Origin of the sequence: Microbacterium sp. NPDC058342 (assembly GCF_042723935.1) — a bacterium.
Lineage (GTDB): Bacteria > Actinomycetota > Actinomycetes > Actinomycetales > Microbacteriaceae > Microbacterium.
The window spans coordinates 470,200-524,386 of the sequence record NZ_JBHXID010000002.1 but is presented as its reverse complement, the minus strand read 5'-3'; the positions used below and the strand labels follow the sequence as shown (position 1 = coordinate 524,386).

56 protein-coding genes and 1 tRNA gene (2 of these 57 running past the window's edge) are annotated in these 54,187 nt (G+C 70.2%); 24 read left to right on the top strand and 33 right to left on the bottom strand.

What is annotated here, in order from left to right:
- On the top strand, window positions 1-246 hold the 3' portion of the coding sequence (locus ACFWHT_RS12370; RefSeq protein WP_378828927.1) for a hypothetical protein. 15 nt of this gene lie to the left of the window's left edge; only the last 246 of its 261 coding nucleotides appear in the window; its start codon lies beyond the left edge, outside the window; its stop codon occupies window positions 244-246.
- Here the strand turns inward: ACFWHT_RS12370 and ACFWHT_RS12365 are convergent.
- The 4 genes from ACFWHT_RS12365 to ACFWHT_RS12350 all read right to left on the bottom strand — a co-directional run bounded on the left by ACFWHT_RS12365 (window position 204) and on the right by ACFWHT_RS12350 (window position 3,726).
- The gene (locus ACFWHT_RS12365) at window positions 204-1,835 is read right to left on the bottom strand and encodes an alpha-amylase family protein (protein WP_378828926.1); all 1,632 of its coding nucleotides are present in this window, start codon (window positions 1,833-1,835) and stop codon (window positions 204-206) included. The two genes, ACFWHT_RS12370 and ACFWHT_RS12365, sit on opposite strands and share 43 nt — an antisense overlap.
- The gene (locus ACFWHT_RS12360) at window positions 1,832-2,788 is read right to left on the bottom strand and encodes a TIGR03885 family FMN-dependent LLM class oxidoreductase (RefSeq protein WP_378828924.1); all 957 of its coding nucleotides are present in this window, start codon (window positions 2,786-2,788) and stop codon (window positions 1,832-1,834) included. The genes ACFWHT_RS12365 and ACFWHT_RS12360 overlap by 4 nt, the downstream gene beginning before the upstream one ends.
- Window positions 2,789-2,801: 13 nt before the next feature.
- Complete coding sequence (locus tag ACFWHT_RS12355) at window positions 2,802-3,263, bottom strand: SRPBCC family protein (RefSeq protein WP_378828921.1); 462 nt, start codon at window positions 3,261-3,263, stop codon at window positions 2,802-2,804.
- Between the two features lie 124 nt (window positions 3,264-3,387).
- Window positions 3,388-3,726, bottom strand: coding sequence for an ATP-dependent DNA ligase (locus ACFWHT_RS12350; RefSeq protein ID WP_378828919.1), 339 nt, complete (start codon window positions 3,724-3,726; stop codon window positions 3,388-3,390).
- 76 nt (window positions 3,727-3,802) lie between these two features.
- Here ACFWHT_RS12350 and ACFWHT_RS12345 point away from each other — a divergent pair, with 76 nt between their 5' ends.
- A complete protein-coding gene (locus ACFWHT_RS12345; RefSeq protein WP_378828917.1) occupies window positions 3,803-4,111 on the top strand; it encodes a hypothetical protein in 309 nt (102 codons plus the stop codon).
- A 6-nt stretch (window positions 4,112-4,117) separates the two neighbouring features.
- On the opposite strand, the gene ACFWHT_RS12340 is transcribed toward ACFWHT_RS12345, so the two are convergent.
- Window positions 4,118-4,795, bottom strand: a complete 678-nt coding sequence (locus tag ACFWHT_RS12340) for a DUF6766 family protein (RefSeq protein ID WP_378828916.1) — start codon at window positions 4,793-4,795, stop codon at window positions 4,118-4,120.
- A 278-nt stretch (window positions 4,796-5,073) separates the two neighbouring features.
- On the opposite strand from ACFWHT_RS12340, the gene ACFWHT_RS12335 reads away from it, so the two are divergent.
- Both ACFWHT_RS12335 and ACFWHT_RS12330 read left to right on the top strand, forming a co-directional pair.
- On the top strand, window positions 5,074-5,496 hold the full coding sequence (locus tag ACFWHT_RS12335; RefSeq protein WP_378828913.1) for a CBS domain-containing protein: 423 nt from the start codon (window positions 5,074-5,076) through the stop codon (window positions 5,494-5,496).
- The gene (locus ACFWHT_RS12330; RefSeq protein WP_378828911.1) at window positions 5,496-5,993 is read left to right on the top strand and encodes a hypothetical protein; all 498 of its coding nucleotides are present in this window, start codon (window positions 5,496-5,498) and stop codon (window positions 5,991-5,993) included. Before ACFWHT_RS12335 ends, ACFWHT_RS12330 begins: the two co-directional genes overlap by 1 nt.
- A 45-nt stretch (window positions 5,994-6,038) precedes the next feature.
- On the opposite strand, the gene ACFWHT_RS12325 is transcribed toward ACFWHT_RS12330, so the two are convergent.
- Window positions 6,039-6,242, bottom strand: a complete 204-nt coding sequence (locus ACFWHT_RS12325; protein WP_378828909.1) for a hypothetical protein — start codon at window positions 6,240-6,242, stop codon at window positions 6,039-6,041.
- 121 nt (window positions 6,243-6,363) lie between these two features.
- Between ACFWHT_RS12325 and ACFWHT_RS12320 the strand changes: the two genes are divergently transcribed.
- Window positions 6,364-6,648, top strand: a complete 285-nt coding sequence (locus tag ACFWHT_RS12320; RefSeq protein WP_378828907.1) for a DUF6412 domain-containing protein — start codon at window positions 6,364-6,366, stop codon at window positions 6,646-6,648.
- 66 nt (window positions 6,649-6,714) lie between these two features.
- The gene (locus tag ACFWHT_RS12315; RefSeq protein WP_378828905.1) at window positions 6,715-7,452 is read left to right on the top strand and encodes a YidC/Oxa1 family membrane protein insertase; all 738 of its coding nucleotides are present in this window, start codon (window positions 6,715-6,717) and stop codon (window positions 7,450-7,452) included.
- A 24-nt stretch (window positions 7,453-7,476) separates the two neighbouring features.
- Here the strand turns inward: ACFWHT_RS12315 and ACFWHT_RS12310 are convergent, their stop codons facing one another.
- On the bottom strand, window positions 7,477-8,601 hold the full coding sequence (locus ACFWHT_RS12310) for an alcohol dehydrogenase catalytic domain-containing protein (protein WP_378828903.1): 1,125 nt from the start codon (window positions 8,599-8,601) through the stop codon (window positions 7,477-7,479).
- Window positions 8,602-8,824: 223 nt separating this feature from the next.
- Here ACFWHT_RS12310 and ACFWHT_RS12305 point away from each other — a divergent pair, with 223 nt between their 5' ends.
- Together ACFWHT_RS12305 and ACFWHT_RS12300 are read left to right on the top strand one after the other, a co-directional pair.
- Entirely contained in the window at window positions 8,825-10,108 is a 1,284-nt protein-coding gene (locus ACFWHT_RS12305) for a M18 family aminopeptidase (RefSeq protein ID WP_378828900.1), read from the top strand.
- Between the two features lie 43 nt (window positions 10,109-10,151).
- The gene (locus tag ACFWHT_RS12300; RefSeq protein ID WP_378828898.1) at window positions 10,152-11,675 is read left to right on the top strand and encodes a SulP family inorganic anion transporter; all 1,524 of its coding nucleotides are present in this window, start codon (window positions 10,152-10,154) and stop codon (window positions 11,673-11,675) included.
- Between the two features lie 12 nt (window positions 11,676-11,687).
- Here the strand turns inward: ACFWHT_RS12300 and ACFWHT_RS12295 are convergent, their stop codons facing one another.
- Complete coding sequence (locus tag ACFWHT_RS12295; RefSeq protein WP_378828895.1) at window positions 11,688-12,089, bottom strand: arsenate reductase ArsC; 402 nt, start codon at window positions 12,087-12,089, stop codon at window positions 11,688-11,690.
- An 83-nt stretch (window positions 12,090-12,172) separates the two neighbouring features.
- On the opposite strand from ACFWHT_RS12295, the gene kynA reads away from it, so the two are divergent.
- The 4 genes from kynA to ACFWHT_RS12275 are packed head-to-tail and all read left to right on the top strand — an operon-like array spanning window position 12,173 to window position 16,075.
- A complete protein-coding gene (gene kynA / locus ACFWHT_RS12290; protein ID WP_378828893.1) occupies window positions 12,173-13,027 on the top strand; it encodes a tryptophan 2,3-dioxygenase in 855 nt (284 codons plus the stop codon).
- A gap of 51 nt (window positions 13,028-13,078) precedes the next feature.
- Window positions 13,079-13,981, top strand: coding sequence for a hydrolase (locus ACFWHT_RS12285; protein ID WP_378828890.1), 903 nt, complete (start codon window positions 13,079-13,081; stop codon window positions 13,979-13,981).
- A gap of 1 nt (window position 13,982) precedes the next feature.
- A complete protein-coding gene (locus tag ACFWHT_RS12280; RefSeq protein WP_378828888.1) occupies window positions 13,983-15,242 on the top strand; it encodes a kynureninase in 1,260 nt (419 codons plus the stop codon).
- Window positions 15,239-16,075, top strand: a complete 837-nt coding sequence (locus tag ACFWHT_RS12275; protein WP_378828886.1) for a PaaX family transcriptional regulator C-terminal domain-containing protein — start codon at window positions 15,239-15,241, stop codon at window positions 16,073-16,075. Before ACFWHT_RS12280 ends, ACFWHT_RS12275 begins: the two co-directional genes overlap by 4 nt.
- Window positions 16,076-16,096: 21 nt before the next feature.
- On the opposite strand, the gene ACFWHT_RS12270 is transcribed toward ACFWHT_RS12275, so the two are convergent.
- Window positions 16,097-16,579, bottom strand: a complete 483-nt coding sequence (locus ACFWHT_RS12270) for an FBP domain-containing protein (protein ID WP_378828884.1) — start codon at window positions 16,577-16,579, stop codon at window positions 16,097-16,099.
- 253 nt (window positions 16,580-16,832) lie between these two features.
- Here ACFWHT_RS12270 and ACFWHT_RS12265 point away from each other — a divergent pair, with 253 nt between their 5' ends.
- From ACFWHT_RS12265 to ACFWHT_RS12245, 5 genes are read left to right on the top strand one after another with little or no spacing between them, the layout of a single operon-like run.
- On the top strand, window positions 16,833-18,464 hold the full coding sequence (locus ACFWHT_RS12265) for a radical SAM protein (RefSeq protein ID WP_378828881.1): 1,632 nt from the start codon (window positions 16,833-16,835) through the stop codon (window positions 18,462-18,464).
- Complete coding sequence (locus tag ACFWHT_RS12260) at window positions 18,461-18,772, top strand: hypothetical protein (protein ID WP_378828879.1); 312 nt, start codon at window positions 18,461-18,463, stop codon at window positions 18,770-18,772. Before ACFWHT_RS12265 ends, ACFWHT_RS12260 begins: the two co-directional genes overlap by 4 nt.
- A gap of 1 nt (window position 18,773) precedes the next feature.
- The gene (locus tag ACFWHT_RS12255; protein WP_378828877.1) at window positions 18,774-19,592 is read left to right on the top strand and encodes a prolipoprotein diacylglyceryl transferase; all 819 of its coding nucleotides are present in this window, start codon (window positions 18,774-18,776) and stop codon (window positions 19,590-19,592) included.
- Complete coding sequence (locus ACFWHT_RS12250; RefSeq protein ID WP_378828875.1) at window positions 19,576-20,181, top strand: hypothetical protein; 606 nt, start codon at window positions 19,576-19,578, stop codon at window positions 20,179-20,181. Before ACFWHT_RS12255 ends, ACFWHT_RS12250 begins: the two co-directional genes overlap by 17 nt.
- Before the next feature lie 47 nt (window positions 20,182-20,228).
- Complete coding sequence (locus ACFWHT_RS12245; RefSeq protein ID WP_378828874.1) at window positions 20,229-21,641, top strand: MFS transporter; 1,413 nt, start codon at window positions 20,229-20,231, stop codon at window positions 21,639-21,641.
- Between the two features lie 31 nt (window positions 21,642-21,672).
- On the opposite strand, the gene ACFWHT_RS12240 is transcribed toward ACFWHT_RS12245, so the two are convergent.
- Complete coding sequence (locus ACFWHT_RS12240; protein WP_378828872.1) at window positions 21,673-22,533, bottom strand: helix-turn-helix transcriptional regulator; 861 nt, start codon at window positions 22,531-22,533, stop codon at window positions 21,673-21,675.
- An 86-nt stretch (window positions 22,534-22,619) separates the two neighbouring features.
- Between ACFWHT_RS12240 and ACFWHT_RS12235 the strand changes: the two genes are divergently transcribed.
- Window positions 22,620-23,381 (top strand): SDR family oxidoreductase, encoded by a 762-nt coding sequence (locus ACFWHT_RS12235; RefSeq protein WP_378828870.1) that lies wholly within the window; start codon window positions 22,620-22,622, stop codon window positions 23,379-23,381.
- A 25-nt stretch (window positions 23,382-23,406) separates the two neighbouring features.
- Here the strand turns inward: ACFWHT_RS12235 and ACFWHT_RS12230 are convergent, their stop codons facing one another.
- On the bottom strand, window positions 23,407-24,423 hold the full coding sequence (locus tag ACFWHT_RS12230) for a hypothetical protein (RefSeq protein ID WP_378828868.1): 1,017 nt from the start codon (window positions 24,421-24,423) through the stop codon (window positions 23,407-23,409).
- A 149-nt stretch (window positions 24,424-24,572) separates the two neighbouring features.
- Between ACFWHT_RS12230 and ACFWHT_RS12225 the strand changes: the two genes are divergently transcribed.
- The 3 genes from ACFWHT_RS12225 (at window position 24,573) to ACFWHT_RS12215 (ending at window position 27,660) form a co-directional block, all read left to right on the top strand.
- On the top strand, window positions 24,573-25,100 hold the full coding sequence (locus ACFWHT_RS12225) for an SRPBCC family protein (protein WP_378828866.1): 528 nt from the start codon (window positions 24,573-24,575) through the stop codon (window positions 25,098-25,100).
- Window positions 25,097-26,566, top strand: coding sequence for a phytoene desaturase family protein (locus tag ACFWHT_RS12220; protein WP_378828864.1), 1,470 nt, complete (start codon window positions 25,097-25,099; stop codon window positions 26,564-26,566). Before ACFWHT_RS12225 ends, ACFWHT_RS12220 begins: the two co-directional genes overlap by 4 nt.
- 65 nt (window positions 26,567-26,631) lie before the next feature.
- Complete coding sequence (locus ACFWHT_RS12215) at window positions 26,632-27,660, top strand: SDR family NAD(P)-dependent oxidoreductase (protein ID WP_378828862.1); 1,029 nt, start codon at window positions 26,632-26,634, stop codon at window positions 27,658-27,660.
- A gap of 40 nt (window positions 27,661-27,700) precedes the next feature.
- On the opposite strand, the gene ACFWHT_RS12210 is transcribed toward ACFWHT_RS12215, so the two are convergent.
- The 7 genes from ACFWHT_RS12210 to ACFWHT_RS12180 all read right to left on the bottom strand — a co-directional run bounded on the left by ACFWHT_RS12210 (window position 27,701) and on the right by ACFWHT_RS12180 (window position 37,509).
- Window positions 27,701-28,408: an aspartate/glutamate racemase family protein gene (locus ACFWHT_RS12210; RefSeq protein WP_378828859.1), complete on the bottom strand. Its 708-nt coding sequence runs from the start codon at window positions 28,406-28,408 to the stop codon at window positions 27,701-27,703.
- A 124-nt stretch (window positions 28,409-28,532) separates the two neighbouring features.
- A complete protein-coding gene (locus ACFWHT_RS12205; RefSeq protein WP_378828857.1) occupies window positions 28,533-32,237 on the bottom strand; it encodes a carbohydrate-binding protein in 3,705 nt (1,234 codons plus the stop codon).
- Between the two features lie 80 nt (window positions 32,238-32,317).
- On the bottom strand, window positions 32,318-33,343 hold the full coding sequence (locus ACFWHT_RS12200; RefSeq protein ID WP_378828852.1) for a Gfo/Idh/MocA family protein: 1,026 nt from the start codon (window positions 33,341-33,343) through the stop codon (window positions 32,318-32,320).
- Window positions 33,340-34,326 (bottom strand): Gfo/Idh/MocA family protein, encoded by a 987-nt coding sequence (locus ACFWHT_RS12195; RefSeq protein WP_378828850.1) that lies wholly within the window; start codon window positions 34,324-34,326, stop codon window positions 33,340-33,342. Before ACFWHT_RS12195 ends, ACFWHT_RS12200 begins: the two co-directional genes overlap by 4 nt.
- A gap of 32 nt (window positions 34,327-34,358) precedes the next feature.
- Window positions 34,359-35,249, bottom strand: a complete 891-nt coding sequence (locus ACFWHT_RS12190) for a carbohydrate ABC transporter permease (protein WP_378828846.1) — start codon at window positions 35,247-35,249, stop codon at window positions 34,359-34,361.
- A complete protein-coding gene (locus ACFWHT_RS12185; protein ID WP_378828844.1) occupies window positions 35,246-36,214 on the bottom strand; it encodes a carbohydrate ABC transporter permease in 969 nt (322 codons plus the stop codon). Before ACFWHT_RS12185 ends, ACFWHT_RS12190 begins: the two co-directional genes overlap by 4 nt.
- Window positions 36,214-37,509: an ABC transporter substrate-binding protein gene (locus ACFWHT_RS12180; protein ID WP_378828842.1), complete on the bottom strand. Its 1,296-nt coding sequence runs from the start codon at window positions 37,507-37,509 to the stop codon at window positions 36,214-36,216. The genes ACFWHT_RS12185 and ACFWHT_RS12180 overlap by 1 nt, the downstream gene beginning before the upstream one ends.
- A gap of 135 nt (window positions 37,510-37,644) precedes the next feature.
- Here ACFWHT_RS12180 and ACFWHT_RS12175 point away from each other — a divergent pair, with 135 nt between their 5' ends.
- Entirely contained in the window at window positions 37,645-38,856 is a 1,212-nt protein-coding gene (locus ACFWHT_RS12175) for an ROK family protein (RefSeq protein WP_378828840.1), read from the top strand.
- Window positions 38,857-38,951: 95 nt separating this feature from the next.
- Window positions 38,952-39,194 (top strand): hypothetical protein, encoded by a 243-nt coding sequence (locus ACFWHT_RS12170; RefSeq protein ID WP_378828838.1) that lies wholly within the window; start codon window positions 38,952-38,954, stop codon window positions 39,192-39,194.
- Window positions 39,195-39,245: 51 nt separating this feature from the next.
- Here ACFWHT_RS12170 and ACFWHT_RS12165 read toward each other — a convergent pair whose 3' ends face one another.
- The 5 genes from ACFWHT_RS12165 to ACFWHT_RS12145 all read right to left on the bottom strand — a co-directional run bounded on the left by ACFWHT_RS12165 (window position 39,246) and on the right by ACFWHT_RS12145 (window position 42,238).
- Window positions 39,246-39,704, bottom strand: a complete 459-nt coding sequence (locus ACFWHT_RS12165) for a DUF1772 domain-containing protein (RefSeq protein ID WP_378828836.1) — start codon at window positions 39,702-39,704, stop codon at window positions 39,246-39,248.
- Between the two features lie 33 nt (window positions 39,705-39,737).
- Window positions 39,738-40,229 (bottom strand): DUF4383 domain-containing protein, encoded by a 492-nt coding sequence (locus ACFWHT_RS12160; RefSeq protein WP_378828833.1) that lies wholly within the window; start codon window positions 40,227-40,229, stop codon window positions 39,738-39,740.
- Window positions 40,230-40,408: 179 nt separating this feature from the next.
- Window positions 40,409-40,630: a hypothetical protein gene (locus tag ACFWHT_RS12155; RefSeq protein WP_378828831.1), complete on the bottom strand. Its 222-nt coding sequence runs from the start codon at window positions 40,628-40,630 to the stop codon at window positions 40,409-40,411.
- Window positions 40,631-40,769: 139 nt separating this feature from the next.
- Window positions 40,770-41,999 carry a Fic family protein gene (locus tag ACFWHT_RS12150; protein WP_378828829.1) on the bottom strand — a complete coding sequence of 410 codons (1,230 nt, stop codon included), beginning with the start codon at window positions 41,997-41,999 and terminating at the stop codon, window positions 40,770-40,772.
- A 148-nt stretch (window positions 42,000-42,147) separates the two neighbouring features.
- Window positions 42,148-42,238, bottom strand: a tRNA-Ser gene (locus tag ACFWHT_RS12145).
- A 209-nt stretch (window positions 42,239-42,447) separates the two neighbouring features.
- Between ACFWHT_RS12145 and ACFWHT_RS12140 the strand changes: the two genes are divergently transcribed.
- Window positions 42,448-44,148 carry a beta-1,3-glucanase family protein gene (locus ACFWHT_RS12140; protein WP_378828827.1) on the top strand — a complete coding sequence of 567 codons (1,701 nt, stop codon included), beginning with the start codon at window positions 42,448-42,450 and terminating at the stop codon, window positions 44,146-44,148.
- Window positions 44,149-44,246: 98 nt separating this feature from the next.
- Here ACFWHT_RS12140 and ACFWHT_RS12135 read toward each other — a convergent pair whose 3' ends face one another.
- The 10 genes from ACFWHT_RS12135 to ACFWHT_RS12090 form a co-directional block, all read right to left on the bottom strand.
- Complete coding sequence (locus tag ACFWHT_RS12135; protein WP_378828825.1) at window positions 44,247-45,722, bottom strand: aldehyde dehydrogenase (NADP(+)); 1,476 nt, start codon at window positions 45,720-45,722, stop codon at window positions 44,247-44,249.
- Between the two features lie 40 nt (window positions 45,723-45,762).
- Entirely contained in the window at window positions 45,763-46,764 is a 1,002-nt protein-coding gene (locus ACFWHT_RS12130) for a proline racemase family protein (protein ID WP_378828823.1), read from the bottom strand.
- A gap of 76 nt (window positions 46,765-46,840) precedes the next feature.
- Window positions 46,841-47,773, bottom strand: coding sequence for a dihydrodipicolinate synthase family protein (locus ACFWHT_RS12125; protein ID WP_378828821.1), 933 nt, complete (start codon window positions 47,771-47,773; stop codon window positions 46,841-46,843).
- Window positions 47,770-49,146: an FAD-dependent oxidoreductase gene (locus ACFWHT_RS12120; protein WP_378828819.1), complete on the bottom strand. Its 1,377-nt coding sequence runs from the start codon at window positions 49,144-49,146 to the stop codon at window positions 47,770-47,772. Before ACFWHT_RS12120 ends, ACFWHT_RS12125 begins: the two co-directional genes overlap by 4 nt.
- Entirely contained in the window at window positions 49,143-49,388 is a 246-nt protein-coding gene (locus tag ACFWHT_RS12115) for a (2Fe-2S)-binding protein (RefSeq protein ID WP_378828816.1), read from the bottom strand. The genes ACFWHT_RS12120 and ACFWHT_RS12115 overlap by 4 nt, the downstream gene beginning before the upstream one ends.
- A gap of 280 nt (window positions 49,389-49,668) precedes the next feature.
- Entirely contained in the window at window positions 49,669-50,844 is a 1,176-nt protein-coding gene (locus ACFWHT_RS12110) for an NAD(P)/FAD-dependent oxidoreductase (protein WP_378828814.1), read from the bottom strand.
- A 90-nt stretch (window positions 50,845-50,934) separates the two neighbouring features.
- The gene (locus tag ACFWHT_RS12105) at window positions 50,935-51,645 is read right to left on the bottom strand and encodes an ABC transporter ATP-binding protein (protein WP_378828812.1); all 711 of its coding nucleotides are present in this window, start codon (window positions 51,643-51,645) and stop codon (window positions 50,935-50,937) included.
- Complete coding sequence (locus ACFWHT_RS12100; RefSeq protein ID WP_378828810.1) at window positions 51,642-52,568, bottom strand: ABC transporter ATP-binding protein; 927 nt, start codon at window positions 52,566-52,568, stop codon at window positions 51,642-51,644. The genes ACFWHT_RS12105 and ACFWHT_RS12100 overlap by 4 nt, the downstream gene beginning before the upstream one ends.
- Complete coding sequence (locus ACFWHT_RS12095; protein ID WP_378828808.1) at window positions 52,565-53,722, bottom strand: branched-chain amino acid ABC transporter permease; 1,158 nt, start codon at window positions 53,720-53,722, stop codon at window positions 52,565-52,567. The genes ACFWHT_RS12100 and ACFWHT_RS12095 overlap by 4 nt, the downstream gene beginning before the upstream one ends.
- 1 nt (window position 53,723) lies before the next feature.
- Window positions 53,724-54,187, bottom strand: partial view of a branched-chain amino acid ABC transporter permease gene (locus tag ACFWHT_RS12090; protein WP_378829490.1) — the 3' portion only. The gene runs 424 nt beyond the window's last position; the window shows 464 of its 888 coding nt (coding positions 425-888); the start codon falls outside the window, past its right edge; the stop codon is at window positions 53,724-53,726.

Sequence of the window (54,187 nt, the reverse complement as noted above, 5' to 3'; positions counted from 1 at the left end):
GATCAGGGCATGATGCCCGAGCACGTGCAGTCGCAGCATCCGGACGATGACACGGTCGACGAGCGCGTCGCCGCAGCCGGCTCGGGCGACCGAGTCGACGGCGACGCCGAGGTCGAGGCCGAGCAGACCGAGGTCGATGAAGCGCTCGCCGGCATCTCGGACGACGAACGCGCGGACGCCGCCCGGATGGCCCGCAGAATTGCTCAGGAGCCCGGGATCGACACCCGCAGCCAGCGGAACCCGTAGCCGTCGAGCTGCTGTTCGGTGTGCTCGTCCTGCGGGGCGCTGCCCCGGTGCTCCAGCAGCACCGTGGCGGTGGCGCCGTCGGGCAGAGCGCTCAATCTCACGGTCGCCGGCTCCGGCGAGAAGTTGTGCAGGGCGATGAAGGCGGTCCCGTCGAACACGGCCTGGTGCACGAGGACGCGCGGTTCTCCACCATCCAGCACTTCGAGATCCCCCCAGGCGATCTCGGGCGTCGAGCGGTACCGCGCGATGAGGGTCGCGATGAACGACCACAGCGAGTCCGGATCGCGCCGCTGGTCGTGCACGTTCACGTGGACCGGCGCGTAGCCCCCGTCGGGGGGCCGGTGCGATGAGCGCCGCGCTGTGCTGAACCCGCCCGCGCGCCCCGCATCCCACTGCATCGGACCGCGCACGGCGTTGCGTCCGAGGTCGCCGTCGAGCTCCCCCATGCCGATCTCCTCGCCGTGGAACAGCATGGGAGCGCCGGGCAGGGAGAACAGCAGACTGTAGGCGAGCCGCAGGCGGCGCGGGTCGGCGTCGAGCATCGGCGCGAGCCTGCGCACGATGCCGCGGCCATACACGCGCTGATGCTCCTCGGGGGCGAACGCCGTGAACACCTCCTCCCGCTCCTTCTCGCTCAGCATCTCCAGCGACAACTCGTCGTGGTTGCGCAGGAACATCGACCAGCCCTGGCGTCGATCGACGCCAGGGCGGGCCTTCAGCACTCGCGCGAGAGGCGCGGCCTGCTGCCTGGCGAGGGCGAGGAACACCGTCTGCGCGGTGAGGAAGTCGAACTGCAGATCGAGTTCCGTGCCCTCCGCGCCGAAGTAGCCGAGCTGCTCGTCGTGCGGCAGGCCCACCTCGCCGAGGAGCAGCGCCGAGCCCTGACGACGACCCACGAAGCGATGCAGCTCCCGCAGGAACGAGTGCGGATCGTGCGTGTCGGCGACGCCCTCGCGCGTGACGAGGAAGGGGACGGCGTCGACGCGGAAGCCGTCCACGCCCAGGCCCAGCCAGAACCCGACGATCCGGGCGATCTCGGCGCGCACCTCGGGGTTGCCGAGGTTCAGGTCCGGCTGATGGCTGTAGAAGCTGTGCTGGAAGTACTGATCGGTGCGCTCGTCGAACTCCCACACGCTGGACTCCTCGCCGGGGAAGACCACCTTCTGCTGCTTCTTCGGCGGCTCGTCACGCCAGACGTAGTAGTCGCGGTGCTGTGAGTTCCGCGAGCGCCGCGCCGACACGAACCACGGATGCCGGTCGGAGGTGTGGTTCACGACGAGGTCCATCACGACCCGGATGCCTCGGTCGTGCGCGATCCGGATCATCTCGGTGACGCGCCCGAGATCACCCAGACGGGGATCGACGCCGTAGAAGTCGGAGATGTCGTAGCCGTCGTCGCGGTCGGGCGTGGGCTGGAACGGCATGAGCCAGATGCAGGTCACCCCGAGCGCGGCGAGATCGTCGATGCGCGCCGACAGCCCGGCGAAGTCTCCGTACCCGTCACCGTCGGAGTCCTGGAACGTCTCGACGTCCAGGCAGTAGATGACGGCCGTGCGCCACCACAGGTCGCTCGTGTCCGCAGGGTTCACGCCCTGTTCCTCAGCTCGGGCAGCAGCTCGGTCTCGCATCGGGCCAGGAATCCGTCCTGATCCCGCCCGACCTGGTGCAGGAACACGCCGTCGAACCCGGCTGCCGCCTGAGCGATGCGTTCGGCCACCTCGCCCGCGTCCGACCCGATGACGACGGCGGACCGCAGCCGCTCCGGCGTCGGATCGGCGTGCCGCTCGAAGTCCTCGGGCTGATCCAGCTCCCACATCAGCTCGGCGGGCACCGTCGACTGGGCCCACTGCTCACGCGCCTGCCGGAGCGCCTCTTCCTCGGAACGCTCCAGGCTGATGTGGATCTGCAGCAGCGCCGGGCCGTCGCCCCCAGCGTCCCGGTAGGCGCGCAAAGTCTCCTGCGTGCCGCCGGGGTCGGCGCCGACCGTCACCAGACCATCCGCCCACTCCGCGACCATGGTCGAGGTGTGCCGGCTGATGGCGGCCGCCCGCAGCGGCGGTGGCACGCGCGGCAGGCTCCAGAGGCGGGCCTCGTCGACGCGCACCGGTGCCGAGGCGCTCACCCGCTCGCCCGCGAGCAACCGCCTCATCACGTCGGCGCAGGCGACCAGCCTCGCATCGCGCTCGCCCTTGCTCGGCCATGCGTCGCCCGTGACGTGCTCGTTGAGCGCCTCTCCGCTGCCGAGCGCCGCCCACGTGCGCCCGGGGAACATCTCCTCGAGTGTGGCGAGCGCCTGCGCGAGCACTACGGGGTGGTAGCGCTGGCCGGGTGCGGTGACCAGGCCGATCGGAAACGACGTCCGTGCGAGGGCCGCACCCAGCCATGCCCAGGCGAATCCCGACTCGCCCTGCGCGGTGAGCCAGGGAGCCAGGTGGTCCGAGCACATCGCCTCGTCGAACCCGGCGCGCTCCGCGCGCACGATGTGGCCGAGCAGCCTGCTCGGCGGCTGCTGCTCGTGGGAGGCGTGGAATCCGATCCGCATCACACCACCTGCGTCAGAGCAGGAAGTCCGGATCCTGGCCCTCGACCGTCTCCCGGTCGTTCCGACCGCCCTCGATGTTCTCCTTGAACCGCTTGAGGTCGGACTCGACAGCGCCCTGGTCCAGGTGAAGGACCGCGCCCGCCTTCTCGACGAACGACTTCGGCGCCCAGCCGAACTCGACGGCGACCCGGGTGCGCTCGGCGTCGATCGGCACGAAGCGCACGGTGCCCGCGTGCATCTCCTCGGCGATGCTCGCCCACGAGATCCGCTCGTTCGGCACCATCTCCGTGACCCGGGCGTCGAACTCCCGGCGCACGCCGGCGACGCGCACGACCCAGTGGGTGACGTCCTCGCCGGTTCGCGTGACCTCTTCGACCATCGACATGAACGACGGCAGCTGCTCCAGCTTCGCCCACTGATCGTAGACGCGGCGCACGGGCGCCTCGACCTCGATCTGCGCGGTGACCTTCTCCATATGCTCGTTCCTCTCGTCGGGTGCCCGACGTTACGAGGGTGAGCAGACGATCGCGCGGGGGTTGACGTCCCGAGCGCGACGTCTTAAGCGCGCGGAAGCGCGGCGCGCGGAAGCGCGGCGCGCGTCAGGCGCCGTTGCCCTGGGTCTCGGGCTCGATCGGCTGGTCCTCCGGCGGCTCGGGGACCAGGTGCAGACCGCTCGGGGTGTTCGCGGTGAACGCCAGTGCCTCGATCCAGGCGCGGTTCACGGCGGGCTGACGGGAGCCGAAGTACTTGAAGACCAGCGAGCTGCCGGCGTGCACCCAGACGGTGGTGCGGCCGCCACCGACGCTCGGGTCCTCGCGCCAGCTGAACGGGAAGGGCTCGCCGCGGCGCAGCTTGGCGGTGATGACGAGCTGAAGGTGCGTGAGAGCGCGGTCCTCGATCTCGGTCTTGATCGAGCTGTCGTAGATGAACTTGCCCATGGAAGGCCAACCTTCTCGTCGTCACCGGAGCGGTGAATGAATGGTCTCCCCATCCCCCACCCGCTACTTTAGTCCCATGGGCCAGCTCTACTACGGCAACAACCCCGACCCGATCGTCATCGAGGACCGTGCTCTCGCGCACCTGAAGGTGGTGGTGGCGACCAAGCTGCGCCGCAACGAGAGCTTCACGCTGTCGTGGCGTCACCAGGGCGAGGACGAGCCGGGCCGCACGACCATCTGGCTGCACCCGTCGATTCCGCTGCGCTTCGTGTTCGCGGAACCGGAGGCCCCGGAGCTGAGCGCCGAGTGGATCACGGCGATGGCGCAGTCTGCGAACTCCAGCGGCGGCATCATGCTGCTCGACGAGCACGTGGACGGCGTCTGACCCCGCTCACTCCGACGACTCCGACGAGACCACGTGCGGGGCGCCGACCGGCTTGGACTCCGCCGAGGAGCGCTGGCGCAGGAAGATCGAGAAGGCGACCATCGTTCCGACCGCCAGGAACTCGCTCTGCCAGTTCTGCAGGGTGCGGTCCCAGAACTCGGGTGAGAGCACGTACTCGCCCCAGCTCATCGGGGCGACACCGTGCTCGGCGTTCTCCTGGTTCATCACGACGGTGCCGCTGAGCGACTGCATCAGCCACGAGAGCACGAAGATCGCGCCCATCACGAGCACGAGCGAGTTCTCGTAGACGAGCCGCCGCCAGCCGCCCACCTTCGCCCAGGTGGGCGAATCGGCTGACGCGTAGGCACCGACCTGCTGGTCCTCGTCGCTGGAGGCACCCTCGTCGTCCGGCTGCTTGGATTCGGGCGATCCGCGCTGCACGAGCCACACGGTCGCGGCGATGAACAGCAGGAACTGCAGGAACTCCGACTGCCAGTTCTCGGCCACGTCCACGACGAAGTCACTCGAGAACACGAAGGCGAGATAGCTCTGCTCCGGCATGCCGTGCTGCGCCAGATCCTCGTTGGTACGCAGGTACCCGGCCAGGGACTGCCCTGCCAGGGCGAGCACGAACAGCGTGAAGAAGAACAGGCTCAGGGCATTGTCGCGCAGCGTGCGGCGCATCGATCTCACCTTCCGCTCACCAGGACGGCGGCCATCGCCAGGAACCCGGCGATCACCGTGCCCATCCACATCCAGAACACGGTCAGGGCCCCGTTCGGTCGCTGCTGCATGCTCGCTCCTCTGCTCGTCCGTCTCTCGGATGCTCGTCTGCACCGGCCGAAGCAGGAAGGGCCTTGACGGCGACGGCGCGCACTGTCAACCCCATTAGGGGCGACCCGCGAGCGCGGCTAGCGTCGTGGCCAGATGATCCGGAGCATGACGAGGAGAGGAGCGGGACCATGACCCTGACGCGGGACATCATGACCGAGGGGGCCCAGTGCGTCGGCGAGAACGACGCACTCACGATCGCCGCCGAGCTGATGCGGGATCTCGACGTGGGAGCGCTGCCGATCTGCGGTGAGGACGGGCGGCTGAAGGGCATGCTCACGGACCGCGACATCGTCGTGAAGGGCATCGCCGCCGGTCACGACCCCGACACGACCAACGCGGGCCGGTTCGCCACCGGCGTCCCGCTGACCGTGCAGGCGGGCGATGACATCGAGAGCGTGCTGAACCTGATGCGCGCCCACCAGGTGCGCCGCGTGCCGGTGATCGAGGAGCACCGGCTGGTGGGCATCGTCAGCCAGGCCGACATTGCCCGTCGGCTCGAACCGGGCACGACCGGTGAGACCGTGGAGCGCATCTCACGAGAGGGGAAATGATGGACGATCGCAGCAAGGACGACGACGCCGTGACCACGCACGCGAGCTGGGGTGCGGGCAATCCGCATCTGCGGATCTCGCGCGACGGCGAGGATCGGTCCGTCCTCGAGCTGACCATGGACGAGGCGACGCTCGGATCCGCGGCGGGCGGCACCGTCGTGCTGGCGGGAACCGAGCCGGTGCACGCGTCCATCGTGCACGACGACCGGGATGAGTACGTGCTGACCATGCACGGCCCGGGCGAGATGAACGCCAGCAGCGAGCCGGATCACGATGGTGTGCGCACGGAGATCCTGCGCACCGGCTCCCGCTTCACTCTCGGCGACTGGACGCTCGTGTTCGGCCGAGAGGAGTACGCCGACCACGGCAGGCCGTTCGGCGGCCGGGAGGGCGGCGAGCTCTCCGATCAGCCGCCGCAGCCGCAGCGCCCCGACTATGCTGCCGAGCGCGCGGGCCAGGACGGCGACGATCGCGGCCAAGAGGTCAAGGACGGCTGAGCGCAGTCGGCGCGGCGGCGCGCTTCGGCGGCCGCCGCGCTCGGCTCAGTCCACCTGCTCCCGCTGCGTGCGGATGAACTGCAGGTCGGTGTCGCTGAGCTGCTCGTCCCGCGGCATCCGGGTTCCGGCGATGCGCTCCACCTCTTCGCGCACGCGATCGGGGATCAGCGCCCCCTCCATCTCCTCCAGGGCTTGCTTCGCATCAGCCGACAGCTTCGGCCACCAGGTGTGGATCTCGGGCTCGGTCATCTCGGGCTCCTCTCAGGCGTCGGAAGGACCGATGCTGTCATGGTCACCTGCCCGCACCGAGGGGCTTGACAGCCGCCGCTGCAGGATCGTGGCCTAGACTCCTTCGCAGAAAGGGGACGCCATGATCGACGCGATCGGCTCGCTGCTGCAGCTGCTGCTCGCGGCACTCGGCGCCGTCCCTCTCCCCGCCGGTCTGTCCGCGGGCGGCGCACTCGGCATGGCGGCGCTCTTCGTCGCCGTCGCGGTGATCGCCATCGCCCTCAGCGCGGTGACGCCGATTCCGGGCCTGCGCTCGGCGCCGCACCCGCGGCGCGCCATAGATCCGTCCACGCTGCTCGCGCAGAGCGATCCGGATGCCGATGGGCATCCGCGTCCGCGAGCCCCGGGAGTCGCTCCCGCCGTGTGACCCGTCCACTCGCGATCGGGGAACGCGGCTTCGCCGACCCCTTCCCTCTCGCGAACGGACGAACCCATGGACATCTTCGCCTTCCCCCCGCTCACCCTTCTCCTCGACGGCGCCTACAACGCCCTGCACTGGCTCGCCGGACTGCTGGAGCCGGTCGCCGACGGCGCATCCGCCGCCCTGGCCGTGGCGCTCGTCACTCTCCTGGTGCGCACCTTCCTCATCCCCGTCGGGGTCTCGCAGGCCAAGGCCGAGCAGATGCGCGCGCGCCTGGCGCCGAAGATGCGCGAGCTGCAGAAGCGCCACGCCAAGGATCCCGAACGCCTGCAACGCGAGACCATGGCCCTGTACCGCGATGAGCAGGCCTCTCCCCTGGCGGGCTGTCTGCCGCTGCTGGTGCAGGCGGCGGTCGTCGGCATCCTGTACACGCTGTTCCTGCGCCCCGAGATCGCCGGGCATCCGAACGAGCTGCTCACCCACGACCTGTTCGGCGCTCCTCTGGGCACTCCGCTGCTGAGCGCGGCCGGCGGCGGGATCGACCTGGCGACGGGCGTCGTGTGGGCGGTGGTGCTGCTGCTCATCGTGATCGTGGCGGACATCACCCGCCGGGTGTTCCGCCCGCAGGTGCCCGCCGAGGGACCGCTTGCCGCGCCCGGGATGCTCGGCATGATGAACGCCTTGCACTATCTGACAGCGGTGTTCGCCGTGTTCGTCCCGCTCGCCGCTGCACTGTACCTCGTCGTCACGGTGTCGTGGACGCTCGTGCAGCGGGCCCTGCTGCGCCGGCGCTACCCGCTGCCGTCCTGACCCGGCTCCGTCACAGCCCCGCGGTCAGCGCATCGCGACGGCGACGCGCAAATGCGCGTCGGGACCGGATGCCGCGGCGAGGGCACGATCGAGCGCCGACAGCGGATGCACAGGGCTGACCACCTCGGCGAAAGGATGGGCGCGGCCGGGCCCGGCGAGGAAGGACACCGCCGCCGCCAGGTCGTGCCCGGTGCAGCCGTGCACCCCGATCACCGTGACGAGGCGGCGCACGAGCGACTCGGTCTCGAGAGGGACGGGTTCGGCGGCAGGAGCCGTTTCCGTCAGCACCACCGTGCCGCCCACGGTGACGCCGTCGATCGCCTGCTTCACCGCGTGCCCCGACGCCTCGATGACGATGTCGGGCTCGGCCGGAGCATTCGCTTCCGCACCGAAGCGCACGGCCAGCGCGCGACGTGCGGGGTCCGGGTCGATGACGTCCACGACGGCCCCGCGCGAGTGCGCGATCGCGGCGGCGCTGAGGCCGAGAAGTCCCGCGCCGTGCACGCGCACCCGGGCTCCGTGCAGGTCCCCGCCGCGCGCCCCGGCCTCGACGGCGGCCCAGGCCGTCGCCGTGGCGCACGAGGCCGGGGCGAGCACCGCCGCGGGGAGGTGCTCGGGCGCGCGCACGATGGCCGTGCCCCGCCGCAGGTGCGCGTGGCTGGCGAATCCGCCGGCGAGCTCACGGTGGGAAGTGATGCGCTCGTTCCCGTACTCACCGAGATGACGGCACTTCTGCGTGAGCCCCGCTCGGCAGCGGTCGCAGTCCCCGCAGGAGACCGCGACCGACCAGACCACCCGGTCGCCTACGCGCAGGGGCGTCCCGTCGGCCGCATCCGCTCCGGCCGATCCGAGCGCGATGATCCTCCCGACGCTCTCGTGGCCCAGCACGAGCGGCACCTCGGCCGGCCGGAGTCCCTGCACCGTGACCAGATCGGATCCGCAGATCGTCGACAGCTCGATCGAGACGAGCACGTCGTCCGCGGCGAGGGCGACGCCCGGGACGGCGATCTCCTCCTGTGCCAACCCCGCACCGACGAAGGCCATCGCGATCGCAGCGGGGCGCAGCACGACGTCGTCGCGCCGCCCCGGGTCGTGCCCGGCGGACGGCCTGCGGGACAGCGCCGGTGCCGTCTCCAGGGTGACCTTCATCGTCACGGCCTTTCGCTGTTCTCGGGGGGTGTCCGACACAAACTCTGACAGCCCGTCGCCGACCGCAGCGCGTGGCGCAGCAGAGTTCAGCGCCCGTTCACCGAGGGTTCGATCGGGGCTCGGCCCGGACAGGCCACAGCGCGTGCCGCGCGTACGTGTGCCGGGCGCTGCATGCCCGATGCGTGGCGCGGGCGCCCGACGGGCACGCCGTAACATCGAAGGCATGCCCGCCCGTTCCGCCGCACTCGCCCATGCCCACGATCTCGCAGATCTCGTCGCCGCGTCGCCGTCGAGCTACCACGCGGCCGAGGAGGTCGCACGGCGGCTGCAGGAGGCCGGGTTCACCCGCCTCGACGAGACGGACGCGTGGCCCGGGCAGCCGGGCGGCCGCTTCGTCGTGGTCCGCGACGGCGCGGCGATCGCCTGGGCCGTACCCGCCGGCGCCACGGCGACGACGCCGGTTCATGTGCTCGGAGCTCACACCGACTCTCCCGGATTCAAGCTCAAGCCCCGGCCGACCACCGGCTCGCGCGGCTGGCTGCAGGCGGCGGTGGAGGTCTACGGCGGCCCGCTGCTCAACTCGTGGCTCGATCGCGAGCTGCGTCTGGCCGGGCGGCTCGCGCTGAGCGACGGTCGTGTCGTGCTCGCTGCGACGGGGCCTCTGCTGCGTCTGCCTCAGCTGGCCATCCACCTCGACCGCGCCGCGAACGACGGCCTCGCGCTCGACAGGCAGACCGGCACGCAGCCGGTGTGGGGCCTGGGTGACGCGGAATCCGCCGACATCCTCGGCGAGCTCGCAGCGACCGCCGGCGTCGACGCGGCGGAGATCCGCGGATACGATGCCGTCGTCGCCGATGCCGCGCGCGGAGTCGTCTTCGGCAAGGACGACGCGTTCTTCGCCTCGGGTCGCCTGGACGACCTGGCCTCGGTGCACGCCGGGGTCGTCGCGCTGATCGAAGCCGCCGACGCCGTCGACGGCATCATCCCGATGCTCGCCGCATTCGATCATGAAGAGCTGGGATCCGCGTCGCGGTCGGGCGCGGCGGGCCCCTTCCTCGAGGACGTGCTGGTGCGCCTGTACGCGTCGCTGGGTGCGGATGCCGCCCAGCAGCGTCGCGCTCTGGCAGCCTCCTGGCACCTCTCGAGCGACGTCGGTCACTCGGTGCACCCGAACTACGCGCACAAGCACGACCCCGTCGTGCAGCCGGTGCTCGGCTCCGGCCCGATCCTCAAGATCAACGCGAACCAGCGCTACGCGACGGATGCCGTGGGCGCGGCGGCCTGGGCGGACTGGTGCGAGAGCGCCGGCGTGGCCTCGCAGGAGTTCGTGTCCAACAACGCGGTGCCGTGCGGATCGACCATCGGGCCGATCACGGCCACGCGCCTCGGCATCCGCACGGTCGATGTCGGCATCCCGATCCTCTCGATGCACTCGGCGCGCGAGCTCGCCGGTGTGAGCGACCTGTACGACCTCTCCCGCGTGGCCCGCGCGTTCTTCGCCGGCTGAGCGCTGCGGCACCGCATAGACCTTCCCCGGAACCTGGAGCATCATGACCGACGTCCTCCCTGCACCTGACCCGAGGGCCCGCTATCGGATCGAACCGACGGTGCTCCAGGCGCTGCGCAGCCCGCGGCTGCTGACACGCGAGGTGCTGGCGGGCCTGGTGGTCGCGCTCGCTCTCATCCCCGAGGCGATCGCGTTCTCGTTGATCGCGGGGGTCGACCCGCGGGTCGGCCTGTTCTCGGCGTTCGTCATGGCGGTGTCGATCGCGTTCCTCGGCGGCAGGCCGGCGATGATCACGGCCGCGACCGGCGCCGTCGCGCTGGTCATCGCTCCGGTCGTGCGCGAGCACGGGATGGACTACCTCATCGCCACGGTGATGCTGGGCGGGCTCATCCAGATCGTGCTCGCCCTGCTCGGCGTCGCGAAGCTGATGCGCTTCATCCCCCGCTCGGTCATGGTCGGGTTCGTCAACGCCCTCGCGATCCTGATCTTCATCGCGCAGCTGCCCCAGCTGTTCGACGTGCCCTGGCTGGTCTACCCGCTGGTGGCCGCAGGGCTGGTGATCATGTTCCTCGTGCCGAAGATGACCAAGGCGGTGCCCGCACCGCTCGTGGCCATCGTGCTGCTGACCGCCGTCGTCGTGGTGTTCGGCTGGAGCGTGCCGACCGTGGGCGACCAGGGCGAGCTGCCGCAGAGTCTCCCCGAACTCTTCATCCCGCAGGTGCCCCTCACTCTCGAGACCCTCGGGATCATCGCACCGTTCTCGCTGGCGATGGCCGTGGTCGGCCTGCTGGAGTCGCTGATGACGGCGAAGCTGGTCGACGACATCACGGACACCCACTCGAGGAAGACGCGCGAGGCGCTCGGGCAGGGCGCGGCGAACGTGCTCTCCGGCGCGTTCGGCGGCATGGGTGGCTGCGCGATGATCGGCCAGACCATGATCAACGTGAAGGCGTCCGGTGCGCGCACCCGCATCTCGACCTTCCTCGCCGGCGCCTTCCTGCTGGTGCTCGTGCTGGTGCTCGACGACGTCGTCGCGGTGATCCCGATGGCGGCGCTGGTGGCCGTGATGTTCCTCGTCTCGTTCGCGACCTTCGACTGGCACAGCATCCGCCCCGCCACCCTGCGCCGGATGCCCAAGAGCGAGACCGCCGTCATGCTCATCACCGTCATCGCCACTGTCTGGACGCACAACCTCGCGATCGGCGTGGTTCTCGGCGTCCTCGCCGCGATGGTGCTGTTCGCGCGACGGGTCGCGCACTTCACCAGCGTCACGCGCCGCATCGACGCCGATGCCGAGGCGTCCACCGCGCACTACACGGTGGACGGAGAGCTGTTCTTCGCCTCCAGCAACGACCTCACCACGCAGTTCGAGTACAGCCGCGACCCGGAGCGCATCGTCATCGACATGTCCCGATCCCACATCTGGGACGCCTCCACGGTCGCGGCGCTCGACGCGATCGTCACCAAGTACGAGCAGCGCGGCAAGACGGTGGCGCTGCGCGGCATGAACGAGGCCACCAGCCGGTTCCACGAAAGGCTCACCGGGGGTCTCGGCGGGGAGCACTGACGCCGGCGCGGATCAGATCAGCTCGCGAACCAGCGCCTCGACGCGTGCGCGGATCTCGTCACGGATGGGGCGCACGGCCCCGATGCCCTGCCCGGCCGGATCGTCGAGCTTCCAGTCCTCGTACCGCTTGCCGGGGAAGAACGGGCAGGCGTCGCCGCATCCCATCGTGATGACGACGTCCGAGGCCTGCACAGCCTCGATCGTCAGCACCTTCGGCTGCTCGGCCGTGATGTCGATGCCGAGCTCGCTCATGGCCTCCACGGCGACGGGATTGATCTGCTCCGCCGGCAGAGACCCCGCCGAGCGCACCTCGACGCGATCGCCGGCGATGTCGCGCAGGAACCCCGCGGCCATCTGCGAGCGGCCGGCGTTGTGCACGCAGACGAAGAGCACGGAGGGCGGGGATGGGGTCATGGCTCCAGTCTGGTCCACGGCGCCTGCCGAGGACTGACATTTCATACTGGTGACGCCCGACACGATACTGATATCGTCGGGGCATGGCCAGCGACGCGAACGAGCGCAGACTCGAAGAGGGCATCGTCACCGATCTGAAGGATCGGATGACGTACGGCTCGTATCTCGACCTGGACCGGCTGCTGGGTGCACAGCATCCGGTCTCACAGCCGCAGCACCACGACGAGATGCTGTTCATCATCCAGCATCAGACCACCGAGCTGTGGCTCAAGCTGGTCCTGCACGAGCTCGGCACCGCCCGCGACCGCCTCGCCGACGACGACCTGCGCTCCGCCCTCAAGCACATCGCGCGCGTCAAGCACATCCAGGAGGTCCTGACTCAGCAGTGGTCGGTGCTGGCCACGCTCACCCCCACCGAGTACGCCGAGTTCCGCGGCGACCTCGGCAACTCGTCGGGCTTCCAGTCGGTGCAGTACCGGGGTGTGGAGTTCGCCCTCGGCAACAAGAACGAGCGGATGCTGAGCGTCTTCCGCGACCACCCCGAGAACCTGGCGCTGCTGACCGCCGAGTGGGAGCGCCCCACGCTGTACGACGAGTTCCTGCGCCTGGCCGCGCGGCGGGGTCTGCCCATCCCCTCCGAGATCCTCCGTCGGGACGTGCGTCAGCCCTACCGCGAGCATCCGGAACTGGTCGCCGCGATCCGTGAGATCTACGAGAACCCGCACGAGCACTGGGACCTGTACGAGGCGTGCGAGGAGCTCGTCGACGTCGAGGACAACTTCCAGTTCTGGCGCTTCCGCCACCTGCGCACCGTGACCCGCACCATCGGCATGAAGGTCGGCACGGGCGGCTCGAGCGGTGTCGGGTTCCTGCAGCGGGCGCTGGATCTGACGTTCTTCCCGGAGCTGTACAGCGTGCGCACCGAGATCGGACGCTGAATGAGAGCGGTCCGGTTCTTCGACGGGGAGAGGCTGCGCGAGGGTACCCTCGTGCGGAGCGACGGGGGCGTGCGCCTGCTCGACGATCCCGCCGAGCCCGGCACCGCCCGCCTGGACGGCATCGTGACGGGCCGCTTCACCGACCACCACGTGCACCTGCAGCTGGTCGATCACACCCTGCTGGCCGGATCGCGGCTCGCGCGGGTGGTCGACCTGGGGGCGACCCCGGAGTGGGTGGCGGCTCTCGCGCATCACGACCCCGGAGACCCGTCGCCCGTCGCCGTCGAGTACGCCGGCGCGTTCCTCACCGCGCCCGGTGGCTACCCCTCGGATCGCGCATGGGCTCCCGAAGGGTCCGTCCGCGAGATCCCGGATGCCGCGGCGGCGACGCGCGCTGTGGATGAGCTCGCCGCGGGCGGGGCATCCGTGATCAAGGTCGTCGCGCACGGTGACGGCCCCGTGCTCGACGACGAGACGTTCTGCGCGGCCGTCCGCGCCGCCGCCGCTCACGACCTGCCCGTCGTCGCCCACGCGGAGGGTCGCGGGCAAGCGCAGCGCGCCGGGCGACTGGGCGCGCAGGCTCTCGCGCACGCCCCGTTCAGCGAGCGGCTGACCGGGGACGAGATCGCCGAGCAGGCGGCATCCGTCGCGTGGGTGTCGACGCTCGCGGTTCATGACGACGCACATAGCGCGATCGCGATCGACAACGTCCGCCGCTTCAGCGCCGCCGGAGGCACCGTGCTCTACGGCACCGACATGGGCAACGGCGACACCCCCGTCGATCTGCGCGAGAGCGAGATCGCGGCGCTGAACGAGGCCGGAGTGCGGGGCATCCGCCTGCTGACCGCCCTGGCGCCGTCGTCGCCCCTGGTTCCGGGTGTCTCGCTGCTCTTCCTTCCCGCGGGCGACCCCCAGCTCGCACGCCCCCTCACGACCATCGATCCGGAGGACTGACATGACCGAATCGCTCGAGGACGAGCACCGCCGCCTCGCGGGGATCAGCTCACCCGACCTGCTCAGCGAGGCGCGCCGGCTGGATGCGGCCGACCCTCTCGCGCACCACGTGCACGCCTTCGCCGATGCCCCGGGGGTCTCGGCCTACCTGGACGGCAACTCGCTGGGACGACCGCTGCGGGATCTGCCCGAGAAGGCCGCTGCGTTCATCCGCGACGACTGGGGCACGCGCCTGATCCGCTCGTGGGACGAGCAGTGGATGGAGCTGCCGATGGTGCTGGGCGATCGCGTCGCCGAGGTCGCCCTGGGCGCCGCCGCCGGTCAGACGGTCGTCGCCGACTCGACCAGCGTCATGCTGTACAAGCTCATGCGCGCCGCCGTGGCCGCCCGCCCGGACCGGGACGAGATCGTCATCGAGTCGGGCAACTTCCCCACCGACCGCTTCATCGCCGCCGGTGTCGCGCAGGAGACCGGCGCCACGCTGCGCTGGGTGGAGCCGGATGCCCTGGCCGGCGTCACCGTCGACGACATCGCCGCCGCGGTGTCCGAGCGCACCGCGCTCGTGGTGCTCAGCCACGTCGACTACCGTTCGGGCGCGCTGGCCGACATGCCCGCGATCACGAGGACGGTGAAGGACGCCGGTGCGCTGATGCTCTGGGATCTGTGCCACTCGGTCGGCTCGGTGCCGATGAAGCTCGACGAGTGGGGCGTGGACCTGGCGGTCGGCTGCACCTACAAGTACCTCAACGGCGGCCCGGGCTCCCCCGCGTTCGCGTACCTGCGTGCCGAGCATCAGGGAACCCTCGCGCAGCCGATCCACGGCTGGTGGGGCGCTGCGGACATCTTCGCGATGGGCCCGGAGTACGCGCCCGTCGGCGGCATCCGCCAGCTGCTCAGCGGCACCCCGCCCGTGCTGTCGATGCTCGCCATGCAGGGGATGCTCGACCTCATCGCCGAGGCGGGGATGACCGCCGTGCGCGCCAAGTCGATCTCCCTGACCGGATTCGCCGTGCGCGCGTACGACGAGCTGCTCGCCCCGCTGGGTGTGCGGCTGCTGACCACGCGCGACGCCTCGCGGCGCGGCGGGCATGTCACCATCGGCCATGAATCCTTCCAGGAGGTCACCGCGCGCCTGTGGGGCGACGGGATCATCCCCGACTTCCGCTTTCCGGATGGCATCCGGCTGGGCCTGTCGCCGCTGAGCACCACGCACGAGGAGACGCTGCGCGGCATCGTCGCCGTGCGCGACGCCCTGGCATGACCGGCGATTCCTCTCTCCCCCCGGGCGGCGACGACGGGGCCGTGCTCGACGACATCGACGCTCGGCCCGGCAGCACCGTCTCGCTGCTGCGCACGGTGATCGGGCTGTACCTGCGTCCGCTCGGCGGCGGGATCACCTCCGCAGCGCTCGTGCGGCTGGCCGGCGATCTCGGCATCCCCGCGGGCAGGGCGCGCACGGCGATCACCCGTCTCAAGCAGCGCGGTCTGCTGCTCTCCACCGGCGGGGCGGGTTACGCACTGAACCCGGCCGCGTTCCCGATGCTGGAGCGCGGGGACCGCCGCATCTTCGCGGTGCGCACCATGCGCCCGGGAGACGAGTGGATGCTGGTGTCGGCATCGATTCCCGAGACGCGCCGCGATCTGCGGCATCAGCTGCGCCGCCGGCTGCAGTTCCTCGGCGCGGGTTCCGTGGCGCCGGGGCTGTGGATCCTTCCCGGTCACCTCCAGACCGAGATCGAGGAGCTGCTCGAGGAGATCGGCGCCCGCGGCTTCGCCACGCTGTTCCGCACCGCCGACCCGATGCCGGCCGCGCCGCTCGCGCAGACGGCGGCCACCTGGTGGGACCTGGATGCCCTGCGCGTCGAGCACGAGCGCTTCCTGGCATCCGTGGACGCACTGGACCTCTCGGCGCCGTTCTCCGCCTACGTGCACCTGATCGACAGCTGGCGCCTGCTGCCCTACATCGATCCGGGTCTGCCCGCCGCTCTGCTGCCGGCGGACTGGCCCGGCGAACGCAGCGTCGCCGCGTTCGCCGAGCTGTCGGGGCGTCTCGCGGCGGCCGCACGCGAGCATGTGCGTGCGGCCGCCGGTTGAGATCGCCGCATCCCCGGCGTGTCAGCCGAGCTCGGCGACGAAGGATGCCACGTGCTCGCGCAGACGCAGCATCCGCAGGTCTCGGGCGAGCTCTCGGTCGTAGCCCTCGTACGCCAGCGGCGGGAGCTTTCGCACGCTGGCCGAGCAGCCGAAGTTCGCGCAGATCAGCGTGCCGATCGTGTTGCCGTTGCGGCCGGCGGCGCCCGCCTTTCGCGCGGAGAAGAACTGCACGTCGTTGCGAAGCGTGACGTCATCGCACCACGAGCACTGGGCTCGGCGGGCGGTGCGCTGCTCCGCACGCTGCAGCAGGACGCCGACGGTCTCGTCGCCCACCTCGGCGACGACGTAGGAGCGGCGCGGCAGCTTCGGGTCCGTCCAGCCCAGGTAGTCCAGCTGCTCGAAGTCGAGTTCGGAGAAGTCCGGGGGCAGGGTGAGCGAAGAGGCCTCCTTGCGGGAGGCGTTGCGGAAAGAGGCGCGGATGGCGCGCTCGTCGATGGGACGCATGGAAGTGCTTTCTTGTTCGAGACCGCCTGTGCGGCGAGAGAGTGGAGGGTGGCATCACCTGGACTCAGATGCCAGGGTGCGACGATTCTCCGGTGACGGGAGTTCCGCCGCCGGATCGCTCTCAGCCTCTGCCGTCGGCGCGGTGCGCGCCGACGATCACCTCTCGCGCCCCGAGGGCGCACTCTGCGAAATGCACGTCCTCAAGTGTACGCCGCCGTGCTCCCGCTACTCTGAGAGCGAAGAGGGGGACTCCATGGCACAGAAGCCCGGAGCGGGGATGCCGCTGCGCGACCACCGCATCCACCGATACGTGAACGCGTTCTGCCCGACCTGTCACGAGGAGGACCCCGACCGGCCGCTCAGCGAGGTGCGCCGCCTGTCGGGATGGCTCGCCGACCGCGACGGCACGGTGTGGCTGGAGCGCGGATGCCCCGAGCACGGACTCATCTCCACGATGTACGACGAGAGCGCCGAGATCCTGCGGTACCTGGAGCAGTGGACCGCACCGACCAAGGTGCACACGCCTGACACGGCGGGCAACTTCAAGCCCGTGCCCCAGGCGTACGAGGACGGCCTGCCGGAGATGCAGACCCAGCACACCTGCATCCTGCTGGAGGACATCACCGACCACTGCAACCTGCGCTGCCCCACCTGCTTCGCCGAGTCGGGCCCGGCGGCCTCCGCCGTCGCCCCGCTGGCGGAGGTGCTCGCATCGGTCGATGCGAAGCTCAGCCGCGAGAACGACCGCATCGACGTGCTCATGCTCTCCGGCGGAGAGCCGACCCTGTACCCGTGGCTGGAGCAGCTGATCGAGCATCTGGTCGCGCGGCCGATCGTGCGCATCCTGCTGAACTCCAACGGACTGCGCATCGCCAACGACGACGAGTTCGTCGCATTCCTGCGCAAGCACCGCGAGCGGGTCGAGGTGTACCTGCAGTACGACGGCGAGGAGGCGGCGTCAGTCGCGTTCCACCGCGGGGCGGACATCCGCCGGTTCAAGGAGCGGGCACTGGAGCGACTGTCGGATGCCGGCGTCTTCACCACCCTGACGATGACCGCGGCCCTCGGCGTCAACGACCACGAGATCGGCAACGTCATCCGGCGAGCGCAGGCGACGCCGTACGTCGGCGGCGTGACGATCCAGCCGGTGTTCGGCTCCGGCCGCAACTCGGGGATCGACCCGCACGATCGGCTGACGCACACCGGCGTGCTCGCACGGATCGGACCGCAGACCGACGGCGAGATCACCTGGCAGGATCTGACCGCGCTGCCGTGCAGCCATCCGCACTGCTGCTCGGTCGGCTACTTCCTGAAGGACGACTCCGGGGACTGGAAGTCACTGGTGGGTCTGATCGGTCACGAGCGGCTCAAGGAATTCCTCGACCTGAACCCGGATCTCATCGCCAACCGCATCGCCGACTCGAACGTGAACAAGGCGATCCGGGATGTGGTGAAGAGCTCGCTGCTGGATCTGCTCAGCGAGCAGTCGTCGCTGTCGCATCCGTCGATGGGCGACATCTGGCGCGACATCTGCGTGAACTGCGACCTGGGCGTGGGCACGCTCGCGACGCTCGCCGCGTCGAAGCTCCCCGGCCAGCACAAGCGGATGCGGGCGATGCTCGCCGACCGGGTTCTGCGCATCACCGTGAAGCCCTTCATGGACATCAACACGATGATCGAGGAGCGGCTCACCCAGTGCTGCGTGCACGTGGCGACGGTGAACGAGACGACGAACGCGCACCAATGCGCGCCGTTCTGCGCGTTGCAGGCGTGGGCGCCGCTCAGCCGCACGCGCATCTCGACGGCGACCGGCCGGCCGGCGTCGACGAGCACGGAGGTGCGCGCGACGGGCACGCGGACCCGGCTTCCGGTGGTGTCGTCGTGACCGGCCACGGGCTCAACCAGTACGACGCCTCGGTGGGAGACCCGGCACCGGCGTTCGACCCCCTGCGGCTGTGCGTGTTCACCACGATCGCACTGATCTCGGCCGTGCTGGGTCCGATCGCGGTGCTCGTCTTCGCGATCATCGCGATCGCCGGCTATGCGAGGGCGCGGCGAGGCGGTCTGCTGCGCTCGCGCTGCAAGCTGGGCGACACCCGGCTCGTCCTCGCCTACCTGAGCGTGATCGCGGTGGCATCCGCTGTCGCGATCCCGTTCTGGGTGATGCTCTGGATGCGGATGCTGGGCGGCTGACATGTTCCCGACGCTGAGCGACCTGGTCCCGTGGCTGCCGCCGCTGGACACGCACTCGGTGCTGGTCGCGCTCGGGGTCGGTGCGGCGGGGGCCGTCTTCGTGGTCGAGAAGCGGCGTCGCGGCGTCAGGGACCATCGCATCGCCTACCTCGTGCTGGGCGCGCTGGTCGGCGCGGCCGTGCTGTCGCGCCTGGGCACGTGGGCGCAGCATCTCGACCCCTCGCAGAACCTGAGCCTGGTCGACCAGCTGCTGCGTGGCAACGCCTCGATGCTGTCGGCGCTGGTCGGCGCCTGGCTGGGCGTGCACGTCGCCAAGCGACTGTGCCGGTATCCCGGCCGCAGCGGGGACCTGTTCGCTCCCGCCGTCGCGCTCGCGATGGCGATCGGACGGGTCGGATGCCTGCTGACCGAGCAGCCGGGCACACCGACGGGAACGTCGTGGGGCATCGTGCTCGATGCGGATGCCGCCGCGCGCACCGGCTCGCCCGCCGGCGTGGCGCTTCACCCCAGTTTCGTCTACGAGATCGCCTTCCACCTGGCAGCGTTCGCCGTGCTCTGGTTCTGGCTGCGGCACCGGCCGATCGCCGCGGGCGAGACGCTGACGCTGTACATCGCCGCCTACGCCGTGTTCCGCTTCGCGGTCGAGTTCGTCCGCGGCAACGAGGTCGCCTGGATGGGCCTGACCCGCCCCCAGCTCTTCCTGCTGGTGACGATCCCGCTGCTGGCGGCCAGAATGATCTGGATGCTCAGAACCGGACGCTTCCGCGCCGACGACGACGCGGTGAACGAGAGGAGGGTGCGTGATGAACAGCACGCCTGACCAGCCCGTCCCGCCCCCGGAGGAGCCCGGTGGAGGCGCCACGACGCCCCCGGAACCGGTGACGCCTCCGGAGCCCGTTGCTCCGCCGGAAGCCGTGGCTCCACCGGAGAATCCGTATGCGGCCGGCCCGCCGCCGGGCCAGCCATACTCGGGTCAGCATCCGGGCCAGCCGTACCCCGGTCAGCCGCACCCGGGCCAGCCGTACCCCGGTCAGCCGCACCCGGGCCAGCCGCACCCCGGACAGGGCGGACAGCCGGGTCCGATGGGGTACGCGCCCGGTCCGTGGCAACAGCCGGCGCCGGCACGGCGGGGTCTGAGCTTCGGCGCCGGACTGGGCATCGGGCTGGGCATCGGCGTGGTCGCGCACACGATCGGCATCATGGTCATGTTCGCGACGCTGGCGGCCTTCAACGGCGACGGAGGCGTGATCGCCCTGCTCTGGCCCTTCCTGCTGATCGCCCTCGCTGCCGTGGTGATGATGTTCTTCCGTGCGACACGGTCCTATGCCACCGGCATCCTCATCATCGCTGCGGCGATGTGGCTGGTGGTCATCGGTCCGTGCGTGGCCCTGCTGGGCGGCTTCGGCTGAGCCACGAGACGCGCCCGCCCGCCGACCGGTGCGAGTAGGGTCGGCCTGTGACAACGTTCACCCCGCTCCAGCGACTGGTCGTCTCGGTGGCGATCCTCGCCTCTTTCGTGACCTTCCTCGACGGCACCGTGGTGAACGTCGCGCTGCCGGCGATCAGCCGTGAGCTCGGCGGCGGGATCGTGACCCAGCAGTGGGTCGTCGACGCCTACCTGATCACCCTGAGCGCGCTGATCCTGCTCGCCGGCTCCGTCTCGGACGCGTACGGGCGCGTGACCGTGATGCGGGTGGGGCTGATCGCGTTCGGCGCAGCATCCGTCGCGGTCGCGCTCGCGCCCGACCCGCTGGTGCTGATCATCGCCCGCGCCGCGCAGGGTGCTGCGGGCGCCCTGTTGGTGCCCAGCTCTCTCGCCCTGATCACCGCCACCATGCGCGGCGAGGTGCAGTCGCGCGCGATCGGCGTGTGGACGGCGTTCACGACGGGCGCGCAGCTGGTCGGTCCGCTCATGGGCGGCCTGTTCGTGGACCTGCTGTCGTGGCGGTTCGTGTTCCTCATCAACGTGCTGCCCATCGCGGTGAACCTGATCCTGCTGGCGCGGCTGCGCCTGCCGGAGCACCAGCGCACCGCACGGGTCGACTGGTGGAGTGGCGCCGTCTGCGCACTCGGACTCGGTGCGCTCGTGTTCGCGCTGATCGAGCAGGAGCGACTCGGCTGGGCCTCCCCCGCGATCTGGATTCCCGGCATCGCCGGCATCCTGCTCCTCGCACTGTTCCTGCTGCGCCAGCGCCGTTCGGCGGCGCCGCTCATGCCGCTGTCGCTGTTCCGGGTGCGCAACTTCGCGTGGGGCAACGTGTCGACGCTGTTCGTGTACGCGGCGCTGTCGCTGAACGGCTTCGTGATCGGCGTGTACCTGCAGCAGGGACCGGGGCTGAGCGCGACCGCCGCCGGCCTCGCGAGCCTGCCGATCACGCTCCTCATGATCCTGCTGAGCTCGCGGGCGGGTGCCTGGGCGGGGCGGCTCGGGCCACGCCTGTTCATGACCGCGGGCCCCCTCGTGATGGCGGCCGGAGCCCTCCTGCTGCTCACCGTCGCAGACCGCTTCGACTACTGGTGGCAGGTGCTGCCGGCCATGATCGTGCTCGGGCTCGGCCTGTCGCTGACCGTCGCTCCGCTGACCTCGGCGATCCTGGGCGCGATCGACGAGAACCGCAGCGGCATCGCCTCGGCGCTCAACAACGCCGTCTCGCGTGTGGCAGGACTGCTGGTGGTCGCACTGCTGTCCACGATCGTGGGCGGCGCGCTCGACCTCGAGGGCTTCCACAGCGCCGCCTGGGTCACCGCGACCCTGTTCGCGGTCGGCGGGCTCGTGTCGTGGCTCGGAATCCGGCGGGGTCCGGTGCAGGTGGACGACCCCGGTGTCGACGGCGATGCGCCGGCGGATGCCGGGCCGCGGCCCCGCTGAGCTGCCTGCCGCTCCGAAGTGAGCGGGCTTCTCAGGCCGGTCCTCCGACGAGATCCTGCGCGCCGATCACCGAGAGCATGTCGAGCGCGTCGGCGCTGTCCGTGCCGAGGGCCGGCGTGAACCACAGCAGACGCTGACGGCCGTCCTCGCTGAACAGGTTCAGGCAGTTGACCTCGATCGTGCCGAGCACCGGGTGGATCAGGCGCTTGCGGTCGTCGCGGCGGAACGCGACGTCATGCTGCGTCCAGAGGGTCGCGAACTCCGCCGAGGCGTCCAGCAGCTCCTCGATGATCGTCGCCGCCTCGCGGTCGTGATCGCCGCGGGCCGCCGCCGCGGCGCGCAGATCGGCGGTGAGGCTGCGCGACTGCGCCGCGTGGTCGGCCTCGGGGTACATGCGCCTGGCGTCCTCCTCGGTGAACCAGCGGCGGATGAAGCTGGCGCGCTCTCCCCGCAGACCCGACTGATCGCCCAGCAGCGCGACGGCGAGCGGGTTCTGCACGAGCGTGACGTGCAGGTCGGTGATCACCTGGGCGGGCGTCGACGGCAGCCGGCTGAGCAGATCGAGCATCCCCGGATGCACGTGGGCGGCGGGACCCGATTCGGCGGGCACCGGGCGGTCGGCGAGCCGGAACAGGTAGTCCCGCTCGTCCCGACTCAGGCGCAGCGCGCGGGCGAGCGCCACCAGCATCTGCTCCGAAGGCTGCGAGCCCGCTCCACGCTCGAGCTCGTTGTAGTAGTCGACGGAGGCACCCGCCAGCTGCGCGACCTCCTCGCGGCGCAGTCCCGACACCCGGCGGCGCGGCCCCGGGACGAACCCGACGTCCTCGGGACGGATGCGGGCGCGACGCGATCGCAGGAAGACGCCCAGTTCGCGATACCTCTCGAAGCTCATGCCATCAGTCTGCTCCTGCAGGGGCTGCCGGCCCAGGGGATGACATCCCCTGGATGAGCTCGCCCGGCGAGGTCAGCATGGTGGACATGACAAGCACGCACATGAACGCAGCATCCGGGGCCCGCCGGGTCGCCATCGTGACGGGCGGCTCGAGGGGCATCGGCCGCGCCGTCTCCGAGAAGCTCGCATCCGGCGGACTCGACGTCGTCGTGAACTACGCCGGTGACGTCGCCGCCGCCGAGGGCGCCGTCGAGTCGATCACGGCCGCCGGTGGCTCCGCGATCGCCGTGCAGGCCGATGTGGCGGACGAGCAGGCGGTCGCCGCCGTCTTCGATCGTGCCGCCGACGAGTTCGGAGGCGTCGACGTGGTCGTCAATGCGGCCGGCCGCATGACGCTGTCGCCGATCGCCGACCTCGATCTCAGCGCGCTCGACCGGCTGCATCGCACGAACATCCGCGGCACTTTCGTCGTCGCCCAGCAGGCGGCGCGGCGGCTGCGCGACGGCGGGTCCTTCGTCGGGTTCTCCACGACCGTGGTGGCGACGCAGTTCCCCGGCTACGGCGCCTACGTCGCCAGCAAGGCCGCTGTGGAGGGCATCACGATGATCCTCGCCCGAGAACTGCGCGGTCGCGACATCACGGTCAACACCGTCGCCCCGGGCCCGACCGCGACCGACCTTTTCCTCGACGGCAAGACACCCGAGCAGATCGACGCACTCGCCAAGACGCCGCCGCTGGAGCGCCTCGGCACTCCCGCGGACATCGCGGAGGTCGTGGCCTTCATCACCAGCTCGGCCGGCCACTGGGTGAACGGACAGATCCTGCGCGCGAACGGCGGGATGGCCTGAAGACGTCGCGGAGGTCCGGGCGCGGCTACGCTCCCGCAGCTCCGGGCCGCCCGGCGTCCCGGCGCCAGGTCGTCATGCCCTTCGCCCTGCCCTGCTCGGCGGTGAGGCCGGCGAGCTCGAGCTTGCGGAGCACGTGCCGCGGCAGGGGCGGCAGCGCGGCCGCAGCATCCTTGCCGGTGCGCGCCAGTCCCGCGATCAGGGAGATCTGCACCTCAGCGGTGCGCACCTCGACGTGCGCTTCCTCGCTGTCGGTGCGCCAGCGCAGCAGAGTGACGTCGGCGAGCGACAGGTCGTACCTCTCGTCGCCCGAGGCGACCAGCATCCGCCCGCCGTCGAACCGGACGAATGCGTCGATCGTCCCGCGGCGGTAGAAGGCCGTGAGGGCGAAGTACGCGGGCAGGCCGAGCACGGCGCCCGCGAGGATGATGGTCATCTTCGGGCCGACCACATAGGCGTCGAAGGCGATCAGCAGGGTCAGGAGCACGCCGCCGAGCACGGCGACGATCACGACGACCGCGATGCGCAGGTGGCGGAGGGGCATGCGCACGGCGGGGAACCTCACCACCGAGCCGTCGCCCTCACGGGTCCATTCGGGAACCCGCTTCGGCCGCGCGGGTCGCCGCACCGCCTCGGACGCCCGCCCGATCAGGGCCAGCCAGACCCATCCGGCGGCCGGGATGGCCGCCATCTGGAGCAGGAAGAGCGCTGCGCGCGCCCGATCGGGGAGCGCCTCTGTCGCGGCCCCGCCGCCGGAGGTCGCCCAGGTCAGGACCACGCCGAACGCCACGGCGGCACTCACGTGCACCGCCAGACCGAGACGCGGACCGAGCCGCAAGGTCAGGTTGACCAACGACAGACCGAGCGCCCAGCCGCCGACGAGCGTCAGCAGGTACGGCAGCAGATCCAGGCCGGCCTCCGACAGGTACCACGGCAGCGCGATCCCCAGCAGCACCACGCCCCAGAGCCAGGCACTGCTCCAGGGTCGCCAGGACCGCGCACGCAGCGGCGCACCGGCTCCCGGCACCTCGGCCGTCTCCCGCATCCTCCAGCCACCCCCATCGCAGGTTCCGCTGCTCAGCCTATGGCGCGCCGCCGTGCCACATCGACGGTGAGCGCGCAACCGGGTCCGCTGAACAGCCGACGTTGTCTAGTCTGACGATGTCATGATGCGCCGAGCACCGAGGAGAGCGAATGTCCCGCAATGTGAGGATGATGCGCTGTACACCCGAAGCGGTCTTCGAGGTGCTGGGTGACGGCTGGCTGTATCCGTCGTGGGTGGTGGGCGCCTCGCGCATGCGGCAGGTCGATCACCGGTGGCCTGCGGACGGCGCCGAGCTGCACCATTCGTTCGGCGTCTGGCCGATGCTGATCAACGACAGGACCGTCGTGGAGCAGCTGATCCCGGGGCGCTCGATGGTCATGCGCGCCCGCGGCTGGCCCGTGGGCGAGGCGCGCGTCACGATCGACGTGAAGCGACGCGGCGACGGATGCGTCGTGCGCATCCAGGAGGAGGCGAGCGCGGGCCCCGCGCTCCTGGTCCCGCGCATCATCATGGACGCACTGCTCCGCTGGCGCAACGCCGAGACTCTGCATCGCCTGGCCTACCTCGCCGAGGGACGACCCGCCGTCCGCGCGCAGGACACCACCGCGGAGCGCGAGATGGACGGCACCGGCGAAGACGGGCATCCGTCGGACGACGCGAAGGCCCCGCTGTCGTGACGCCGCGCCGAAGCGCAGACCTGGACGCCGTTGTCGTCGGCGCCGGCCCCAACGGGCTCGCCGCCGCCGTGACCCTCGCGCGGGCAGGACTGCGGGTGCGCGTGTACGAACGAGCCGATCAGTCGGGCGGCGGAGCATCCACGCGGGAGCTGACACTGCCGGGCTTCCTGCACGACGTCTGCTCGGCCGTGCACCCGATGGCGCTGGAGTCGCGCTTCTTCCGCGAGTTCGGGCTTCGAGACCGCGTCGAGTTCGCGATCCCCGAGGTGTCGTTCGCGCATCCGCTCGACGGGGGCAGGGCGGGAGTCGCCTACCGCGACCTCGCCCGTACGCGGGACGAGCTCGGCGTCGACGGCCCCGCCTACGAGCAGCTGATGCGCCCGCTCGTCGATCGATCGACGCAGGTGGCGGAGTTCACCGGGGCATCCCTGCTGCGCATCCCCCCTCACCCGGTCCTCGCCGTCGGGTTCGGGCTGAGGTCGCTGGAGCAGGGCACCATCGCCTGGAACGCGCGCTTCCGCGGGGAGGAGGCGCCAGCGATGCTCACCGGCGTCGCCGCGCACACGATCCTTCCGCAGCCGAGTATCGCCGGGGCTGGTGCCGGCCTGTCCCTCACCGCCTACGCGCACGCCCGCGGGTGGCCGATCCCCGTCGGCGGCAGCCAGGCGATCATCGACGAGATGGTGCGGGACCTGCTGGCGCACGGCGGCGAGATCGTCCTCGACCATGAAGTCACCCGGCTGGATGCCCTTCCCCGCGCGACCGTCACGCTCCTCGATGTCACACCGGACGCCTTCATCCGTCTCGCAGGCACCGCGATGCCGGCGCGCTACCGACGCGCACTGCAGCGGTTCCGGTACGGCGACGGCGTGGCGAAGGTCGACTTCGCGATCAGCGAGCCCGTGCCGTGGGCCCACCCCGAGCTACGCCGCGCCGGCACCGTGCACGTCGGGGGCACGCGTGCGGAGGTAGCGGATGCCGAGAACCAGGTGCACCGCGGTCGGCTTCCCGAGCGGCCCTACGTGCTCGTCTCGCAGCCGTCGCTGTTCGACGAGACCCGCGCGCCCGCCGGGAAGCACACGCTGTGGACGTACACGCACGTGCCGGCGCGAAGCACCGCCGACCGGCGCGAGGCGGTGATCGACCAGATCGAGCGCTTCGCGCCCGGGTTCCGTGACACCATCCTCGGGGTCAGCTCGCGCAGCGCACGAGAGGTCGAGCAGCACAACCCCAACTACCCCGGCGGCGACATCGCAGCCGGAGCACCCGACCTGTGGCAGCTGATCAGCCGCCCCGTGCTCAGCCCCGACCCCTGGCGCACGCCCATCCCCGGCGTCTACCTGGTGTCGGCCTCGACCGCTCCCGGCCCGGGCGTGACGGGCATGCCGGGCTGGTTCGGCGCCCTGAGCGCCCTGCGCAACGACTTTGGCACCCGGACGCTGCCCGACCTGTCACCGCATCCCTGAACCGGCGAGCCGACGCGCTGTCAAGGGGGCAGATCCGATGCTCTCCGCGTCGTACCGTCGCCTGCATGGGCACTCGACGCGACGCGTCCGGCGGTCGCACCCGTCAGGCCGACCATACCGGTGACACCAGGCGCGCGGGCCCGCCCGTCGTGGTCGTGACCGGCGCGTCCAGCGGGATCGGACGGGAGACAGCCCGCCGGTTCGCACGCAGAGGATCACGGCTGGTGCTCGCCTCGCGAAGCCGCCCCGCGCTCGAGACGGTTGCCCGCGAGTGCCGTGCCGCGGGCGCCGAGGTGCTCGTCGTGCCCACGGACGTCTCCGACGAGCGGTCCGTCGACGCTCTTGCCGCAGCGGCCGTCGCGGAGTTCGGCGGAATCGACGTGTGGGTGGGCAACGCGGGCGTGTTCGCCTACGGCGCCTTCGAGGATCTTCCGTCGGAGGTCTTCCGGCAGGTCGTCGAGACCGACCTCATGGGCCAGGTGCACGGCGCGCGTGCCGCCCTTCGCCACTTTCGCCCTCAGGGCCACGGCACGCTCGTCCTCATCGGATCGCTGTACGCGCAGGTCGGGTCGCCGGCGATATCCCCGTATGCCACGAGCAAGTTCGGTCTGCGCGGATTCGCCGAGTGCCTGCGGGCCGAGCTGCGGGGCAGCGGCATCCGCGTGCGCCTGGTCCTGCCGAGCACGATCGATACCCCGATCTACCGGAACGCGGCCAACTTCACGGGCAGACGTGTGCGACCCCTGCCGCCTGTGACGTCTCCTCAGCGCGTCGCGCGCGCGATCCTGCGAGCGCCGCGGAGCCATCGCTTCGCCATACCCGTGGGCCGCATTCAGACCGCGGTGCGTCCCGTGCACGACCTTGCGCCACCGGTGTACGACGCCGTGGCGGCGTGGTTGATGGACCATGTGGAGCTTCACGGTCGGGGTCCCGCTGCCGATCCCGGGACGGTCATCACCGCGCCGCGAGCGGCAGGTGCCGTCACCGGCGGCTGGCGGTCACCCGGCCTGCGCCTCGCGATCGGCGCGATCGCGGCGGCGGCCGGCGGCCTGCTGCTCAGCCGGCGGATGCGGGAGGCGAACCGACGCACGTGAGGCGCGGCGATGTCCGGGCGCGTGGCGCCGTGGTCGCAGGTCAGCCCCCCGCACGTCCCGCCACGCCCGCGGCGGCGAGCGCCGCGTCGACGTGCAGCGCGGTCGTGGGAAAGACGGGCACCGGGACGTCGCCTGCCGAGATCAGCAGCTCGATCTCCGTGCATCCGAGGATGATCCCTTCAGCCCCCTGGGCGACGAGACGCTCGATCACCTCGCGGTAGAAGGCCCGCGACTCGCCGTTGACGATGCCGTGCACGAGCTCGTCGTAGATCACCGTGTGCACGCCGGCGCGGTCCTCGGCCCCGGGAACGAGCACCTCGATCCCGTGCGCCTCCAGGCGCTCGCGGTAGAAGGGGCGCTCCATCGTGAAGGCTGTGCCGAGCAGACCCACCCTGCGCACGCCGGCGCGGGTCACCGCCTCGGCCGTCGTCTCGGCGATGTGCAGGAACGGGATGCCGATGGCGTGCTCGATCCGGTCGGCGACCAGATGCATGGTGTTGGTGCAGAGCACGATCAGCTCCGCCCCCGCCCTCTCCAGGCGGACGGCGTGATCCGCGAGCAGGGTGCCGGCCGCATCCCAGTCATCGGCCGCCTGAAGCGCCTCGATCTCGGCGAAGTCGAGGGAGTCGAGGAGGATGCGCGCCGACCGGTGCCCGCCCCGTCTCTCCTGCACGCGCCGGTTCGCGAGCCGATACCACTCGAGCGACGACTCCCAGCTCATGCCGCCCAGCACCCCGATGGTCTTCATCGCATCCTCCCTCGCACGTGAAGGCACTCGGCATCCACGGTGTTCAGCAGGATACGCGGCGGGGCTGCCAGGTGCCCGGACCGCCGCGGCGGCGACGGCCCGGGCCCGTCGGCCGTCGCGAGGATCACCTGCCCTTCGTGCGCCCCTGAGCGGACGGGCCGTCGGCGGTCAATGTGCCGTCGGCCCGGATCGCCTGCACCGTGAAGGTGTACGTCGTGCCCTTGTCGAGGCCGGTCACCGTCGTCATGCGCGCACCGGCGCGGACGCGGGCGAGCTCCACGCCGTCTGCGAAGATCGCATAACCCACGATCGATGCTGCGGCGGCAGCCGGGCTCCACCGGAGATCCGCCTTCTTCGCCGCGGTCTTGGTGACCTCGAGCGCGCTGCCGGCGGGCCAGACGACGGGAGACTCGACGATCACCGCGTCCATGATCGCGATCCTGCGCGACTCGGAGTACGAGGTGAGGTTGACCACGCGCAGGGTGTGCGCTCTCATCTCCAGCCCGTCGATCCGGAACACCATCTGCTGCGCCGAACGCGTCGACGCGAGCGGCTCGACCGTCGCCGCGAGTTCGTCGTCGAGGTAGATCTCGACCGGTCCCATGTCGACGTACTTCTCGGTGAGGTAGGCGATGCCCGTCCCGGTGAAGGAGTATGTCACCGAGTCGCCGGCGGTGGTGGAGTAGTGGATGTCGTCCTCGTAGTCCCCGAAGGGGCGGTTGGACTCCACTCCCCATTCACCGGAGTACACCATCCCCGGGTCGTCGTCGTTCACGTGGGTAAGCTGCACGCCCGGATCCGACACGCTCACCGCGTACTCGCCCGAACGCCCGTCCAGAGTCGCCGTGATCCGCGCGGTGCCCCATCGAACGGCGGTCACCTCGCCGTTCTCGCCGACGGTGGCGATCGTCGGATCGGACGAGGAGTAGCGCACGCCGTCGGTGACGGGCCTGCGACTCCCGTCCGCCCCGACCGCCTCGACCGCCGTCGCGCCGGTCTCGCCGACGTCGAGCGTCGAGGGACCGGAGGCGATGAGCGCCTTGACCGGTGCCGTGCCCGCGGTGATCGTGAACCGGTCGAGCCGCAGACCCGTGCTCGCGGCGACCAGCCGCACGTCGTGCACGCCCGCGGGGAGCGTCACCCAGGTACCGGTCTCGGCGAACTCGCCGTCGGTGTCCGGCAGCAGCACGGTCGTCGGGTCTCCGTCGATCTCCAGGCGCAGGGTCTGCGGACCATCGGCCGCCGCGGTGAACGCGAAGCGGTACGCACCCGAGTGCGGGACGAAGATGTTCTCGTAGCGCAGGTAGTCCTCCACGTCGATGTCATCGATGACCGTGTGCGTCTCGCCGTCGATGGCGCGCTCCGTGGTGACCACACCCGTGTCGGCGCCGTTCCACTCCCACTCCTTGGCGAGGTTCCACTGCATCGTGTAGTCCTCCGCCTCGATGCTGGCGCGGAAATCACCCTGACGGCTCAGTTTCATCCAGTTCCAGACGATGCTGGAGTTCGCCTGCGTCCATACGATGCGCACCGAATGGGTGCCCGCGGTCAGGGGCAGCACGAAGTCCTCGGTCCGCACAGCGCCGATGCCGCCCGTGTCGCCCAGCTGCAGATCCCCGGTCGCCTCCACTCCGTCGACGAGCACGCGGAAGGCGAGCGGATCCGCGTTCACGGTGGAATAACGCATCCGCAGCAGGTAATCGCCCGTCTCGGCGATCTCGATGCCGTCGTACTGCAGCCAGTCCCCGGCGTCGATCACAGAGACACCGGGGGTGCCGTCGTCGGTGATGGCGTCCTCGGCCTTCAGCCAGGTGCCCTCCTGGGAGCTGGCGTCCTCCGCCTGGATCAGGAGGTCGTCGGGGGTGGCGAGCGTGAAGCGCATCCAGTTCAGGAACAGCCAGCGACCGTCGGTGCGCGTGAGGGGGATGCTGTGTCGCCCGGCGGCGAGATCCACCTGGCGCTCGATCGTGCGATACGTGTTGTAGCCACCGGTGTCCGGCGTGACGATCGCAGGCAGCGCCGGCTCGCCGTCGATCTCGAAGGCGAGATGATTGCCCGCTTCGCTCGATACCCGCAGCTCGAGCGTGTACCTGCCGTCGACGGGCACGTCGACCGTGGAGTACTCGGCCCATTCCCCCGCCTCGTCGAAGTAGACCGCGCCGAATCCGCCCTCCGGGGGTGCCTCGACGCCGTACGCACCCGATGCCGCCGTATAGTCCTCGCCCTCGACCCGGAACTGCTCGGCCACTGCCGGCGGGGCGACCGCCCCGGCACCGGCGACCACGGTGATCTCGCCGATCGGGTACACCTTGCCGTCGCCGTCCGGCATGGCCAGCTCGATGCGCGGATCGCCGTTCTCGTCGACCATCGCCATGGCGAGCCGATAGGTGCCCGGCTCGAGCGATGCGGGGGCGTGGAATGTCGACTGCACGGTGTGCTGCTCGCCCTTGAACCAGCGGCGCTGCGTCAGCGTGTCATCGGTGCCGCTCCACACGGCGTCTCCGTCGGCGTCGAGCAGCGAGACCCGCAGCGGGTAGTTCCTGGGGCTGAAGCCCACTCCGCCGTTGGTCCAGATCTGGCTGAGGGTGAAGTCCTCACCCGGCGCGATCTCGGTCGGATAGGTGGCGCTGGGCATCGTGAAGCGGTATCCGGAGTAGCGGGCGAGGGTCGTGAACCATTCGCCGTAGACGCTCTTCATCTCATCCCAGTCCGCGAAGCTGGTGTTGTTGATGCCCTGCAGGTTGGTGCGGTACCCCTCCAGCGCGTTCTTGACCACGAGTCGCGGGTTGTTCGCCATGATGCTGCTGTTCCAGCTCGACCCCTCGGAGACCTGGATGTGGTCGCGCCGAAGCAGGCGGTTGTTCCAGGTGCTCTGACTCTTCGTGCTGTAGTTCATCCAGGCGAACGCGCTGTTGACGGTGTCGGAGCGGAACCCCCAGTCCTCGTTCTCGGCCCCGTAGTCGAACGCGAAGGCATGATGGCGCTTGGCCTGCGTGTCGGCATCCGGATCGGCGGCGACCACGTCGGCACCCGCGTTGGGCATCATGACCATCGTCTCGGTGAAGGCGTCCTTGTAGATGTCGATGATGCTGCGCAGCGTCGACAGCCGCGTGGCGCTGTCGGGCCACGGGAACGACAGCGCGTCGTTCCAGCCGCTCCACTCGCCGAACAGCGCGAAGGCGCGCAGGTCCACCCACGCCATCCCGGGGTTCTCGTCGTAGCGTGCGCCGAACGCCTCGACGGCCTCGCGCAGCTCGGTGAGGTAGATCGGGTCGTAGTAGAGCGGCTGCTTGGCGGTGTAGTGATCGTTGTACGATGCGAGGCGGTACGACGCGCCGGCGTCGTCGAACAGCCAGCGCGGCGGGTACTCGTACGCGAACACATTGGGGTCGTTCTCGATGTCGGGGGCCTCCGACATGAGCAGCTGGAACTCGACGGTCTTGTGCTGCTCGGTGATGCGGTCCATGAACGCATCGAGACGATCCCAGCGGAAGACGTCGTTCTCGGGCTCGAAGTCCGCCCAGGCGATCTGCAGGCGCACGATGTCGGCGTCGTCGGGGATCTTCTGCGACCCGTCGATGAACGCCGTGATGGCCGGGTCGGTCGCGAAGGTGTAGCCGCGCTCCCCCTCGGGCTTGGGCGAGTTGATGTCGAAGGCAGTGCCCGTGTAGGGGTTGCCGTGCAGCACCTGGTGCGGGTCGGAGAAGTGCACGGTGGTGCGCTCCGGCGGCGCGGGATCCGCGGATGCCGCGGATGCCGGAGCGGGGATGAGCAGCGCGACGGCGACGACCGCGGCGGTGCAGACGGAAACGGGGCGACTGAGCGTCATTGCTCTCTCCAGGGTGTGGCGTCGGTGACGGATATGGGGATGCGATGTGCCGGGCTCGGCCCCGGCACATCGCGGTGGGATCAGTGCAGCGCGGGCCTCAGCGGTATCGGGGTGCCGAGACGAGTCGATTCGTAGGCGCCCGCGACGAGCTCGACGTGGGCGCGACCGGTGCGACCGTCGGGTTGCCGGGCGACCCCCTCGCGTACGGCGAGCAGGAACTCGCGCAGCAGGAGGTCATCCATGGGCGGTACGTAGCTGTGCGCGAGCGACCCGCGTCGGGCGCTCCATCCGGTGAGGATGTCGGCGAACGGGGCGATCTCGGCGAAGCCCTCGGTCCCGACGACACTGAGGGTGACGAGATCGCCGACGTCGGGGGCGCCGTTGGTGCGCGACCACGAGCAGTCGATCGAGGCGATCACGCCGCCCTCGTAGCGCAGCGACACGAGCCCGCCGGTCTCCACGGCGCGACTGCCGCCGTTGGGGATGGCCGTCGTGGTCGCATACACCTCGACCGGTTCCTCGCCCAGCAGGTCGCCGATCAGGTCGGCGGCGTGCACCACGTGATCGGTGAGCGCGCCGCCGCCGCTGAGCGCCGGATCGATGAACCAGCTGCGCGTGCCCACGGGGACGCCGCCGCAGTTGGTGGCGCTGATGGCGACGATCTCGCCGAGCGAGCCCTTGCGCACCGACTCGCGCAGCTCTTCGTAAGCCGGTGAGAATCGCACGGGATAGGCCACCATCAGCACCACGCCGGCGGCGTCGGCGGCGGCGACCATGGCTGACGCGTCTTCCGGCGTGGTGGCGAGAGGCTTCTCGCACAGGATGTGCACGCCCTCGGCCGCCGCCCGCTCTGCGAGCGCGCGGTGCTCGATGTTCTCGGCGCAGACGATCACGGCATCCGGACCCCACCGCCAGATCTCGTCGTAGGACGCGAGGTAGTGCGTGCCGCCCAGCTCGCGCGCGAGCGCGGGTCCCCCGGATTCGCCGACGGGACGCGTGGCGTGGCCCGGGTCGCTGACCGCGAGCTCGATGTCGGGCATCCTCTGGAGCGCGGCGATGTAGCTCTGCGCATGCGGATGGGCGAGGGAGAGAACGGCGATCTTCATGCGGCGACCTCCTGTGGGTCCTGGGCGAGCTCGATGACGTTCCCCGTATCGGCGGAGCGTGCGATGGCGTCAGCGAGACGCATCGCCTCCAGCCCGTCGCGCGCGCTCACGCGCGGGGGTCGGCCACTGTCGACGGATGCGACGAAGTCGGCCAGCTCGGCGCGATACGGACTGGTGAGCGGGTCGAAGCGCGGGAGCAGAGTGTCGGCCTCATCGACGGGTGCGGTCGTGGCGACGAACGGACGGCGCACGTCGGAGTCGGCCGACAGCAGGCCCGCGGAACCCGCCACGTCGAACACGGTGCGGAACTCGATGGGCGCGGTCGTCCATGTCGCGGTGAGCGCCGAGATCGCTCCGGAGGCGTGCGTGAGCAGCGCGTGAGTGGTCTGGCTCGCGCCGACGGCACGCGTGCGCGCGAAGACGCGGACGACATCGCCTGCGACCCAGCGTGCCACGTCGATGTCATGGATCATCAGGTCGAGCAGCACACCTCCGGAGAGGGGCGCGTCGCTGTACCACCCGCTCTGCGGGCTGCGACCCTGACGGGTGTGCCTCTGCACTCCGACCTTGCCGATGTCGCCCGCTTCGATCGAGCGATGCAGCTCTGCGTACTCGGCGAAGTAGCGCACGACGTGCGCCGCGAACAGGGGAACGTGCGCCTGCTCGAACTTCGCGACCAGTTCCTCCGCCTCGACGAGCGTGCGCGCGAGCGGCTTCTCGCTGATCGTCGGCAGCCCGTACTCCAGCGCCTGCAGCGCGAGCGGATGGTGGGTGTGCGTGGGGGTGCAGATGTCGACGATGTCGGCGACGGCGAAGAGCTCGTCCAGCGTCGACACGACACGCCCGCCCCCGTACCTGGCCACGAGCGGCTCCGCGTCGTCGGCGAGCGAGAACACGACGACGTCGAATCCGAGATCGAGCCACGCGGGCAGGTGGGCGTTGGCGATGCCGCCCGCGCCGATGAGTCCGACGGTGCGAGTCATACGGGAGCCTTTCGGGTTCACGGGTCGGGAGCTCATTTGCCGATCCCCTGCGTCATGCCGCTCACGATGCGACGGCCGAACCAGAGGTAGAGCGCGATCATCGGCAGCACGACGATGACGACGCCGGCGAACAGCCCTCCCCAGTTGGAGGTGTACTGCATGTTCGAGTAGAAATTCAGGAGCGCGACGTTGAGCGTCTGCTTCTTCTGGTCGGGCACCAGGAGAAGCACGATCATGGTCTCGTTCCACAGGGTGAGGACGTTCAGCACGGCGATCGTGGTGACCCCGGGCTTGGCCAGCGGCACCATGATCGTCAGGAAGGTGCGCAGCGGGCTCGCGCCGTCGAGAGCGGCGGCCTCCTCCAGCTCGGCGGGCAGTGAGCGGAAGTAGCCGATCAGTACGAAGATGCTGAACGGAAGGCTGAGCACCACGTAGAAGATGGCGACGGTGATCCGCGCATCCCAGGCGCCCGTGATCCACTCGATCATGAACCGCGACAGGCCGACGCTGATCAGCACCATCGGCACCATGAAGGCCTGCATCGGGATGCTCATCCCGATGGCGAAGAAGGTGGTGACAGGTCCGCTCGAACGCCCGCCGAGGCGGGCCAGCGCGTAGGCGGCCGGAATGCTCAGCACCATGATCAGCAGCACCGAGGCGGTCACCAGCACGACGGTGTTGACGACCGCGTCGCCGAGACCGGAGACCGACCACGCGGTGACGAAGTTCTCCCACATCCATTCCGACGGCAGACCGACGGGGTTGGCGAAGATGTCGCGCGAGGTCTTGAGGGAGTTCAGGATGATCCAGACGACCATCGCGACATTGAACGCCACCCAGCCCCACAGGCTCAGACGGATGACGAAGGCGGCGAGTGCGCCCAGAGCGCCGGCGGTCGTCCGGGTCATCGTCGACGCGGTCACAGTTCCACTCCTTCGCGGCGCGAGATCCGCCGGCTGAACAGGATCAGCACGACGGTGATGACGGTCATCACGACGCCGATCGCAGCAGCGTCACCGAGCTGCGACAGTCCTCCCGCTCGTCCTCCGGTGACACGCAGGTACTGCTCGACGGCCAGTGTGCGCGCTTCGAGCGGCGGCGTGCCGGCGGTGCCGGTGAAGGCGAGGATGATCTCGAACGTCTTAATCCCGGCGATGACCCACAGCGTGGCGGCGACGGCCATCATGTCGCGGGTGAGCGGAAAGGTGATGTGGCGGAACTGCTGGAACAGGGTCGCCCCCTCCAGGCGCGCGGCCTCGTAGAGACTGGGCGGGATGGCGTCCACCGCCGACATCAGCAGCACGACGTAGAAGCCGGCGATGCTCCAGACGAGGCCGACCTGGATGACGGAGAAGACCAGGTCCGGCCCGAGCCAGGGCTGGCGCAGTCCGTCCGCGCCGATCAGCGACAGCACGCCGTTGACCAGGCCCTTGGGGTTGAACAGGAACGACACCGCCAGGCCCACGGCGATCGGCGAGATCATGAACGGGATGAAGACGGCGGAGCGGATGAGGGCGCTGCCGCGCATCTCACGGAGCACGATCATGCTGGCGCAGGCGATGAGGAAGATCACCAGCCCGACCACGATGGTCAGCAGGAGGGTGTTGGTGAACGAGCCGAGGAAGACGCGGCTGCGCAGCAGTTCGACGTAGTTCGCGATGCCGACCCACCGGAACTCGGTGCCGAGCCCCGACCAGCTGCCCAGGCTCAGGGCGACACCGAACAACGACGGCAGGATGAACAGCACCAGGTAGCTGACCAGCGCCGGCAGCAGGAACGGGAGGTACAGGCGGCGGCGGGCGACCGCGAGCGCTCCTCCGCGGTCGGACCTGGGGACCGCGCCGGTCGCGACCGGCACCGTCCCCAGGTCCTGTTCGAGCGTGACCACTACTCGCCCGCGAGTGTGCGCGTCTGGTCAGCGCCTTCGGCGACGAACTGGTCGACCGTGAGCGATCCGCCGATGAGCTTGTCGTTCAACGGCAGGAAGACGTCGTTCCACCATTCCGGGTTCACCGTCGCGATCCCGTCGAAGTCCAGACTGGACGAGGTGGCGTCGGCGATCTGCTGCTGGATGGTCGCGAGCGCCTCGGGCGCCGGGGAGTCGATGCGAGACGGGATGTTGTCGGCATCCGTCGCGATGCGGTCGATGTACTTCTTCTGCATCGCGAAGCCGAGGAACTCGGCGACCTCGTCCTGGTTCTTCGAGTCGGGGTTGACGCCCCAGCCCAGGGCGCCGATCGTGACGACCTGGTCTTCGGTCGCGGTCACCGGGGGCAGCGCCATGATGCGCGGCTGGATGCCGTCGGCGCGCACGGGTGCGGTCTCACTCGCGAGCCAGGTGCCGTTGAGGTTGAACGCGTGCTCGCCGCCCGCCCAGGCGTTCTGCGCGTCGGGGAACTTCGTGGCCATGTAGTCGGGCTGGAAGAGGTCGGCATCGACGAGCTGCTGGAGCGCGTCGAGTCCCTCGCGAACGGCAGGGTCCTGCCAGGCGTCCGGGTCGTCGGCCAGGTCGAGGATGACGCCCGGACCGGCGGTGGACAGCAGCAGCTGGTACGTCCAGAAGGCGTTGTACGAGTTGATCGTGCCGTCCAGCGCGATGGGCTGGTGCCCGCTGGAGGCCTTGATCTTCTGCGCCGCGCTGAGGAAGTCCGCGAAGGTCTTCGGCGGGGCGGAATCGAGCTCGGGCTGGGCCGCGGCGTCGAACCAGAGACCCACGGAGAAGACGGAGTGAGGCACGAAGCCCGGACCCTCATCGTCGCTGATGGCGCCGATGACGCTCTCGGGGATCACGTCGCCGATGGTCTTGTCCTCGCCGGGGATCTCGGCGTCGAAGAAGGGCGCCATGTCTCCGAGTGCGCCGGCGGCGCGGAACTGCGCGGTGTGGTCGATCGCCGTGTCGTAGAAGTCCGGCCCCTCGCCCGTGGCGATGGCGTTCTTGACCTGTTCCTCCTCGCCGTCACCGAGCCACTGCACCTCGACCTCGACGCCGGTCTCCTTCTTGTAGTCGGCGATGATGCTCTCGAAAAGGGTCGCCTGTGGCGTGCCCTCGGCCCACTTCCCCCAGTAGACGAGGGATGCCGCATCATCGCCCTTGTCGGCCTGCAGGTTGGTGCCGCAGGCGGTCAGGGCTCCGAGCAGCAGTGCAGAGGTTGCGAGAGCGACGACTCTGTTGCGTGATCGCATTGCGTTCCTGTTCTTTCGTTGAACGGATCATGGGTTCGCGACGGGCGTCCGGACGTCGGGTCGAGGTGCATCGCCGCGTGAGCTAATAATAAACACACTTTGTGAGTAAATGGAAGCGTGATCTAGGGTCGAGACATGAACGTTCTGCTGAGACAGGGAAGTCGCCTTCTCCGCGGGCCCAGTGACCCCTCACGGCTGCGACGACTCAACGCCCTGTCGGTCATCGATGTCATCCGGCACGAAGCCCTCACCATCCCCGCGATCGCGCGAGCGACAGGACTGTCGAAGACCGCGAGCGACTCCGTGGTGACTCACCTGCTCGATCTCGGCTGGGTCACAGCCGAGGATCCGCTCGCCCCGACCGGTGCGGGACGACCCGCGAGCCGCTACCGTTTCCGTGCCGAGGCGGCGGTCGTCGTCGGAGTGGACATCGGGCAGCACACCACGCGGGTCGTGATCGCCGATCTGAACGGCGCACCGCTCACCGACGGGGTCGCGGCGGCCGACGCCGCCTCCGATCCCGGCACGCTCATCGCTTTCGCGGTCGAGCGCACCGGCGAGCTGCTGGGCGCCCTCGGGCGGCGACGCGAGGACGTGTGGTCCATCGGCGTCGCCTTCCCGGCCGTCGTCGAGGACGGGATCGTCGTGCGCGGCTCCCACGGCTGGGACGGGTTCGACATCCGCGCCGCTTTCTCCGCGCACTTCGACTGCCTGACCTCCGTCGACAACGACTCGAACCTCGCCGCCCTTGCCGAGGCATGGAAGGGCAGCGCGACCGAGTCGCACGGGCTCGTCTACGTGCATTCCGGAGAGCGCACCGGATCCGGTCTGATCCTCAACGGCGAGGTCTTCCGCGGCACTCGTGGTGCCGCCGGCGAGATCGGCGCCCTGCCGCAGCTCGGCTGGGAGTCGGCCCAGCAGCACCTGCGCGGCGTGCAGGTCGATGACGGCCGGCTTCTCGAGCGCGCGCAGGTGTTCGAGGGTGCTCGCGACGGACACCCCGCGGCGGTCGCGGCGGTCGACGCGTTCGCGGAGGCGATCGCCACGGGGATCGCGGCGCTCGTGCTCACCGTCGACCCCGACGTCGTCGTCGTCGGCGGCGGGAACACGCGGGCCGGCGACGTGTTCCTCGAGCCGCTGCGGCGGCACGTGGACGCCCTGTGCATCGTGCGGGAGGCTCCGCCGCTCGTACTCTCGTCCTTGCAGGAGCGGGCATCCGTCACCGGTGCCGTGGGGCTCGCGGTGACCTCGGTGCTTCAGAGGCTCTACGACGTGCTGCTGGGTGGCGAGACGCTCCCTCGCGCCGACGGATCCGGCATGGCGTTCCGGGCGGGCGCGCCCGGCTGAAGGCCGGCCCGGGGTGACGGCGGGTCATCATACGCGCGCGAGGGGCCCTCGTCACCTGCCTGCCGCAGACCGCTCGTGTCGTGTGGACTCGCCGCATGACAGGAAACGACGGACACGACAGCACAGGGCGCGACGACCGTTCCCAGGCCGACCCCCAGCCGGCGAACGAGGCGCTCCCGGACGGGCAGTTCCAGGACCAGGACATGCCGACCACCGACGGCGAGCCGGCCGAGCCGGATCCGCGTCCCGACCCGACCGGTGAGCACGGCGGCGACGACCCGCTGCCGAAGACGACCGACGATCAGGGCAGGCCGCTGGACAACCCCTCCGGCGGCTGATGCGCGGCGTCCGTGTCGCGCGGCGGACGCGCGGCACGGACGCGCCGCCGGTCAGAGCACGAGTCCGAGCGACGCCAGGGCGATCGCGATCACAGACGAAGCCGAACGAACGCCGTTCAGCACGTTCCAGCGGCGCTCGAAGGAGGCGCGCGACGCGGTCGCCGCTGAAGAGGAACTCTCCAGCGCGTTGTTCAGCGGGACGCTCCCTCCGATCGTCACGATCACCGCTCCGACGAAGAACACGACGCCCGCGGCGGCCAGCATCCATCCACGGGGATCGTCGAGGTCCATCACGCCGGCCCACACGAGCGCCACAGGGGGCGCGAAGATCGGCAGGAGGAACAGGGGGTTCACCACGGCGCGGTTGATCGATCTCATCGCGGAGACGAACGTCGCGTCGTCCGTGCGGCCCAGGCCCGGCATCACCCCGGTCGAGAACGACCAGAACGTCCCTCCCCCGAGCGCGAGGAGGACGAGACCGATGGCGGCGAGGATGTCGGAGAGGGTCACCCGTGCAATCTACGACACCTCCGGCGCAGGCGCTCAGCGAGTTGTCCCGGCGGCCGGACGACCATCTCCGGCGACGCTCGGATGCCGACGCCCGAGCAGCACGCCCAGAAGAATCATCGTGACGGCGAGTGCACCATGCAGCCAGTTGTCTGCGGCGTTCAGCGGCACGAAGTTCGCCGCGTGATCGCCGTGAAGGAACAGTCCGTACACCAGCAGCAGCGCATAGATCACGCCACCCCAGATCAGGTAGTTCTTCGACCAGGCGAACCTCCGCGCGAGCACAAGGCCGGCGACGCCGAAGAGGAGGTGCACGATGTTGTGCAGTACGGAGACCTGGAAGATTCCGAGCAGCATGGCCTCGGACGTGTGACCGGCGAACTCGACCATTTCGATGTTCGTGGTGAGTCCAGGAATGAACCCCGCGATTCCGACCAGGAGGAACACGATGCCGTAGACGAGCGCGACCTTCTGCACGGGTGTCTCGGCATACCGCACATCAGCGCGGGCGTTTGCGTTGCTCTGCATGACGACCTCTCTCATCGATTCCGTCCGATTGATCCTCTGACGGCGCGGAGCCACTCGCCCCGCTTGAGCACAAGCCTGGCGACATGTCGCGCGCTTCCGCGAGGGGGTTGACAGCATTCCGGTGAACCGGATGTGCAGCCACCCGCCGCTGGGTGTTCCGTATTGGCGAGGCGGTGCCCTCACGTCGAGACGTCGTTCTCGATATCCTCAGCGAGGTCGTCGATCACCTCCGGCCGCAGGTCGACACCGGCCTCGTCGAGCCGCTCCTGCAGGACCTGGCTCACGTCGTCCTCCACCTGACCGTGCCGGATCTCGCTGCGCACCTCCTCAGCCATCTGCTCGACCGCGTCGCTTTCATCGCCGCTGTCGCGCATCGCGTCCTGTTCTCTGTCCTCGGTCATGGGCCGATGATCCGTCCGCAGCGCCGCAGCGCCAACCCCCTTGACGGCGCGGCCAGCCTGATGCCGTGCGGGCAGCATCCGGCCGTCGGGCCGCTGCGGCGGCCCTTCGTGGACATGAGCCAGACGTTGCCCCGCGAGTTCAGACGCGAGTCGGCAACCCCTCCGTCACGGCGGCCTGGATGCGCCTGTCGAGATCGTCGAGCTCGGCCAGAAGTTCAGATGCGACCCAGACCCGGTCGCGCTTGCGCCCCGTGATCTCGCGGATGAAGCCGGCGCCGACCAGCCGATCGATCGCGGTGTAAGCCGCCTGCGTGGATGCTCCTGAGTGCTGTTCGATCTCTGCGGCCGTCATCACCGGATGGTCGTAGAACGCGGGGATGAGGGCCGCGGCCGCGGAGCCTGAGCGGGGCTGGATCTCGGCCATCCACTCCTCGGGGAGCGCCTTGATACGAGCGATGGACAGGCGCGAGCATGTCGCTGCCGCTCGAGCGGAGCGTGCGAACAGGTCGATCAGCCGAGCCGGGTTCCCCCGGCGGTACGCCCCGAGAGCTGCGAAGTAGCCCTCACGTTCGGCGAGCAGGCCACTGGCCAGGGGAACGACCGCGTTCCGGGTCACACCTCGCCGGCGGAACACCGCCGAGACCAAGGCACGGCCGATACGACCGTTGCCGTCGGTGAAGGCGTGGATCGACTCGAACTGGGCGTGCCCGATCGCCGCCTGCGTCAGGACGGGCACGTCATCGCGATTCAGGTAGGTCAGCAGATCGTCCATCAGTGCGGGGACGCGCTCAGGCGCGGGCGGCACATGCAGGGCGTCCCGCGGTGAGTAGTCGCTTCCGCCGATCCAGTTCTGCATGTCGCGCAGGCGACCGGCGTACGACGCCTCTTGTGGGTCGTCCTTCGTCAGCGCGTCGTGCGCGGCGAGGACGTCGCCCAGCTCGAATCGCCCCCGTTCTCCGGTCACTGTGACGAGCTCGTGCAGCGCCGTACTGGCCGCCACCATGCTCGTCGCTGAGCTGTTCGAGCGGTTGCCGGCCAGGGCCTTGGCATAGTCGACGGCATCGGCCGTGACCCGCTCGATCTTGGACGAGGCGACCGATTCGGTGCGCATCATGAACCGGCTCATCGCAGCCGAATGCCCCTCGGCATCCGTATCCGCTTGCGCGACGGCGAGCAGGGCGTCCTCGGATGCGACGATCGTCGTCATCGGGGGGAGGTAGTCCCTGTTCGCGATCATCGGAGGAATCGTCGCGTGGACGACGGTGAACGTCCGGTCTTCGCGGACCCCTCCGCGCACCTGCTGACGCCAGGGCAACGCTTCGACGTCGTGGGCAGGCCACGGAAGCCCTGCGTACTCCGATTCGTCCATGCTTGATTATGGCATGCGTTGTTCAAGAATAACCGAGTAAGTTGGAATATCTGCCGAGTACTCCAGCTTGACCGGTGCGGGCCTGCACGAGAACTGCACCGGGCGTTCCGCAGAAACGAAGAAACCCCCGATCACTCGGGGGTTTCCATGGCGGTGACGGTGGGATTTGAACCCACGGTAGGGGGTTACCCTACACAACTTTTCGAGAGTTGCACCTTCGGCCGCTCGGACACGTCACCGTCGTCCAGCTTACGACACCGAGCGGGCCGCGCGCCAATCGAGCGCCCGCACCGACATGCGGATCGACCACGCTCCGAACCTGAGTGTTCCCTGGGAACCCGACCGCGGCCGCACGTCGGCCGGTTACGGTGCTGGGAGCGCTCCCACAAGGCCGTGGGGCGCGCGGGACAGAGGTTCCGAGGACAACCTGAAAGGAAGTCACACCTCCATGTCGAATCAGATCTCACCGCCACGCAGGCGCACAAGAGCCGCCGTCGTCGGCCTGCTCGCCGCGGCCGCGACCGCACTGGGCCTGGCCGCGGGCACCGTGCCGGCGACAGCGGCATCCCCCATCAGGCCGGCCGCCGTCTCGGCCTCGAAGATCCCCCTGACGATCTCCAACAACTCCGGGCAGGGGCCCGCCTACATCTACATCCTCGGCACCAACCTCGACACCGGCGAGATGGGCTGGGCGGATGCCCAGGGCAACTTCCACGCCTGGCCGCACACCGGCGAGGTCCCCGTCTCGGCTCCCGACGCCTCGATCGCCCAGATCGGCGCCGGCCAGTCGCAGACGATCTCGATGCCCAAGCTCTCCGGCCGCATCTACTACTCCTACGGTGAGAAGCTCGACTTCAAGATCGTGCTCGACGGCCGGCTCGTGCAGCCGGCAGTGCACACCGCGGGCGACCCCAACCGCGACAAGCTGTTCAACTGGACCGAGTACACGCTCAACGACGACGGCCTGTGGATCAACAGCACCCAGGTTGACTTCTTCTCCGCGCCCTATCAGGTGGGCTTGAAGAAGCAGGACGGCACGGTCATCAGCACCGGCCGCCTGAAGACCGACGCGTACAACGACTTCTTCGCCAAGCTCGAGGCGCAGCCGGGCTGGGGAGGGCTCATCCAGCGCGACGCGAACGGCCGCATCCTGCGCGCCCACTCCCCCGGGCACGGCGTCGACTCCGGCATGATCAGCCCCAGCACGATCACCGGATACGTCGACCAGGTCTGGGAGAGCTACCGGAACCGCGACGTCATCATCACCCCGTTCGCCCACGAGCCGCAGACCCAGTTCTTCGGTCGCGTCAACGGCGACCGCTGGGTCTTCCGCAACACCAGCGGGGCCGAGGTCGCCTCCTTCCCCAAGCCCAGCGCCGCGTCGGTCTACGGATGCGCGGGCGACCTGTTCGCCCCCAACGACCACGTCGTCGGCCCCATCGCCCGCACCCTGTGCTCGGGCCTGATCCGGCAGACGCTGCTCGACAACCCGAACCAGCCGGCCACCGACGCATCGACCTTCTACCAGGGCGCGTACGCCAACCACTACGCACGCCTGGTGCACGAGGCGATGGTCACCGGAAAGGCCTACGCCTACGCCTTCGACGACGTCGGCGCTCACGAGTCGCTCGTCCACGACGGCAACCCGGCCCAGGCCTACATCTCCCTCGATCCGTTCACCGGCAGCGCCACGCCCATCGGTCAGGAGGACGCCTCCGCCCCGCCGGTCAACGGCGGCGGCGACAACGGCAGCGGCAGCGGCGCGCTGCCCACGGGGACCGGCCCGATCGGTCTCGGCAGCTTGTGCCTCGACGTCCCCTGGGGCGACCCGACCCCGGGTGTCCAGGTGCAGGCGGCGAACTGCTACGGCAACGACGCGCAGCGCTGGACCCGCGGCTCGGACGGCACCATCCGCGCACTCGGAAAGTGCCTGGATGCGCGCGCGGCCGGCACGACGAACGGCACCGTCGTGCAGATCTGGGACTGCAACGGCACCGACGCCCAGAAGTGGAGCTACGACTCCGCTGCCCAGGCGCTGAAGAACGGCGTCTCGAACCTGTGCCTCGACGCCACGAACGGCGTCACCGACGGCTCCCCCGTGGCGCTGTGGCAGTGCCACGGGGGCACCAACCAGCGATGGACGCTCTGACCGTCGCACTCCGCTGATCTCCCCGCCCCGGAGAATCGGCCCGGCCCCGGGCTCGGCAGCGTCCTCAGCGGACGCACCGAACCCGGGGCCGGCACACGTCAGCGCGCGGAGGCGCCCCAGCTCTGCGAACCGCCAGGCTCACTCACCCGCTGCGGCACTCCCCACGGATTGTCGTCGCGCAGCGGCGCCGGCAACAGCTCCTGCGGCGCATCCTGGTAGGCCACCCCGCGCAGGAAGCGGGTGATCGCCGCCGTGCCGACGCTCGTGCCGTCACTCGTCGTGGCCGGGTAGGGCCCGCCGTGCTGCATCGCCGGAGTCACCGAGACGCCGGTGGGCCAGCCGCCGAACAGCACGCGCCCGCTCGTCTCGGCGAGCGCCTCGACCAGCCCCGCCAGCGACCCGTCGGCCAGCTCGTCCGCACGCGCGTGCACGGTCGAGGTGAGGTTGCCGGGGAACAGCTCCGCGTGCAGGCCCGGGAGCGCGCCGCGATCCGTGTACCGCACGATCACCGACAGCGGACCGAACGACTCCTCCAGCAGCGCCTCGCGGTCGGCCAGCAGCGTGTCGACGTCGACCGCGACGACCGTGGGCGTCGCAAGCACCTGCCCGTCGCCGTCGGCGCGCGTCTCGCCCTCGCACAGCACCGTCACGCCGTCCGCACCGAGCACGTCGGAGCGTCGCTGCGAGAACGCCCGCCCGATCCCGGGGTTCAGCAGCCGGTGCTCGGTCACGGCGGACGCGGCACCGGCCACCGGGGACAGATCGGCATCGGCCGGGACGAACAGGAAGCCGGGCTTGGTGCACAGCTGGCCGGCAGAGCCCGACACCGAGGCGACGAAGCCGTCCAGCAGCGCGGCATCCGCATAGGTCGCGTACACGGGGTTCACGCTGCCCAGCTCGCCGAAGAACGGGATCGGCACCGGACGGGACGCCGCGATGTCGGCCAGCATCCGCCCGACATGCGTCGAACCGGTGAACGCGCCCGCGCGGATGCGCTCGTCCTTCAGCAGTGCGACGCCGTTCTCCTGACCGGCGATCGACTGGAACACGCCCTCGGGCATCCCAGCGCTGCGGAGCGCCTCGATGACGACGGCGGCCGTGCGACGGGACAGCTCCGGATGCCCGGAGTGCGCCTTCACGACCACGGGACATCCTGCCGCCAGCGCCGCCGCGGTGTCGCCGCCGGCGACCGAGAACGCGAACGGGAAGTTCGAGGCCGCGAAGTTCAGCACGGGGCCGACCGGCTCCAGCATCCGCCGCACATCGGGGCGCGGTCCGATGACGTACTCGGGGTCGGCGAGGTCGATGCGGGCGTCGAGGTAGCCGCCGTCGACGATCGTGTCGGCGAACAGCCGCAACTGCCACGAGGTGCGCCGCAGCTCGCCGGTCAGTCTCGCCTCCGCCAGTCCGGTCTCGCGCATGGCGATCGGGATGAGCTCTCCGCCGGCGGCATCCAGGGCGTCGGCGACGGCGACGAGCGCTGCCGCGCGCTCGCGGGGGGTGGTGCGGGCGAAGGGCCGCGCGGCGGCGGATGCCGCGGCGGCGATCTGGTCGATGGTCTGATTCTCGGTCACGTCTGTCTCCTGGTGGTCTGGTTCGCGCGGGCGCAGGGTCTCAGAACACGAACCCTTCAGGGAACGGGTCGTGCTCGTCGAGCAGGTACTGCGCGAGCCCGGTCACCCAGGCTCGTCCGGTGATGGTGGGGATCACGGCAGGGCGGTCCCCGACGGTGGTCTCGCCGACGATCCGTCCGGTGAACGCCGTGCCGATGAAGGACTCGTTCACGAACGGGGCATCCAGGGCGAGCTCGCCGCGGGCGTGCAGCTCGGCCATGCGCGCGCTGGTGCCGGTGCCGCAGGGCGAGCGGTCGAACCAGCCCGGGTGGATCGCCATGGCGTGGCGGGAGCGGACGGCATCCGATCCCGGCGCGATGAACTCCACGTGATGCACGTGGTTCGCGCCCTGCAGCACCGGATGCACCGGCGGCGCCTGCTCGTTGATCGCGTCCATGATCGCAAGCCCCGCGGCGAGGATGTCGTCCTGCCGCGCGCGATCGAAGGGCAGGCCCACCTGGTCGAGGTCCACGAGGGCGTAGTAGTTGCCGCCGAACGCCACCGAGTAGGTGATCTCGCCGATTCCGGGCACGTCGATGCGCTCGTCGAGTCGGTCGACGAAGCTCGGCACGTTCTCGATGGTGACGTCCACCGCGCGACCGGCCTCCACGCGCACGCGGGCGATCACGAGGCCGGCCGGCACATCCAGGCGGATCTCGGTGACCGGCTCGGTCACCTCGACCATCCCGGTCTCCACCAGCACGGTCGCCGCGCCGATCGTGCCGTGGCCGCACATCGGCAGGAACCCGGACGCCTCGATGAACACGATCCCCCAGTCCGCGTCGTCCCGCGCGGGCGGCTGCAGCAGCACGCCCGACATCGCCGCGTGACCGCGGGGCTCGTTCATGAGGAAGCCGCGCAGGTGGTCGAGGTGCTCCATCGCGTACAGGCGTCGGTCGTTCATGGTCGCCCCGGGGATGCGACCGACGCCGCCGGTGACGACGCGCGTCGGCATCCCCTCCGTGTGGGAGTCGACGGCCTGGATGGTGCGGCGAGCGCGCATCAGCTGCCTCCGTTGCAGATGGGGATCCGACGGGGATGCCGGCGCGCGGCATCCCCGTCGAGCATTGTCACACGCGTCACGCGACCACGGCTGAGCGAGCCGCGAGGGCCGCGAGCGCGCGCTCGGTGTCGGCCGTGACCTGGGCGTGCTGCTCCGCGGAGAGCGGGCCGCGCGGGGGCCGGGTCGGTCCTCCGTACGAGTTGCCGCAGATGTCCATCGAGAGTTTGATCGCCTGCACGAACTCGGTGCGCGAGTCCCAGCGGAACACCGCGACGAGCTGCTCGTACAGTGCCCGCGCCTCCTGCCAGCGGCCCTCGGTGAGCAGGTCGTACAGCTCGACGGCCTCACGCGGGAAGGCGTTCGGGTAGCCGGCGAACCAGCCGACGGCGCCATTGACCATGAGCTCGAAGAGCACGTCGTCGGCGCCGGCGATGATGTCGATGTCGCACAGCTCCTTGATCTCGTAGACGCGGCGCACGTCACCGGAGAACTCCTTGATCGCGACGACCTCGGGGATCTCGGCGATCTTCGCGACGAGCGAGGGCACCAGGTCGACCTTGGTGTCGAAGGGGTTGTTGTAGGCCATGATCGGCAGGCCGACCTTCGCGACCTCCTGGTAGTGCGCGATGATCTCGCCCTCGTTGGCGCGGTAGATCGTGGGCGGCAGCAGCAGCACGCCGTCGGCGCCATCCTCGCGGGCGATCTCCGCCCAGTGCCGGGCCTGGTGGCTGCCCACCCCGTGCACGCCCGCCACGACGATGCCGCGTCCGTCGACCGCGTCGACCGCGACCTGGATCACCTTGCGGCGTTCCTCGTCGGTCAGCGAGGAGTATTCGCCCAGCGAGCCGTTCGGGCCGACGCCCCGGCATCCGTTCGACATCAGGAAGTCGACGTGCTCGCCGAACTTGTCGTAGTCGACGGCGAGTCCCGCCGGGGCCGACGCGTCTTCCTTGAACGCGAGGGTGGTGGCGACGACGACGCCGCCGAGGTCCATGCTCTTCTCAGTCATTGCTCTTGTTCTCTTTCTGCGGTGTTGGGGTGGGATGACCGGTGCGCGGCGAGCTCGCCGATGCGCACCGATGACAGGACGGGGCGCCGATCGAAGCCGGCCGGGGTGCCGGCGATGTCCTCGACGCTGTGGCCGCAGGTGCGGCCCTGGCAGGGGCCGAGACCCGCTCGGGTGGCGAGTCTCATGCCGCGCGACGACACCCGCGCGTACTCGGCGATCACGCCGGCCGTGGCCCCTTCGCAGCGGCAGACGATCGTGTCGTCGTCGAGCCAGGCGGTCCAGCCGGGTCGGATGGCATGGGTGGCCAGGCGCTCGGCGAAGGCGCGCATGCGCCGGCGGGCGCGCTCCGGCGCGCGCAGGCGGGGGTCGGATGCCGGGATGCCTGCGGCGGCGAGTCCGGCGATCTCGCCTTCGGCGAGCGCGGCATCCGCTCCTCCGATGCCGGTGATCTCACCGGCCGCGTGAACGCCGGGAACGCTCGTGCGCTGTCGGCCGTCCACGCGCACGAAGCGCTCGGGCGTGATCTCGCAGCCGAACTGGATCGCCGCCTCCAGCCGAGGGGTGAAGCCATGGCCGAGTGCCACCGCGTCGCAGTCGACGGTGCGCTCCGTGCCCGCGACGGGCCGCCAGCTGCGGTCGATGCGCTGGACGGTGACGGCCTCGACGGAACCACCGCCGTGGATGCGCGTGACGGCGCTGCCGAGCCGGTAGGGAGTGCGGCACGCCACCAGCGTGCCGAGGTACGACGCCAGCTCACCCGCCTTGCCCGCGGCCGCCGTCAGCTCCCACGGGCGGCGGCCCCAGCCTGTCAGCAGGGTACGTGCGGAGGCAGCTTCGACGATCGCTGCGACCTGGCCGCCCAGGATGGAGATGCTCTGCGCCACTGGGAGCAGGAAGGGGCCTGCACCGGCGACGACGGTGCGCGTGCCCAGCGCGACGCCGTCGCGCTTCGCGAGCGCCTGCACGGCTCCGGCGGAGGTGACGCCGGGCAGCGTCCACCCGGGCACGGGCAGCACCCGGTCGTGCGCGCCGGTGGCGAGCACCACGGCATCCGCTTCCAGCGTCTCGCCCTCCCGCCGCGCGGCGTCGACCGGACCGAACAGCGCGTGCACGCGCAGCGGCGTGCCGGCCTCCACGCGCCACACGCTCGCCGAAGACAGCATCCGCACGTTCGCGAGAGCCTTCTGCAGGTCGCCGAACCGGCCGAGCTGATGCTGCAGGCGGGCATCCGTGAAGGCCGGGTGGTGGCGCCAGAACTGACCGCCCATGCGCTCGCCCTCGTCGACGACGACGACGTCGGCTCCGGCCTGCGAGGCGGATGCCGCGGCGGCGAGGCCCGCGGGCCCGGCGCCGATGACCACGATGCGCGTCATGCCCGCACCTCCCGCTCGACGCTGTCGCCCTCACAGGCGGTGCGCTGGCAGGCGCGGACGCCCTCGACGCCGTTGACGGTCACGACGCAGTCCTGGCAGATGCCGATGCCGCAGAAGATCCCGCGCTCGGCACCCGCCGCGGTGCGCCAGGTGCGGTGGCCGTTCGCGAGGAGGATGCCGCCGATGCTCTGTCCGTCGCGGCCCTCGAGCTGCTCCCCGTCGAAACTGATCCGGATGCTCATGCCGCGACCTCCTCGGGGCATCCCGTCGCTCCGGGTCGCGATTCGCCCCGGAATCCCCGGCGGCCCAGAGCCCCAGGTCGCGATTCGTCCCGGAATACCGGCGGGAAAGCGGGACCAACTGCGACCTGGGCGGCAGAGGGGGATGCCGAAGCGGGACCGACTGCGACCTGGGCGGCAGAGGCGGATGCCGAAGCGGGACCGACTGCGACCTGGGCGGAAGAGGAGGATGCCGAAGCGGGATGGATCGCGAGCTGCGGATCGCGGACGTCGACCGTGGCGTTCACGCTGCCGCCCCCTCTCGGTCAGCGCCCTGCAGGGTCGCCCGCGACGGCAGGAACGGAGCGGGATCCAGGGGCGCGGGCGCACCGAGCACGGCGTGCGCGATCAGCGCGCCGGTGGTCGGGGCCAGCCCGATGCCCGCGCCCTCGTGTCCGGCCGCATGGAACAGCCCGACGACCCGGGCATCCGCTCCGATCGCGGGAAGGTGGTCGGGGGCATACGGACGGAACCCGAAGTACGTGCGCAGCAGCATGGTGTCGCGCAGGAACGGGAACAGCCGCGTGGCCTTGTCCGCGATCTCGGCCAGCGGCGCCAGGAGCCCTTCGGCGGAGAAGCCCACGCGTTCGCGACTCGACCCGATGAGCACGGTTCCGCCGGGGGTGGACTCCACGACCGTGGAGGTCTGCAGGGCGGCGTCGCCCGAACCGACCGCGCCGACGTAGTCGGCGTCGTACACCTTGTGGAACACGCGCTGCGGCATGGGTGCGGTGACGAGGATGGTGCCCCGGCGCGGACGGATGTCGAGGACGGAGCCGAACAGCGCCGCGGCGTCACCCGCCCAGGGGCCCGCGCAGTTCACGACGGCATCCGCGTCGATGCGGCCCTCCCGGGTGAGCACGCCGCGCACGCGGCCGGATTCGACGATGCCGCCGGTGACCTCGGTGATGCGCAGTTGCGCGCCCAGATGCCGCGCGCGGGCGAGCATGGCCTGCGTGGCGAGGCTGGGCTGCACCTGCGCGTCGTCCGGGTAGTGCACGCCGAGCGCGATGTCGGGGACCAGGTGCGGCTCGGCCGCGCGCAGCGCCCGCTCATCGAGGACGTCGGCGCGGATGCCGATTCCCCGCTGCGTGGCGGCGAAGCGCTCCAGCGCCTCGGCGCCCCCGTCGAAGGCCACGACGATGCCGCCCTTGGCCTCGAACTCCGTGGCGGGCTGGCCCGGGACGCGGTCGGAGTCGAGCCGCTGAGCGAGCTCGCGCCACGCACGGTTCGCCTCGACGGCCATGAGCGCTTCGGCACCCGGCTCCTTGTCGGAGACGAGGATGTTGCCCTCGCAGCGGCTGGAGGTCTCGCCGGCCACACCGGTGCGCTCGAGGACCACCACCTCGGCACCGGCCTCGGCGAGGGCGAGCGCGCAGGCGGCACCGATCGCGCCCGCGCCGATCACGATGATCCGCATCCGCTCCTCCTCTCGACCAGGTGTACCGCGTGACATATTACTCCGGAGTCGAGGGAAGCGCCACCCGGCCAGAGCAGCGCTTCCCTCGGCTCAGCCGCCGAGGTAGGCGTCGATCACGCGGGCGTCCGCGGCGAGCTCCGCCGCGGGCCCTTCCAGCGTCGCGCGGCCGGTCTCGACGACGTACGCGCGGTCGGCGATCTTCAGCGCGGCTCGCGCGTTCTGCTCCACGAGCAGCACCGTGGCTCCCTGCGCGTTGACGGCCTGGATGGTCTCCATGACCTGCTTGACCACCAGCGGCGCCAGCCCCATCGACGGCTCGTCGAGCAGCAGCAGCTTCGGCCCGCCGATGATGGCGCGGCCGATCGCGACCATCTGCTGCTCGCCACCCGACAGGGTGCCGCCCTGCTGCCTGCGGCGCTCCGCGAGGCGGGGCATCAGCTGATACACCTGGTCCACCCGCTGTGCGATCAGCTTCTGATCCCGCACCGTGTAGCCGCCGAGCAGAAGGTTCTCGTGCACGGTCATGGTCGAGAAGATCCGGCGCCCCTCGGGCACATGGATGAGCCCTGCCGACACGATGTCCCACGGCTTGGCGGTCGCCAGATCCCTATCGCCCCAGCGCACCGTCCCCGACTTCGGGCGCACGAGGCCCGACAGCATGTTCATGGTGGTGGACTTGCCGGCACCGTTGTTGCCGAGCAGGCACACGATCTCGCCCTCGCGCACCTCGAAGCTCAGGCCGCGCAGCGCGTGCACCCGGCCGTAGTAGACGTCCGCGGCGTCGACGGTCAGCGTGCTCATGAGCGCTTCCCCTTCTTGGTCTTGTCCAGCGGCGTCTCATCCAGCAGCGACAGATCCACCGTGCCGGTCTGCAGCTTCGTCCCGTCGAGCGGCTCGTCCTCGACGCCGAGGTAGGCCTCGATCACCACCGGGTCGTTCTTGATCTGCTCGGGCGTTCCCACGGCGATCTCCTTGCCGTAGTTGAGCACCACGATGCGCTCGGCCAGCTCCATGATCAGCCCCATGTCGTGCTCGATGAGCACGACGGCGACGCCCAGATCGCGGATGCGGCGGATCAGCTGCATGAGCGACTGCTTCTCGTTGAAGTTCAGCCCCGCCGCGGGCTCGTCCAGCAGCAGCAGCCTCGGCCCGGTGGCGAGCGCGCGCGCGATCTCGACCCGGCGCTGCTCGCCGTACGGCAGCTGGGTGACGTAGAGGTTCTCATCGTCGGTGAAACCGACGAAGTCCAGCCAGCCGCGCGCCTGCTCGGCGCACTCGCGCTCGGTCCGGCGATAGCCCGGCGTGTGCAGCAGTGTCGCCCAGAACCCCTCCCGCAGATTCGCGTGCATGGCGGTCTTGACGTTGTCGAGCACGCTCAGTTCGCGGAACAGCCGCAGGTTCTGGAAGGTGCGCGCCATCCCCCACTTGGTCACCCGCGACGGCAGCACCCGGTAGAACCCGAAGCTCTGCAGCAGATCGACCAGGCGCAGCCTCCGCCAGATCGACGGCGCCTCGCGCACGATGTCCCTGCCGTCGAACACCACCGAGCCCGAGGTGGGCAGGTAGAAGCCCGAGATGCAGTTGAACGCACTGGTCTTTCCCGCACCGTTCGGGCCGATCACCGCGAGGATCTCCCCCGCCTCGACCGAGAAGCTCAGCCCGTCGACGGCCTTCACGCCGCCGAACTGCAGACGGAGGTCCTTCACATCCAGCAGAGCGCTCATCGGTCCCCCTCCCCCTCGACGGTCTCCAGGTCCTCGTTCGCGGTCGCGGGCGGCACGGCCATGAACCCCGCGGTCGGCGGTGGGACGGGCTTGTGCTTCTTCAGCCACGGCAGGATCGCGGTGGACGGCCACAGCCCCGACGGGCGGAACAGCATGGCGACGACGAGCAGCACACCGAAGATGAGGAAGCGCCACTCCGCGAAGTCGCGCAGCAGCTCTGGCGCGAGCGAGACGAACAGGGCGCCGATGATCACGCCCGGCGTCGAGCCCATGCCGCCGAGCACCACGGCCATCAGGATCAGCGCCGAGTACAGGAACTGGAAGCTGTTCGGGCTGATGGCCGACAGGTGCGTGGCCATGAGCTGACCCGCCACACCCGCCCAGACGGCGCCGATGATGTACGCCGTGATCTTGGCGACATAGGTGTTGATGCCCATCGCCTCGGCCGCATCCTCGTCGTCGCGCACGGCCTTCCATGCCCGGCCGAGCTTGCCCTTGGCGAGCCGGCCCGCGCCGATCACGCCGACGAGCACGACCACGATCGCGACGAAGTAGTAGAACACCACGCGCTGGGGGAACTCGATGCCGAGCACGGTGAAGCCGTCTGCGAAGCTCCAGTCGCCGAACTGCCACGTGGGGATGCCGTGGATGCCCGACGGGCCCCCGGTGATGTCGAGGTTGTTCGCGGTGATGCGGATGATCTCACCGAACCCGAGGGTGACGATGGCGAGATAGTCGCTGCGCAGCCGCAGGGTCGGGGCGCCGATGATCACACCCGCCAGGATGCACGCCAGCACGGTCGCCGGCAGCGCCGCCCACATCGGCCACCCGACCACCGTGGTGAGGATTCCCGAGATGTATGCGCCGACGGCGAAGAAGGCGATGTACCCCAGATCGAGGAGCCCGGCGTAGCCGACGACCACGTTCAGGCCCATGCAGAGCATGACGTAGATGAGAGCGCTGGTCGCGATCGACATGGTGTACCGGGATGCGTCGAGGAAGGGCAGCACGGCCAGCAGCACGACGGCCGCGACGCCCAGTGCCCGCAGGAACCCCTGATTGGAGGTGAACATGCCTCCGGGAGCGGCCGGTCGGTCGAACAGCGGGGAGGGCGCGCGCAGCGCGGAGTCTCGCGTCTTCATGGAGCGGGACATGTCACATCCTCTCGACGACGCGGGCCCCGAGGAGCCCCGTCGGCTTGAAGGTGAGGAACAGGATGAGGAAGGCGAACGAGAACACGTCGCGCCACTCGCCGCCGAACCAGGCGGCGCCGAAGGACTCGAGCAGTCCCAGCAGCAGGCCACCAAGCATGGCGCCGTAGAGGTTGCCGATGCCGCCGATGACCGCGGCGGTGAACGCCTTGAGGCCGATGATGAATCCCATCAGGAAGTCGATCGACCCGTAGTAGGCGCCGGCCATCACGCCCGCAGCTCCGGCGAGTGCCGATCCGATGAAGAACACCGTCGCGATCACGCGGTTGACGTTGATGCCCATCAGCTGGGCGCCCTGCGGGTCGAGGGCGATCGCACGCATGGCGCGGCCCTGCCTGGTGCGCTCGACGATGTGCGCGAGCACGAGCATGAGGGCGGCGGCGATGACGACGAGCACGATCTGCGCGG

Coding starts and splice junctions, on each gene's coding strand:
- ACFWHT_RS12360 (WP_378828924.1), bottom strand. CDS start 2,788: ATGCGGATCGGATTCCACGCCTCCCACGAGCAGCAGCCGCCGAGCAGG.
- ACFWHT_RS12355 (WP_378828921.1), bottom strand. CDS start 3,263: ATGGAGAAGGTCACCGCGCAGATCGAGGTCGAGGCGCCCGTGCGCCGC.
- ACFWHT_RS12350 (WP_378828919.1), bottom strand. CDS start 3,726: ATGGGCAAGTTCATCTACGACAGCTCGATCAAGACCGAGATCGAGGAC.
- ACFWHT_RS12345 (WP_378828917.1), top strand. CDS start 3,803: ATGGGCCAGCTCTACTACGGCAACAACCCCGACCCGATCGTCATCGAG.
- ACFWHT_RS12340 (WP_378828916.1), bottom strand. CDS start 4,795: ATGCGCCGCACGCTGCGCGACAATGCCCTGAGCCTGTTCTTCTTCACG.
- ACFWHT_RS12335 (WP_378828913.1), top strand. CDS start 5,074: ATGACCCTGACGCGGGACATCATGACCGAGGGGGCCCAGTGCGTCGGC.
- ACFWHT_RS12330 (WP_378828911.1), top strand. CDS start 5,496: ATGGACGATCGCAGCAAGGACGACGACGCCGTGACCACGCACGCGAGC.
- ACFWHT_RS12325 (WP_378828909.1), bottom strand. CDS start 6,242: ATGACCGAGCCCGAGATCCACACCTGGTGGCCGAAGCTGTCGGCTGAT.
- ACFWHT_RS12320 (WP_378828907.1), top strand. CDS start 6,364: ATGATCGACGCGATCGGCTCGCTGCTGCAGCTGCTGCTCGCGGCACTC.
- ACFWHT_RS12315 (WP_378828905.1), top strand. CDS start 6,715: ATGGACATCTTCGCCTTCCCCCCGCTCACCCTTCTCCTCGACGGCGCC.
- ACFWHT_RS12310 (WP_378828903.1), bottom strand. CDS start 8,601: ATGAAGGTCACCCTGGAGACGGCACCGGCGCTGTCCCGCAGGCCGTCC.
- ACFWHT_RS12305 (WP_378828900.1), top strand. CDS start 8,825: ATGCCCGCCCGTTCCGCCGCACTCGCCCATGCCCACGATCTCGCAGAT.
- ACFWHT_RS12300 (WP_378828898.1), top strand. CDS start 10,152: ATGACCGACGTCCTCCCTGCACCTGACCCGAGGGCCCGCTATCGGATC.
- ACFWHT_RS12295 (WP_378828895.1), bottom strand. CDS start 12,089: ATGACCCCATCCCCGCCCTCCGTGCTCTTCGTCTGCGTGCACAACGCC.
- kynA (WP_378828893.1), top strand. CDS start 12,173: ATGGCCAGCGACGCGAACGAGCGCAGACTCGAAGAGGGCATCGTCACC.
- ACFWHT_RS12280 (WP_378828888.1), top strand. CDS start 13,983: ATGACCGAATCGCTCGAGGACGAGCACCGCCGCCTCGCGGGGATCAGC.
- ACFWHT_RS12275 (WP_378828886.1), top strand. CDS start 15,239: ATGACCGGCGATTCCTCTCTCCCCCCGGGCGGCGACGACGGGGCCGTG.
- ACFWHT_RS12270 (WP_378828884.1), bottom strand. CDS start 16,579: ATGCGTCCCATCGACGAGCGCGCCATCCGCGCCTCTTTCCGCAACGCC.
- ACFWHT_RS12265 (WP_378828881.1), top strand. CDS start 16,833: ATGGCACAGAAGCCCGGAGCGGGGATGCCGCTGCGCGACCACCGCATC.
- ACFWHT_RS12255 (WP_378828877.1), top strand. CDS start 18,774: ATGTTCCCGACGCTGAGCGACCTGGTCCCGTGGCTGCCGCCGCTGGAC.
- ACFWHT_RS12250 (WP_378828875.1), top strand. CDS start 19,576: ATGAACAGCACGCCTGACCAGCCCGTCCCGCCCCCGGAGGAGCCCGGT.
- ACFWHT_RS12240 (WP_378828872.1), bottom strand. CDS start 22,533: ATGAGCTTCGAGAGGTATCGCGAACTGGGCGTCTTCCTGCGATCGCGT.
- ACFWHT_RS12235 (WP_378828870.1), top strand. CDS start 22,620: ATGACAAGCACGCACATGAACGCAGCATCCGGGGCCCGCCGGGTCGCC.
- ACFWHT_RS12230 (WP_378828868.1), bottom strand. CDS start 24,423: ATGCGGGAGACGGCCGAGGTGCCGGGAGCCGGTGCGCCGCTGCGTGCG.
- ACFWHT_RS12225 (WP_378828866.1), top strand. CDS start 24,573: ATGTCCCGCAATGTGAGGATGATGCGCTGTACACCCGAAGCGGTCTTC.
- ACFWHT_RS12215 (WP_378828862.1), top strand. CDS start 26,632: ATGGGCACTCGACGCGACGCGTCCGGCGGTCGCACCCGTCAGGCCGAC.
- ACFWHT_RS12210 (WP_378828859.1), bottom strand. CDS start 28,408: ATGAAGACCATCGGGGTGCTGGGCGGCATGAGCTGGGAGTCGTCGCTC.
- ACFWHT_RS12205 (WP_378828857.1), bottom strand. CDS start 32,237: ATGACGCTCAGTCGCCCCGTTTCCGTCTGCACCGCCGCGGTCGTCGCC.
- ACFWHT_RS12200 (WP_378828852.1), bottom strand. CDS start 33,343: ATGAAGATCGCCGTTCTCTCCCTCGCCCATCCGCATGCGCAGAGCTAC.
- ACFWHT_RS12195 (WP_378828850.1), bottom strand. CDS start 34,326: ATGACTCGCACCGTCGGACTCATCGGCGCGGGCGGCATCGCCAACGCC.
- ACFWHT_RS12180 (WP_378828842.1), bottom strand. CDS start 37,509: ATGCGATCACGCAACAGAGTCGTCGCTCTCGCAACCTCTGCACTGCTG.
- ACFWHT_RS12175 (WP_378828840.1), top strand. CDS start 37,645: ATGAACGTTCTGCTGAGACAGGGAAGTCGCCTTCTCCGCGGGCCCAGT.
- ACFWHT_RS12170 (WP_378828838.1), top strand. CDS start 38,952: ATGACAGGAAACGACGGACACGACAGCACAGGGCGCGACGACCGTTCC.
- ACFWHT_RS12160 (WP_378828833.1), bottom strand. CDS start 40,229: ATGCAGAGCAACGCAAACGCCCGCGCTGATGTGCGGTATGCCGAGACA.
- ACFWHT_RS12155 (WP_378828831.1), bottom strand. CDS start 40,630: ATGACCGAGGACAGAGAACAGGACGCGATGCGCGACAGCGGCGATGAA.
- ACFWHT_RS12150 (WP_378828829.1), bottom strand. CDS start 41,999: ATGGACGAATCGGAGTACGCAGGGCTTCCGTGGCCTGCCCACGACGTC.
- ACFWHT_RS12140 (WP_378828827.1), top strand. CDS start 42,448: ATGTCGAATCAGATCTCACCGCCACGCAGGCGCACAAGAGCCGCCGTC.
- ACFWHT_RS12130 (WP_378828823.1), bottom strand. CDS start 46,764: ATGCGCGCTCGCCGCACCATCCAGGCCGTCGACTCCCACACGGAGGGG.
- ACFWHT_RS12125 (WP_378828821.1), bottom strand. CDS start 47,773: ATGACTGAGAAGAGCATGGACCTCGGCGGCGTCGTCGTCGCCACCACC.
- ACFWHT_RS12120 (WP_378828819.1), bottom strand. CDS start 49,146: ATGACGCGCATCGTGGTCATCGGCGCCGGGCCCGCGGGCCTCGCCGCC.
- ACFWHT_RS12115 (WP_378828816.1), bottom strand. CDS start 49,388: ATGAGCATCCGGATCAGTTTCGACGGGGAGCAGCTCGAGGGCCGCGAC.
- ACFWHT_RS12110 (WP_378828814.1), bottom strand. CDS start 50,844: ATGCGGATCATCGTGATCGGCGCGGGCGCGATCGGTGCCGCCTGCGCG.
- ACFWHT_RS12105 (WP_378828812.1), bottom strand. CDS start 51,645: ATGAGCACGCTGACCGTCGACGCCGCGGACGTCTACTACGGCCGGGTG.
- ACFWHT_RS12100 (WP_378828810.1), bottom strand. CDS start 52,568: ATGAGCGCTCTGCTGGATGTGAAGGACCTCCGTCTGCAGTTCGGCGGC.
- ACFWHT_RS12095 (WP_378828808.1), bottom strand. CDS start 53,722: ATGTCCCGCTCCATGAAGACGCGAGACTCCGCGCTGCGCGCGCCCTCC.